General features: G+C 43.6%; 65 protein-coding genes and 10 pseudogenes (1 of these 75 only partly in view). 39 read left to right on the top strand and 36 right to left on the bottom strand.

The genetic code is table 11. The features are described 5' to 3' along the window. From tatA to K6984_RS15310, 11 genes are all read right to left on the bottom strand, one after another. Positions 1–100 carry the start of a twin-arginine translocase TatA/TatE family subunit gene (gene tatA / locus K6984_RS15360; RefSeq protein ID WP_221896319.1) on the bottom strand. Its footprint begins 122 nt before the window's first position, so only the first 100 of its 222 coding nucleotides appear in the window; its start codon is at positions 98–100; its stop codon lies off the left edge, out of view. A gap of 17 nt (positions 101–117) precedes the next feature. After that, positions 118–435, bottom strand: coding sequence for a phosphoribosyl-ATP diphosphatase (locus tag K6984_RS15355; protein ID WP_221896318.1), 318 nt, complete (start codon positions 433–435; stop codon positions 118–120). A gap of 100 nt (positions 436–535) precedes the next feature. Further along, the gene (gene hisI, locus K6984_RS15350; protein ID WP_221896317.1) at positions 536–922 is read right to left on the bottom strand and encodes a phosphoribosyl-AMP cyclohydrolase; all 387 of its coding nucleotides are present in this window, start codon (positions 920–922) and stop codon (positions 536–538) included. Continuing rightward, positions 923–1,696, bottom strand: a complete 774-nt coding sequence (gene hisF, locus K6984_RS15345; RefSeq protein ID WP_221896316.1) for an imidazole glycerol phosphate synthase subunit HisF — start codon at positions 1,694–1,696, stop codon at positions 923–925. It abuts the gene before it with no gap. 9 nt (positions 1,697–1,705) lie between these two features. Further along, a complete protein-coding gene (gene hisA / locus K6984_RS15340; protein WP_221896315.1) occupies positions 1,706–2,440 on the bottom strand; it encodes a 1-(5-phosphoribosyl)-5-[(5-phosphoribosylamino)methylideneamino]imidazole-4-carboxamide isomerase in 735 nt (244 codons plus the stop codon). 44 nt (positions 2,441–2,484) lie between these two features. Next, the gene (gene hisH, locus K6984_RS15335; protein WP_221896314.1) at positions 2,485–3,126 is read right to left on the bottom strand and encodes an imidazole glycerol phosphate synthase subunit HisH; all 642 of its coding nucleotides are present in this window, start codon (positions 3,124–3,126) and stop codon (positions 2,485–2,487) included. A 121-nt stretch (positions 3,127–3,247) separates the two neighbouring features. Then, complete coding sequence (gene hisB / locus K6984_RS15330; RefSeq protein WP_221896373.1) at positions 3,248–3,841, bottom strand: imidazoleglycerol-phosphate dehydratase HisB; 594 nt, start codon at positions 3,839–3,841, stop codon at positions 3,248–3,250. 119 nt (positions 3,842–3,960) lie between these two features. Then, a complete protein-coding gene (gene typA, locus K6984_RS15325) occupies positions 3,961–5,766 on the bottom strand; it encodes a translational GTPase TypA (RefSeq protein WP_221896313.1) in 1,806 nt (601 codons plus the stop codon). A gap of 312 nt (positions 5,767–6,078) precedes the next feature. Beyond that, complete coding sequence (locus K6984_RS15320; RefSeq protein WP_221896312.1) at positions 6,079–6,471, bottom strand: rhodanese-like domain-containing protein; 393 nt, start codon at positions 6,469–6,471, stop codon at positions 6,079–6,081. A 12-nt stretch (positions 6,472–6,483) separates the two neighbouring features. Continuing rightward, the gene (locus K6984_RS15315) at positions 6,484–7,071 is read right to left on the bottom strand and encodes a class I SAM-dependent methyltransferase (RefSeq protein ID WP_230988113.1); all 588 of its coding nucleotides are present in this window, start codon (positions 7,069–7,071) and stop codon (positions 6,484–6,486) included. Continuing rightward, complete coding sequence (locus K6984_RS15310) at positions 7,064–7,966, bottom strand: LysR family transcriptional regulator (protein ID WP_221896311.1); 903 nt, start codon at positions 7,964–7,966, stop codon at positions 7,064–7,066. Before K6984_RS15310 ends, K6984_RS15315 begins: the two co-directional genes overlap by 8 nt. Before the next feature lie 145 nt (positions 7,967–8,111). On the opposite strand from K6984_RS15310, the gene K6984_RS33770 reads away from it, so the two are divergent. Then, positions 8,112–8,240, top strand: coding sequence for a hypothetical protein (locus tag K6984_RS33770; RefSeq protein WP_263458596.1), 129 nt, complete (start codon positions 8,112–8,114; stop codon positions 8,238–8,240). Between the two features lie 27 nt (positions 8,241–8,267). Then, entirely contained in the window at positions 8,268–8,402 is a 135-nt protein-coding gene (locus tag K6984_RS33765; protein WP_263458767.1) for a hypothetical protein, read from the top strand. A 222-nt stretch (positions 8,403–8,624) separates the two neighbouring features. Here the strand turns inward: K6984_RS33765 and K6984_RS15305 are convergent, their stop codons facing one another. Beyond that, on the bottom strand, positions 8,625–8,876 hold the full coding sequence (locus tag K6984_RS15305; RefSeq protein WP_221896310.1) for a hypothetical protein: 252 nt from the start codon (positions 8,874–8,876) through the stop codon (positions 8,625–8,627). Here K6984_RS15305 and K6984_RS15300 point away from each other — a divergent pair. Beyond that, a complete protein-coding gene (locus K6984_RS15300; protein ID WP_221896309.1) occupies positions 8,833–9,012 on the top strand; it encodes a hypothetical protein in 180 nt (59 codons plus the stop codon). The two genes, K6984_RS15305 and K6984_RS15300, sit on opposite strands and share 44 nt — an antisense overlap. Here K6984_RS15300 and K6984_RS36290 read toward each other — a convergent pair. The 4 genes and pseudogenes from K6984_RS36290 to K6984_RS15270 form a co-directional block, all read right to left on the bottom strand. Further along, positions 8,980–10,680: pseudogene (locus K6984_RS36290) on the bottom strand (transposase). The gene K6984_RS15300 and the pseudogene K6984_RS36290 sit on opposite strands and share 33 nt — an antisense overlap. A gap of 629 nt (positions 10,681–11,309) precedes the next feature. Further along, positions 11,310–11,687: a hypothetical protein gene (locus tag K6984_RS15280; RefSeq protein ID WP_221896305.1), complete on the bottom strand. Its 378-nt coding sequence runs from the start codon at positions 11,685–11,687 to the stop codon at positions 11,310–11,312. A 269-nt stretch (positions 11,688–11,956) separates the two neighbouring features. Continuing rightward, complete coding sequence (gene argC, locus K6984_RS15275; protein ID WP_221896304.1) at positions 11,957–12,991, bottom strand: N-acetyl-gamma-glutamyl-phosphate reductase; 1,035 nt, start codon at positions 12,989–12,991, stop codon at positions 11,957–11,959. Between the two features lie 156 nt (positions 12,992–13,147). Then, positions 13,148–13,318: a hypothetical protein gene (locus K6984_RS15270; protein WP_221896303.1), complete on the bottom strand. Its 171-nt coding sequence runs from the start codon at positions 13,316–13,318 to the stop codon at positions 13,148–13,150. Here K6984_RS15270 and K6984_RS15265 point away from each other — a divergent pair. Then, the gene (locus K6984_RS15265; RefSeq protein ID WP_221896302.1) at positions 13,275–13,490 is read left to right on the top strand and encodes a hypothetical protein; all 216 of its coding nucleotides are present in this window, start codon (positions 13,275–13,277) and stop codon (positions 13,488–13,490) included. The genes K6984_RS15270 and K6984_RS15265 overlap by 44 nt on opposite strands. Positions 13,491–13,608: 118 nt before the next feature. Then, positions 13,609–14,019, top strand: coding sequence for a hypothetical protein (locus tag K6984_RS15260; protein ID WP_230988112.1), 411 nt, complete (start codon positions 13,609–13,611; stop codon positions 14,017–14,019). Here the strand turns inward: K6984_RS15260 and K6984_RS36935 are convergent. Next, positions 13,999–15,188: pseudogene (locus tag K6984_RS36935) on the bottom strand (IS701 family transposase). The gene K6984_RS15260 and the pseudogene K6984_RS36935 sit on opposite strands and share 21 nt — an antisense overlap. Positions 15,189–15,525: 337 nt before the next feature. Between K6984_RS36935 and K6984_RS15250 the strand changes: the two are divergent. The 4 genes and pseudogenes from K6984_RS15250 to K6984_RS15235 all read left to right on the top strand — a co-directional run. Next, entirely contained in the window at positions 15,526–15,813 is a 288-nt protein-coding gene (locus tag K6984_RS15250; protein WP_230988109.1) for a hypothetical protein, read from the top strand. A gap of 707 nt (positions 15,814–16,520) precedes the next feature. Beyond that, the gene (locus K6984_RS15245) at positions 16,521–16,835 is read left to right on the top strand and encodes a hypothetical protein (RefSeq protein ID WP_221896301.1); all 315 of its coding nucleotides are present in this window, start codon (positions 16,521–16,523) and stop codon (positions 16,833–16,835) included. Between the two features lie 188 nt (positions 16,836–17,023). Then, a pseudogene (locus K6984_RS15240) lies at positions 17,024–18,454 on the top strand (IS1634 family transposase); the annotation flags it as partial. A gap of 43 nt (positions 18,455–18,497) precedes the next feature. Next, a pseudogene (locus tag K6984_RS15235) lies at positions 18,498–18,779 on the top strand (fumarylacetoacetate hydrolase family protein); the annotation flags it as partial. A gap of 227 nt (positions 18,780–19,006) precedes the next feature. Here the strand turns inward: K6984_RS15235 and K6984_RS33760 are convergent. Continuing rightward, a complete protein-coding gene (locus tag K6984_RS33760; protein ID WP_263458596.1) occupies positions 19,007–19,135 on the bottom strand; it encodes a hypothetical protein in 129 nt (42 codons plus the stop codon). On the opposite strand from K6984_RS33760, the gene K6984_RS15230 reads away from it, so the two are divergent. Both K6984_RS15230 and gnd read left to right on the top strand, forming a co-directional pair. Beyond that, positions 19,113–19,298, top strand: coding sequence for a hypothetical protein (locus K6984_RS15230; protein ID WP_221896299.1), 186 nt, complete (start codon positions 19,113–19,115; stop codon positions 19,296–19,298). The genes K6984_RS33760 and K6984_RS15230 overlap by 23 nt on opposite strands. A 295-nt stretch (positions 19,299–19,593) precedes the next feature. Beyond that, complete coding sequence (gene gnd / locus K6984_RS15225) at positions 19,594–21,039, top strand: decarboxylating NADP(+)-dependent phosphogluconate dehydrogenase (protein ID WP_221896298.1); 1,446 nt, start codon at positions 19,594–19,596, stop codon at positions 21,037–21,039. A 125-nt stretch (positions 21,040–21,164) separates the two neighbouring features. On the opposite strand, the gene K6984_RS31145 is transcribed toward gnd, so the two are convergent. Together K6984_RS31145 and K6984_RS31140 are read right to left on the bottom strand one after the other, a co-directional pair. Next, positions 21,165–21,533, bottom strand: coding sequence for a transposase (locus tag K6984_RS31145; RefSeq protein WP_230988108.1), 369 nt, complete (start codon positions 21,531–21,533; stop codon positions 21,165–21,167). A gap of 283 nt (positions 21,534–21,816) precedes the next feature. Then, positions 21,817–22,245, bottom strand: coding sequence for a hypothetical protein (locus tag K6984_RS31140; protein ID WP_230988107.1), 429 nt, complete (start codon positions 22,243–22,245; stop codon positions 21,817–21,819). Between the two features lie 465 nt (positions 22,246–22,710). On the opposite strand from K6984_RS31140, the gene K6984_RS15215 reads away from it, so the two are divergent. The 7 genes and pseudogenes from K6984_RS15215 to K6984_RS15185 form a co-directional block, all read left to right on the top strand. Continuing rightward, entirely contained in the window at positions 22,711–23,244 is a 534-nt protein-coding gene (locus K6984_RS15215) for a Uma2 family endonuclease (protein ID WP_420831679.1), read from the top strand. A 39-nt stretch (positions 23,245–23,283) separates the two neighbouring features. After that, entirely contained in the window at positions 23,284–24,765 is a 1,482-nt protein-coding gene (gene zwf, locus K6984_RS15210) for a glucose-6-phosphate dehydrogenase (protein ID WP_221896371.1), read from the top strand. Beyond that, positions 24,762–25,427 carry a 6-phosphogluconolactonase gene (pgl, locus tag K6984_RS15205; RefSeq protein WP_221896296.1) on the top strand — a complete coding sequence of 222 codons (666 nt, stop codon included), beginning with the start codon at positions 24,762–24,764 and terminating at the stop codon, positions 25,425–25,427. Before zwf ends, pgl begins: the two co-directional genes overlap by 4 nt. A 175-nt stretch (positions 25,428–25,602) precedes the next feature. Then, positions 25,603–26,166 carry a hypothetical protein gene (locus tag K6984_RS15200; protein ID WP_221896295.1) on the top strand — a complete coding sequence of 188 codons (564 nt, stop codon included), beginning with the start codon at positions 25,603–25,605 and terminating at the stop codon, positions 26,164–26,166. A gap of 207 nt (positions 26,167–26,373) precedes the next feature. Next, positions 26,374–26,694, top strand: a complete 321-nt coding sequence (locus K6984_RS15195; RefSeq protein WP_221896294.1) for a hypothetical protein — start codon at positions 26,374–26,376, stop codon at positions 26,692–26,694. Continuing rightward, complete coding sequence (locus K6984_RS15190) at positions 26,694–27,176, top strand: asparaginase domain-containing protein (protein WP_221896293.1); 483 nt, start codon at positions 26,694–26,696, stop codon at positions 27,174–27,176. Before K6984_RS15195 ends, K6984_RS15190 begins: the two co-directional genes overlap by 1 nt. 937 nt (positions 27,177–28,113) lie before the next feature. Further along, positions 28,114–28,343: pseudogene (locus tag K6984_RS15185) on the top strand (ISNCY family transposase); the annotation flags it as partial. Here K6984_RS15185 and K6984_RS15180 read toward each other — a convergent pair. Continuing rightward, positions 28,280–28,462, bottom strand: a complete 183-nt coding sequence (locus tag K6984_RS15180) for a hypothetical protein (RefSeq protein ID WP_221896292.1) — start codon at positions 28,460–28,462, stop codon at positions 28,280–28,282. The pseudogene K6984_RS15185 and the gene K6984_RS15180 sit on opposite strands and share 64 nt — an antisense overlap. Positions 28,463–28,474: 12 nt before the next feature. On the opposite strand from K6984_RS15180, the gene K6984_RS15175 reads away from it, so the two are divergent. After that, positions 28,475–28,771 carry a hypothetical protein gene (locus K6984_RS15175; RefSeq protein ID WP_221896378.1) on the top strand — a complete coding sequence of 99 codons (297 nt, stop codon included), beginning with the start codon at positions 28,475–28,477 and terminating at the stop codon, positions 28,769–28,771. Between the two features lie 164 nt (positions 28,772–28,935). Here K6984_RS15175 and K6984_RS15170 read toward each other — a convergent pair whose 3' ends face one another. Continuing rightward, complete coding sequence (locus tag K6984_RS15170; RefSeq protein WP_221896291.1) at positions 28,936–29,868, bottom strand: transposase; 933 nt, start codon at positions 29,866–29,868, stop codon at positions 28,936–28,938. On the opposite strand from K6984_RS15170, the gene K6984_RS33755 reads away from it, so the two are divergent. Both K6984_RS33755 and K6984_RS15165 read left to right on the top strand, forming a co-directional pair. Next, complete coding sequence (locus K6984_RS33755) at positions 29,832–29,960, top strand: hypothetical protein (protein ID WP_263458596.1); 129 nt, start codon at positions 29,832–29,834, stop codon at positions 29,958–29,960. The two genes, K6984_RS15170 and K6984_RS33755, sit on opposite strands and share 37 nt — an antisense overlap. A gap of 27 nt (positions 29,961–29,987) precedes the next feature. Beyond that, the gene (locus K6984_RS15165) at positions 29,988–30,143 is read left to right on the top strand and encodes a hypothetical protein (RefSeq protein WP_221894378.1); all 156 of its coding nucleotides are present in this window, start codon (positions 29,988–29,990) and stop codon (positions 30,141–30,143) included. Between the two features lie 178 nt (positions 30,144–30,321). Here the strand turns inward: K6984_RS15165 and K6984_RS15160 are convergent. After that, a pseudogene (locus K6984_RS15160) lies at positions 30,322–31,037 on the bottom strand (IS701 family transposase); the annotation flags it as partial. A gap of 79 nt (positions 31,038–31,116) precedes the next feature. Here K6984_RS15160 and K6984_RS15155 point away from each other — a divergent pair. From K6984_RS15155 to K6984_RS15150, 3 genes are all read left to right on the top strand, one after another. Continuing rightward, positions 31,117–31,533 carry a hypothetical protein gene (locus K6984_RS15155; protein ID WP_221896289.1) on the top strand — a complete coding sequence of 139 codons (417 nt, stop codon included), beginning with the start codon at positions 31,117–31,119 and terminating at the stop codon, positions 31,531–31,533. A gap of 117 nt (positions 31,534–31,650) precedes the next feature. Continuing rightward, positions 31,651–31,779, top strand: coding sequence for a hypothetical protein (locus K6984_RS33750; RefSeq protein WP_263458596.1), 129 nt, complete (start codon positions 31,651–31,653; stop codon positions 31,777–31,779). Positions 31,780–31,806: 27 nt separating this feature from the next. Continuing rightward, complete coding sequence (locus K6984_RS15150) at positions 31,807–32,070, top strand: hypothetical protein (RefSeq protein ID WP_221896288.1); 264 nt, start codon at positions 31,807–31,809, stop codon at positions 32,068–32,070. On the opposite strand, the pseudogene tnpC reads toward K6984_RS15150, so the two are convergent. Further along, positions 32,065–33,473: pseudogene (tnpC, locus tag K6984_RS15145) on the bottom strand (IS66 family transposase). The gene K6984_RS15150 and the pseudogene tnpC sit on opposite strands and share 6 nt — an antisense overlap. Before the next feature lie 165 nt (positions 33,474–33,638). Here tnpC and K6984_RS33745 point away from each other — a divergent pair. From K6984_RS33745 to K6984_RS15130, 4 genes and pseudogenes are all read left to right on the top strand, one after another. Next, complete coding sequence (locus tag K6984_RS33745) at positions 33,639–33,773, top strand: hypothetical protein (RefSeq protein WP_263458674.1); 135 nt, start codon at positions 33,639–33,641, stop codon at positions 33,771–33,773. A 16-nt stretch (positions 33,774–33,789) separates the two neighbouring features. Beyond that, positions 33,790–33,972 carry a hypothetical protein gene (locus K6984_RS15140; RefSeq protein WP_221896287.1) on the top strand — a complete coding sequence of 61 codons (183 nt, stop codon included), beginning with the start codon at positions 33,790–33,792 and terminating at the stop codon, positions 33,970–33,972. Then, a pseudogene (locus K6984_RS15135) lies at positions 33,965–34,313 on the top strand (IS30 family transposase); the annotation flags it as partial. The gene K6984_RS15140 and the pseudogene K6984_RS15135, both read left to right, overlap by 8 nt. Positions 34,314–34,397: 84 nt before the next feature. Then, positions 34,398–34,721 carry a hypothetical protein gene (locus K6984_RS15130; RefSeq protein WP_221896285.1) on the top strand — a complete coding sequence of 108 codons (324 nt, stop codon included), beginning with the start codon at positions 34,398–34,400 and terminating at the stop codon, positions 34,719–34,721. On the opposite strand, the gene K6984_RS15125 is transcribed toward K6984_RS15130, so the two are convergent. From K6984_RS15125 to K6984_RS15115, 3 genes are read right to left on the bottom strand one after another with little or no spacing between them, the layout of a single operon-like run. Then, positions 34,668–35,441, bottom strand: coding sequence for an IS1 family transposase (locus tag K6984_RS15125; RefSeq protein ID WP_221894694.1), 774 nt, complete (start codon positions 35,439–35,441; stop codon positions 34,668–34,670). The genes K6984_RS15130 and K6984_RS15125 overlap by 54 nt on opposite strands. A gap of 58 nt (positions 35,442–35,499) precedes the next feature. After that, complete coding sequence (locus tag K6984_RS15120) at positions 35,500–36,216, bottom strand: hypothetical protein (RefSeq protein ID WP_230988106.1); 717 nt, start codon at positions 36,214–36,216, stop codon at positions 35,500–35,502. Next, the gene (locus tag K6984_RS15115) at positions 36,177–36,491 is read right to left on the bottom strand and encodes a hypothetical protein (protein ID WP_221896284.1); all 315 of its coding nucleotides are present in this window, start codon (positions 36,489–36,491) and stop codon (positions 36,177–36,179) included. Before K6984_RS15115 ends, K6984_RS15120 begins: the two co-directional genes overlap by 40 nt. On the opposite strand from K6984_RS15115, the gene K6984_RS33740 reads away from it, so the two are divergent. Further along, on the top strand, positions 36,469–36,597 hold the full coding sequence (locus K6984_RS33740) for a hypothetical protein (protein WP_263458596.1): 129 nt from the start codon (positions 36,469–36,471) through the stop codon (positions 36,595–36,597). The two genes, K6984_RS15115 and K6984_RS33740, sit on opposite strands and share 23 nt — an antisense overlap. Positions 36,598–36,699: 102 nt before the next feature. Here K6984_RS33740 and K6984_RS15110 read toward each other — a convergent pair whose 3' ends face one another. Then, complete coding sequence (locus K6984_RS15110; RefSeq protein ID WP_221896283.1) at positions 36,700–36,873, bottom strand: hypothetical protein; 174 nt, start codon at positions 36,871–36,873, stop codon at positions 36,700–36,702. On the opposite strand from K6984_RS15110, the gene K6984_RS15105 reads away from it, so the two are divergent. Beyond that, the gene (locus tag K6984_RS15105; protein WP_221896282.1) at positions 36,830–37,012 is read left to right on the top strand and encodes a hypothetical protein; all 183 of its coding nucleotides are present in this window, start codon (positions 36,830–36,832) and stop codon (positions 37,010–37,012) included. The genes K6984_RS15110 and K6984_RS15105 overlap by 44 nt on opposite strands. A gap of 84 nt (positions 37,013–37,096) precedes the next feature. Here K6984_RS15105 and K6984_RS15100 read toward each other — a convergent pair whose 3' ends face one another. From K6984_RS15100 to K6984_RS15090, 3 genes are all read right to left on the bottom strand, one after another. Continuing rightward, on the bottom strand, positions 37,097–37,540 hold the full coding sequence (locus tag K6984_RS15100; RefSeq protein ID WP_221896026.1) for a transposase: 444 nt from the start codon (positions 37,538–37,540) through the stop codon (positions 37,097–37,099). Between the two features lie 89 nt (positions 37,541–37,629). Further along, positions 37,630–38,949 (bottom strand): transposase, encoded by a 1,320-nt coding sequence (locus tag K6984_RS15095; protein WP_230988105.1) that lies wholly within the window; start codon positions 38,947–38,949, stop codon positions 37,630–37,632. 144 nt (positions 38,950–39,093) lie between these two features. Next, on the bottom strand, positions 39,094–39,465 hold the full coding sequence (locus K6984_RS15090) for a hypothetical protein (RefSeq protein ID WP_221896281.1): 372 nt from the start codon (positions 39,463–39,465) through the stop codon (positions 39,094–39,096). A 138-nt stretch (positions 39,466–39,603) separates the two neighbouring features. On the opposite strand from K6984_RS15090, the pseudogene K6984_RS36285 reads away from it, so the two are divergent. The 9 genes and pseudogenes from K6984_RS36285 to K6984_RS15045 all read left to right on the top strand — a co-directional run. Continuing rightward, positions 39,604–39,774: pseudogene (locus K6984_RS36285) on the top strand (Maf family protein); the annotation flags it as partial. A gap of 130 nt (positions 39,775–39,904) precedes the next feature. Continuing rightward, positions 39,905–40,363 (top strand): Maf family protein, encoded by a 459-nt coding sequence (locus K6984_RS15080; RefSeq protein WP_221896280.1) that lies wholly within the window; start codon positions 39,905–39,907, stop codon positions 40,361–40,363. Further along, positions 40,356–41,810, top strand: coding sequence for a ribonuclease G (rng, locus tag K6984_RS15075; RefSeq protein ID WP_221896279.1), 1,455 nt, complete (start codon positions 40,356–40,358; stop codon positions 41,808–41,810). The genes K6984_RS15080 and rng overlap by 8 nt, the downstream gene beginning before the upstream one ends. Before the next feature lie 163 nt (positions 41,811–41,973). After that, positions 41,974–45,585 carry a YhdP family phospholipid transporter gene (locus tag K6984_RS15070; RefSeq protein ID WP_221896278.1) on the top strand — a complete coding sequence of 1,204 codons (3,612 nt, stop codon included), beginning with the start codon at positions 41,974–41,976 and terminating at the stop codon, positions 45,583–45,585. Between the two features lie 41 nt (positions 45,586–45,626). Further along, entirely contained in the window at positions 45,627–46,448 is an 822-nt protein-coding gene (locus K6984_RS15065; protein ID WP_221896277.1) for a carbon-nitrogen hydrolase family protein, read from the top strand. A 249-nt stretch (positions 46,449–46,697) separates the two neighbouring features. Beyond that, on the top strand, positions 46,698–48,143 hold the full coding sequence (gene tldD, locus K6984_RS15060) for a metalloprotease TldD (RefSeq protein WP_221896276.1): 1,446 nt from the start codon (positions 46,698–46,700) through the stop codon (positions 48,141–48,143). A 222-nt stretch (positions 48,144–48,365) separates the two neighbouring features. Continuing rightward, positions 48,366–49,697, top strand: coding sequence for a metalloprotease PmbA (gene pmbA / locus K6984_RS15055; RefSeq protein ID WP_221896368.1), 1,332 nt, complete (start codon positions 48,366–48,368; stop codon positions 49,695–49,697). Between the two features lie 600 nt (positions 49,698–50,297). After that, the gene (locus K6984_RS15050) at positions 50,298–51,596 is read left to right on the top strand and encodes a transposase (RefSeq protein ID WP_221893851.1); all 1,299 of its coding nucleotides are present in this window, start codon (positions 50,298–50,300) and stop codon (positions 51,594–51,596) included. A gap of 102 nt (positions 51,597–51,698) precedes the next feature. Beyond that, positions 51,699–53,250 (top strand): annotated as a pseudogene (locus tag K6984_RS15045) (IS3 family transposase). Between the two features lie 16 nt (positions 53,251–53,266). Here K6984_RS15045 and K6984_RS15040 read toward each other — a convergent pair. The 5 genes from K6984_RS15040 to K6984_RS15020 all read right to left on the bottom strand — a co-directional run. After that, the gene (locus K6984_RS15040) at positions 53,267–53,596 is read right to left on the bottom strand and encodes a phospholipase D-like domain-containing protein (protein WP_221896275.1); all 330 of its coding nucleotides are present in this window, start codon (positions 53,594–53,596) and stop codon (positions 53,267–53,269) included. Between the two features lie 104 nt (positions 53,597–53,700). Further along, positions 53,701–54,411, bottom strand: a complete 711-nt coding sequence (locus K6984_RS15035) for a phospholipase D-like domain-containing protein (protein WP_221896274.1) — start codon at positions 54,409–54,411, stop codon at positions 53,701–53,703. Beyond that, the gene (locus tag K6984_RS15030; RefSeq protein ID WP_221896273.1) at positions 54,318–54,554 is read right to left on the bottom strand and encodes a hypothetical protein; all 237 of its coding nucleotides are present in this window, start codon (positions 54,552–54,554) and stop codon (positions 54,318–54,320) included. The genes K6984_RS15035 and K6984_RS15030 overlap by 94 nt, the downstream gene beginning before the upstream one ends. A gap of 20 nt (positions 54,555–54,574) precedes the next feature. Beyond that, a complete protein-coding gene (locus K6984_RS15025) occupies positions 54,575–55,180 on the bottom strand; it encodes a phospholipase D-like domain-containing protein (protein WP_221896272.1) in 606 nt (201 codons plus the stop codon). A gap of 20 nt (positions 55,181–55,200) precedes the next feature. Continuing rightward, positions 55,201–55,926, bottom strand: a 726-nt coding sequence (locus K6984_RS15020; RefSeq protein ID WP_221896271.1) for an IS701 family transposase, incomplete at its 5' end; no start/stop codon positions are given.

Genomic DNA, 55,926 nt, shown 5'->3' with positions numbered 1-55,926 from the left:
CCCCACCTAAATCACCGCCCATATTGCGCAGGCGCTTGGTGCCGAATAAAACAATCACGATGACTAATACAATTAATAATTGAGTTACGCTAATTCCCATAATAATTCCTCTTTAGGTTATTTCTGACGTTGCGCTTTTTCTTCCAGACCTGACAATCCAAAACGTCGCTGTAATTCATTTAAGACATCATCGGGATGTAAGCCCTGTTGAGCAAGTAACACCAAACTATGAAACCATAAATCCGCTGTTTCATAAATGATTTGCTGTTTATTGCCATCTTTTGCCGCAATCACCGTTTCGGTCGCTTCTTCACCAATTTTTTTTAATATGGTGTCCAGACCTTTTGCATATAAGCTCGCAACATATGAAGAATCAGCTGACTCCTGCTTGCGTTGCTCTAGAACTGCAGCTAATTCTGTTAATACTTCACTCATTCAATTTTCTCACTATTAACTCTGTAGGGCGCGGCTTTAGCCCGCCTTATACAAGCAGAATATGGCGGGCTAAAGCCGTGCCCTACATCCATTGTAATGCTTATTTATACATCTCTGCCGGGTCTTTTAAGACCGGCAAATTTTCTTTCCAGACATTATTTTCCAGAGTCCGATAAAAGCAACTTTCCCGTCCCGTATGACAAGCAATACCACCGTGCTGTTCAATTTCCAGTAACAGTACATCTTCATCACAATCCAGCTGAATACTAATGATTTTTTGCTGATTACCTGACTCTTCACCTTTGCGCCATAATCTATTGCGCGAACGTGACCAATAGACTGCATAACCATTTTCAGCAGTTAATGCCAAAGCTTCACGGTTCATCCAAGCAAACATCACTACTCGGCCTGTACCCGTCTGTTGAGCAATAACAGGTACTAAACCATCCTCTGTCCAGCGAATTTCATCTAGCCATGCATTATTCATTTAAAGCCGCACCTCGATGCCTTGATCACGCATATATTGTTTAGCTTCTTCAACGCTGTACTCAGCAAAATGAAAAATACTTGCCGCCAATACCGCATCTGCTTTGCCCTTAAGTACTCCTGCTGCTAAATGCTCCAGATTACCCACGCCACCCGAGGCAATCACCGGTACAGCTACCGCTTCGCTAACTGCCCGGGTTAATTCCAGGTCAAACCCAATTTTCGTGCCATCGCGATCCATGCTGGTCAACAGAATTTCTCCTGCGCCATAATCAACCATTTTTATAGCCCACTCGATCGCGTCTATTCCTGTTTCCTTACGCCCACCATGGGTAAAGATCTCCCAGCGATCAGACTCACCCGGCGCACTAACTTTTTTGGCATCGATGGCCACAACAATACATTGTGAACCAAATTTTTCCGCTGCCTGTTTAACAAATTCAGGATTGAACACAGCCGCACTATTAATACCGACCTTATCAGCTCCTGCATTCAGCATGCAGCGTATATCCTCCAATTTACGAATACCACCGCCTACGGTGAGTGGAATAAAGACTTCACTAGCCACCTGTTCAACCACATGCACTATCGTATCGCGGTTATCATGTGTCGCAGTAATATCCAGAAAGGTAATTTCATCCGCGCCTTCTCTATCATAACGACGGGCAACTTCAACTGGATCACCTGCATCACGGATATCTACAAACTGTACTCCTTTAACTACCCTTCCATTATCGACATCAAGACAGGGGATAATTCGTTTAGCTAAACTCATAATAACTCTTTAGGCAAATGACTTGGCAAGCTTTTCTGCCGCGACAAAATCCAGCGTACCCTCATAAATTGCCCGACCGGTAATCGCGCCCATAATGCCATCACCTGCAACAGCACCTAGCGCATGAATATCATCCATATTGGTAATACCGCCTGAAGCAATTACCGGAATTTTGATAGACCGCGCCAGTTTCGCAGTCGCTTCGACATTCACACCCTGCATCATGCCATCACGTGCAATATCAGTATAAATAATCGCTTCTACGCCATGCTCCTCAAACTTCTGCGCCAAGTCTATCACATCATGATGCGATAATTTTGACCAGCCATCTATGGCAACTTTACCGTCTTTTGCATCTAGGCCAACAATAATATGGCCAGGAAATTCAACCGCCACATCGCGCACAAAATGCGGTTCACTAACCGCCTTGGTGCCAATAATGACATATTGTACGCCAGCTTCTAAATAGCCTTGTATCGTATCTTCATCGCGTATTCCTCCGCCGATTTGCACCGGCACATCTGGATAAGCCTCGACGATTTGGTGAATAATTTCTGCATTGCGCGGCTTACCTGCAAACGCGCCGTCTAAATCGACCAGATGAATTCGCCTGGCACCAGCATCAACCCAGCGTCCGGCAACCTCTACCGGGTTATCTGAAAAGACCGTATCATCTTCCATGCGACCTTGACGCAAACGCACACATTTACCATCTTTCAGGTCGATAGCGGGGATTAACAACATTTTTCAAGCCTCAATAAGGTAATATAAATATAATGAACTCAAATTCAACACTGGCCATCCCAGTGCAAGAAGTTCTGTAGCAATTGCAAGCCAACTGCCTGACTTTTTTCTGGATGAAATTGCACTGCAAAGACATTATCCTTAGCCAATGCACAGGCAAAAGCATCAGGATACTCGGTAGTCGCTGCAACTCTATGTGACTCATCAGGCTGGGCATAGTAACTATGTACAAAATAAAAGCGACTGTCCTGCGCTATATTTTGCCACAGGGGATGCGCTACTTGTTGTACTTTATTCCAGCCCATATGCGGAATTTTTAGCTTTTTCCCTTGAGCGCCCTGCAAATCTTTTGCGAAATGCACAACTTCCCCTGGAATAAGATTTAAGCAATCGGTCCCACCATTTTCTTCACTATGGCCAAGCATCGCCTGCATACCCAGACAAACGCCTAGCAAGGGCCGAGTTTGCGCAACCTGAGTAATAACTTCGACAAGCTCGGTCGCCTCAAGTGCATGCATGCAATCACGAATTGCGCCTACCCCGGGAAAGACCACGCGATCTGCAGCTAAAATGGCCTGTTTATCGGAAACAACCCGCACATCGACATCAGGTGATGCGTGCTGTAAAGCTTTGGCGATGGAGTGTAAATTACCCATGCCATAATCTATGACTGCTACTGAAGACATTAGAATTAGAAAGTAAATCGATTAAAAATATAAAACATAATGCAAGATAACAAATCGTAGTTATCACAAAATGTCGGGTTACGTTATCTGCGCTACGCTAGATAAGCTAAGCTAACCCAACCTACAATACACCTTTTGTAGATGGCATTATCCCAGCCATACGCGGATCTTCAGTCACCGCCATACGCACCGCACGCCCCATTGCCTTAAACACTGTTTCCGCAACATGATGCGCATTCACCCCTTTCAGATTATCGATATGCAAAGAAACACCCGCATGATTCACAAAGCCCTGAAAGAACTCACGAAATAAATCCACATCAAAACTGCCTATCATGGCGCGCTTAAACTCGACCTCATAATGCAATCCCGGGCGACCTGAAAAATCGATCACGACACGCGATAAAGCTTCATCCAGTGGCACATAGGCATGACCATAGCGAAACAGGCCTTTTTTGTCACCTAAGGCCTTAGCAAATGTCTTGCCCAAAGTAATACCAATATCTTCTACAGTATGATGATCATCAATTTGCAGATCCCCTTTGCAGACGATATCCATATCGATCAGGCCATGACGCGCAATCTGATCCAGCATATGCTCTAAAAAAGGCACGCCAGTATCAAATTCAGCCTTGCCTGTGCCATCCAGGTCTATGCTTACACTTATCTTTGTTTCTAGTGTGTTGCGCTCAACACTCGCAGTTCTATTTGTCATATGTATTATCGTTCCCACGCTCAGCGTGAGAATGCCTCCGTTGATGCTCCCGCGCCCAATATACACGACGCAGGAGCATCGCTAACTGCGTTCCCTCGCGGAACTTGGGAACGATTAGGTTATTTTGCGCGCTTACGCTCAATTTCAGTTAATAAAATTTTACGCAAGCGTATCGATTTTGGCGTAACTTCAACCAGTTCATCATCACTGATAAATTCTAAAGCCTGCTCCAAAGTCATTTTTTGTATCTTGGCACAGGTCAGACTTTCATCGGTTCCTGAAGCACGCACGTTGGTTAATGGCTTAGGCTTGGTAGGGTTAACCACTAAATCGTTAGTACGAGAATGAATGCCGACCAGCATACCTTCGTATATTTCATCACCATTCACTACTAATAACTCACCACGTGCCTGCAGTGGATATAAAGAGTAATCAACCGCCTTACCCTTGGCCATGGAGACCAGTACACCACGAACCCGGTTACCCACCGCGCCCTCTTTTACAGGACCATAATGATCAAACACATGATAAAACAGACCAGATCCAGAGGTTGATGTTAGGAACTCTGTTTGAAAACCTAATAAACCACGCGAGGGCACGATATATTCCAGACGAATACGCCCTTTACCGTCGGGTACCATATCTTTCAGGTCACCTTTACGGTCACCTAGTTTTTCCATAATCGTACCCTGATGCTCTTCTTCGACCTCAATGGTTACATATTCATACGGCTCGGATTTAACACCATCAATTTCCTTGATAATCACTTCAGGACGAGAAACTCCCATCTCAAAGCCTTCACGGCGCATATTTTCGATTAATACCGATAAGTGTAATTCACCACGCCCTGACACTTTAAATTTATCCGGATCATCAGTAGGCGCAACGCGTAAGGCAACATTGTGCTGTAATTCTTTGTCCAGGCGATCACTGATTTGACGTGTGGTAATAAATTTACCTTCTTTACCGGCAAATGGTGAGTTATTCACCTGAAAAGTCATACTCACCGTGGGTTCATCAATTGACAAGGCAGGCAAGGGATCTACATTATCAGGCGCACATAGCGTTTCTGAAATTTGCAGTTTTTCTATACCACAGAAAGCGATAATCTCACCTGCACTTGCAGATTCTACTTCTACACGCTCCAGCCCATCAAAACCATATAGCTTTAGCATCCGGCCGTTACGAGTTTTACCTTCAATATCGACCAGTGTTAACGGCATATTGCGCTTAACCGTACCACGCTGAATACGCCCCACACCAATAATCCCGACATAGGAGTTGTAATCCAGGCTAATCACCTGCATTTGGAAAGGACCATCTGCATCAACAGCTGGAGGCACTACTTTGTCCACAATTGTTTCAAATAGCGGGGTCATATCACCGCCGGAAACATCATCTTCCAGACCAGCATATCCATTGATGGCCGATGCATAAACAATCGGAAAGTCTAACTGCTCATCGGTCGCCCCCAGATTATCAAATAAATCAAAGGTCTGATCAACCACCCCGTCAGGTCGCGCGCCAGGACGATCTACTTTATTAATGACCACAATCGGCTTTAAACCCAACGCAAAAGCTTTTTGCGTAACAAAGCGCGTTTGCGGCATAGGTCCATCCACAGCATCAACTAACAATAGTACGCTGTCCACCATAGATAAAACACGCTCGACTTCACCACCGAAGTCGGCGTGCCCTGGTGTGTCAACAATATTAATATGATAGCCATTCCAGTCGATAGCCGTATTTTTTGCCAGAATGGTAATACCTCGCTCTTTTTCCAGGTCATTAGAATCCATCATTCTTTCGGTAGCTTGCTCATGCTCGGCAAAGGTACCCGACTGTTCTAATAACTTATCAACCAGCGTTGTTTTACCATGATCGACGTGCGCAATAATGGCTATATTTCTTAATTTTTCTATCACTTTATTTGTACTATTTTTAATGAGTGTTATGTTTTCGGACACCGAAAACATCAGTGTTTTTTACTACTTTGATTATGGCTAAGACATAGCGCGACATCCAGGTTCAGTGTTATACGTACTAAGGTAACTCGCAACAAATAACCCACCCACCTTGCTTGTCTTTTTGTCCATCTTCTGTGTTGTAGAAATAGTTACGTAGCCTGCTATGCGCCTATTTCTACGCCTTGAAGGCGAACAAAAATCCTGCGCAATATTGGTAGGTTATTTATTGCGTGTTACCTAAATAGCCTTTTTTCGCTACGAAAAGAGTACCTAAGACTGCTCCCAGGGCAACTGAGCATAACGCCAGCCACTTAGATTGCCTCGATGCTTATTATCATCCAGATCCCCTTCAAAGCCTTGCAGAATATTTACCAGATGCGTAAAGCCTGCCTGTTGCAAAGCCTCTGCGGCAGACAGTGAGCGCGCACCACTGCGACACAAGAGCAAAACCGGACTGCCAGTATCATTTACAGCCTGCCTGACCTGAGCAATAAAATCAGGATTTAACTGCCATTCAGGGGCTTCTTTCCAGGGCACATGCACTGCATTGAGTGGGCGACCAACAAAATCATGCTCTACCTTCGTTCTAACATCAATCAATACAGCATCTGGATTAGCCTGCATTAATTCCCATGATTGTTGCGGTGTTAAATTTTCTATCATTTGCGTATTACCCTATAGCTCAATCTTTTGCCCAATAAACTGCGCTTCATTCCTTAAACCTTGCCGAACCTCGCCTAGCACTCCATTTTCCCGATAATAGACCGGCTTCAACGAAGAAAACAATGCTAATAACTCATTTTCTGCCAATAGAAAGCGCGGATTATTAGGCCCTTGTTCACAAGTTTTAAGCTGTGTATAGGTTTGGTAAAACAGCAGTCCACCAATTTTTAAACTCTCCATTATCGCATCACAAATCGAACGGTCAAGAAATCGGCTGACAACAATGACATCAAAAGTATTTGCAGAAAAACTCTGCGGGCTAATTTCCCGGGTGTATGTCTTTATGGCTAAGGCGTGAGCATCTACTTGCTGCTGTAAATGCCGCATCGCAATAGAGGATATATCCCAGGCTTGCGTGGTCAAGCCCTGCTTAGCTAATAACAGGGCATTTGCACCAAAGCCACTGGCTAAGTCCAGAGCAGTCCCTGTAGGTGGTAATAAAAATTGGTTTTCAGCTAGAATTGCTGCAGGAGCTAAAGTTGTATAATCTGGAGTAATAAGGTAGCGTTGATTCCACTTGCCAGCCAGCGGACTATTCACGTGCGGCCGTTTGTGTTCTTAACCATTCTTCAAGAAATGTCAAAAATGCCCGCACCTTGGCCGAAAGATATTTACGATGTGGGTAAACCGCATGAATATCCACAGGTGCCATCGCATAATCATCGAGTACAACCTGCAAATGACCTTTTTCTATATCTCTACTCACAATATATTCTGGCAACATCACCAGCCCTAGACCCTTCTTCGCCGCAATTCGAATAGGGTCAGCCGCATTGGCTTCCATACGCCCGTCTACCTTGATTTCCTTCTCCCCCTCTAGCCCTTTAAAACTCCATTTATTACGCGGCGGAATCGCCCAGTTAACCAGACAGCTGTGATTTTCCAGGTCTTCTGGCACTAGTGGCTTACCATGCTCTTTAAAATAGCTTGGCGAACCACACACTAACAGGGAGGAGCTAGCCACTTTTTTAGCAATATGATTGGTATCGTCCAGTCCACCAAAGGTAATCGCTATATCTATCCCCTCACCCACCAGATCGCCGATATGGCTACTCATAACCAGATTAACCGACAGTTTATTGTGTCGCTGAAGAAACTCTGCAACCGCAGGAGCAATATATAAAGCACCAATAACCGGTGGAGAGCTTATTTTCAACTTTCCTCGTGCTTCCGTATGTAGTTGCGTAACCGCACCCTCCATTTCTTCAATCTCAGACAAAACTGTACGACAGCGCTTTAAGTAAGCCGCACCTACGTCAGTCAGGCTTAAGCTGCGGGTAGTCCGATTAAGTAAGCGTGCACCTAGGTAACTTTCCAGCTGACTTATATGTTTAGTTGCCATCGCTCTGGAAATTGACATTTCACGCGCGCCACTGACAAAGCTGCCTGCCTTTGCAACACTGACAAACACCTTCATTCCTGTAAGTTTATCCATACGCTAGTCTAATAGTGTATTTAGCTGAAGTTTCTTAGAAATTCATCAAGCCACCATGCGTAGCAAAACGGTTACCACTGAATTTACAGGGGGAGCTGCTGCATTTGAGGCAAAGCTTATCAAAATCATCGGGGAGTCGCTATTTTTGCGAAAGCTTGTTTTGGGCATCCCAGCCCAAGCAAGCAGCAAAAACTTAACGCGACCACTTATGCCTCCGGCGGCCCCGATTCGTCCTCGTCACCTCGTCCCGACCCAACAAGGGGTCGGAACATAGGCTCCAAATGACTTGACGCCGTGTCGGATGGCCTTTTATTTTGTCTCCACCTTCGCTAACGCTCAGACTCCGAAAAAACAACGGCCCTACGGCTATCGCGGACTAAAAATCTTCACTTCGCTTAGGCTACGTTTCCCTGATTTTCAGCGGGGGTCAAAGTAGCTTCGACAATGATCTGCCAGATACCCAAAAAGGCAAAACTGCTTCACCCATTATTTGTCAACGCTACGGATTGGCTTTACAGCGATCTGCGTAAATCTACGTCAACGTTATTGCCATCATACATAAGTTCAAGTGATTGGTCACTGCCTATGCATTTCAACACTAGCTTTTCTCGCCGCCAATGTTTTGCTTGATCTTTTTGCAACCATGTTCGGTTTGCCATTACGCCTGATCGCTTATAGAAGCTAGCCGGATGTAACTATCGCTGAAAATCATGGAAACGGAGCTTAGCGAAGTGGTGATTTTTAGCCCCTGATAGGCGACAGTGCAATTCGCTGATTCGACGTGTGCTAGCAGCACGCGAGAGGAGCAAGAATTGCATTCCGAATAGCCGTCCAGCCAGTGAGGTAGTAATGACGAAGCGGCTTTTGTGCGTAGTCGTTGCGGACGCAGGGCGTTCAGGGCATCTCCCATCCGCTGCGTAGGTGAACGAATTATGGCGACAGGAGTCCCGGAATTTCGTGAGGTAGCATGGCGCGCCTGCGGTGTTTTTCAAGATAGTTTTCGCCTAAATTATTTAAGCCGCTTCATCAGTCCTGTCAGGATTTAATGAAACTGGCCCTGTAGCATCCCAGTTTCTGGTTGAGCCAGACCATCTGGAAGGTTTTTCTTTTTTCTTCTGGAGATATAATTTATCTCGCATTTCAAGAATATTTTTGTCTTTTCCTTCATGTCGTTCCGCAGGTGTGACGAATTCTATTTTGCTGTGCCGGTGCTCGTTGTTATACCATTCGACAAAGTTACCTACCCATTCCCGGGCTTCATCAAGACTATCAAAGCCACTGCCAGGCCAGTCAGGACAATACTTTACCGTTCTAAACAAAGCTTCAGAATAAGGGTTGTCATTACTCACTCCTGGGCGGCTGTATGAGCTGGTTAAGTTTAAATCATACATTTTGCTGCGCAAGGTGAGTGATTTCATTGGTGCGCCATTATCAGAATGGAGCACCAATGGGTTATACTCGATGTTCAAGTTTTTTAACTGGTTTATTTTATTGATAATTTTACTGACAAAGAAAGCATCAACATCATTGTAAATCAATCACTTATGAAACAAAGCCGGAAAAATTTACTTTTCTTAGCCCAGTTATAGCTGAAAACTTGAACATCGAGTTATACATCATTTTTTCCTTTAATAGGCTACGCTCAAGTAGTGTAGCGGCATCTTCGCCACTTTCTTGTTCATACACTTCAGCCCCGACTATTTTTCGGCTATAAATGTCCTCTATCATATATAAATAGTAGAACTGACCCACGATGGGTGTTGGCATGTAGCTGATATCCCACGTCCATACCTGGTTCGCTTTTTCTGCGATATAACTCGTTGGTTTGGAGGTGTTTTTTCGCTCTTTAGCCCGCCCTCTATGTGTGACTTGTTCTGCTTTATGCAACACTCGATAAAATGATGATTCGGAGGCAATGTAGATGCCTTTGTCTGCCAGGATAGGGACGATTTGACTCGGTGGTAAATTGGCATACTCGTCCTCATTACAGGTCATTAAAATAGCAAGTTGCTCATATTCGCTTAATTTATTATTAGGAGATGGGCGTATGGCATCCGACCTTCTATCGGCCTCTACTCCTCCGTTAACTTGCCAGTTTTGTAAGGTACGAATGCTGATACCAACAATATTACAGACTTTGCCCTTTCTGGCACCTTGTTCAATAGCTTCATTGATCCATGTGACATAATTTACGCGCTCTGAGTGAGGAATTAAGCGTCCTCGTTTTCCTCCCAGAGCGCATCCAGCTTTTTTCTAAGCACCAATAAGGCCGCTGTTTCTGCAAGTGCTTTCTCTTTGCGATTAAGCTCTTTCTTTAATTTTTTGTTTTCACTACGTAATTGTTTTAATACGTTTTTATCTGTTTTTTCTTGCGTCACGTTTTGCTCTGATCCTTTAATAAAATGGGTCTTCCAGGACTCAAGCTCAGCTTTATAAAGCCCATGTGTACGACAATATTCATTACACTCTTGCTCGCTCAGGGTACTTGTTTCTATAATGGCTGATAATTTTTTCTCGGATGTCCACTGTATAGGAGAATGGCTTGTGTTTTTAGTGTTTTTGCACTTCTTATCAACATAAGTTTGCTTCCACGTATACAGCGTTCCGTAAGGAATATTTTCGGCCTTAGCTAATTCAGGTACGCTCATATTTAAGGGGGGAAGCATTTTGTTAATGATGGCATCTTTTCTTTCTTTTGGGTATTGAGTTGTCATGGTTTTATTTTTCCGCCCCTTGTTTGAGTTATTATTTTTCAAATAAGGCGAAAACTATCCTGACACGGGGGGCTATATGCATTTTAGCCCAGAGTGAGGCAATCAAATTATCAATTTGCAACCCATGCTGGGCGAATAAATTGCTAATCAAGCTAGTGATATTTTAATACAGGAATTATTAGAATCGGCGGAGGGCTTGGCTCTCTCTAGCCCTCCCCAGCTAAATAGCCCAAAGGAACTGTAATGGACAACTCTCAACGTTCAGTTAGACATGTAAAAACAGAGGTTCGATGAATCAATCTGGCCAATCAAAAAAAGTGTAATGGTCAACAAAAACCGAACACTTTTTAAGACACTTTTTAAGACACTTTATCTACAACTACACTCTCAAAGGGAAACTGCTTTTTTGCTTTAAGCAAGCCAAATACAGCACTAATTTCCTCTTCAATTTGGAGTAATGGTAATCACATTTCCAATATAGCTGAACCTTACTTTTTGCACCTCAGTAAGTGCTAGAGATTTACGTAATTGTACAGGGAACGTAACTTGCCCTTTCGAGGTAATACTTGAGGTTTGCATGACTTACCCTTTATAGATGATGCAATACACTTAGGGTTGTATCCATTTCATCAGTGTTCCCCTATCAATTGAGGCCGTGAAACTAACATCGCCACAAGAGAGCTCATAAAGCACTGTAAAGACATTCCTGTTATTATTGCGTTCTGAACTGCCCGAATGGTATACGAGCTGATACGAGATATTCTTGCCTGGAAAAACAATGGATTCACAAAACGATCTCGTTTTTGAGCCTGTTGCTGCCTTATCTCCAGAGCCTCGCTATATTTTTTATCCGATGGATGAATCAATTCTGGCTGTTGTGTTTTTGAAATCTCTTCAAACACGCGCATTAAATTATAGCTCATTGCAGTCAGGCGCATTTGATTTCCAAGTGAGCGGGTATTGGAAGACCCAGCTTTAGTTTCCTTGAAATCTTCGAAGTTTCCCAATAATTATTTATGGTAAAATTGAAACTATGCTACAACTATATGAAAAAAACAGTCTTTCCATTCGTTTCAAATGCTATTGCCTAAGGGGAATTAAGTAGGGGTTTGCTATAAACATCATCAGTGTTCCCATTGAAAGAAGAAGTACCTAAACAAAGCAGCCTATAACCTACCTTCAGGTAGGTTATAGGCTGCTTTGTTTAGGTACTTCTTCTTTCAATGGGAACACTGATGGCCTACATAGTATACTTTCACAGCTTTTTCAATCTGAACTATGGATACAAAGCCATAGTTTGCAAGCCGTGTTTTTCATTAAACCCAAACATTAAGTTCATATTCTGTATCGCTTGCCCTGCCGCCCCTTTCACTAAATTATCAATCACCGACAAGACCACCACAGTATTACCGCCCTGTGGAACAACGACTGAAATCTGACAGTTATTACTCCCCCTCACATTGCGTGTATCAGGATGTACGCCGGCAGGTAAAACATCAACAAAGCGTTCATCTGCATAACGCTGCTCATAGATGGATTGTAACTGAGATGCTAAATCACCTTTTAATTGTGCATATAAAGTGGCATGGATACCCCGAATCATAGGCACTAAATGTGGTACAAAAGTTAAGCCTACTTGCTTTCCTGCAGCTAAAGACAAGCCCTGAACTATCTCGGGAAAATGTCGATGGCCTGCGGAAGCATATGCCTTAAAGCTCTCGCCAGTCTCGCTCATTAGTGTGGCAACGCTGGCTTTGCGCCCTGCGCCACTCACCCCTGACTTTACATCAGCGATCAAATGACTGCTTTCGATCAAGCCTTGCTCAATTAAAGGTAGAAAACCTAATTGCACAGCCGTAGGATAACAGCCAGGACAGGCCAATAGATTTGCCTCGCTAATTTGTGCGCGATTAATTTCTGGTAAACCATACACAGCCTCTGCAATTAAATCAGGGCAAGCGTGTTCCATGCCATACCATTTTGCCCACTCAGCCGCATCTTTAATCCTGAAATCAGCAGATAAATCGATCACTTTTACATTACGCGCCAGAAGTTGCTCAGCCATTAACATCGCCGTGCCATTAGGTGTTGCAAAAAAAACCACATCACAACTCGCTAAAGACTCTACATCCGGCTTGGTAAAACAAATCTCTATGCTTCCACGCAGGCTCGGATACAATGCATCTACGCGCATGCCATCATCAGAACGAGAGGTCACTACGGCAACCTCAACCTGGTCATGCAATGCCAATATTCGTAATAGCTCAACCCCTGTATAACCAGTCCCTCCAACAATACCCGCGCGAATCATATAAAACTCATCATAAAATAAAAATTCTATTTTACCTTAAGAAAGATAAAAATTTGGGGAATTAAGCTAACGCCCAATAAATAACCTACCTTGGATTGCGCTGGATTTTTTATTCGGCGTCAAGGCGCAAAGAAGGCAATGATGGTTCCGCAGGTATTATTTAATGGATGCTACACTAGCATTCCTGCAAAACAACTTATTCTTGCCTTGTTTCCAGGCGCGCCATGCTACCTCACGAAAGTCCGGGACTCCTGTCGCCATAATTCGTTCACCTACGCAGCGGATGGGAGATGCCCTGAACGCCCTGCGTCCGCAACGACTACGCACAAAAGCCGCTTCGTCATTACTACCTCACTGGCTGGACGGCTATTCGGAATGCAATTCTTGCTCCTCTCGCGTGCTGCTAGCACACGTCGAATCAACGAATTGCCCTGTCGCCTATCAGGGACTAAAAATCACCACTTCGCTAAGCTCCGTTTCCATGATTTTCAGCGAATGAAATAGCTCGTTTAATATAGCTAGTATTTCGTTGAGTTGTAATTGCCTATTATTCATACTCGACCTAGAAAAAAACGGTATTTCATGGCATTTCAGAGTTGAACCGACCAATAAAAACAATGTTCACACAATCATTTATATTTAATCAAATCCATATTGAAGCAGCACGCAATGCCTCGGATGATTTCAATTTGTTTCATGATAAACATAAGTGGCTGCAAATTACGCATACCCCCTTTAAGGGACCAATTGTTCTAGGCTTTCAGTTAAATGCAATGATTGAATATCAATTCCACCTGTATCGGGAGACTAATCATAAAAACCGCATAATTTCTGAAAATGGCCTGCGCTACAGTAACTATCAGATCACCTTTGTTAATGCCGTTCGACCAGACCGGGAGCTGGATATTAAAAAAACCTTAATTAAAACAATTCCAGAACTGATCTTGTCGAACCGAATTGCAATTAAGTCCAATAATAAAACCGTACTGAAGTTTCTTAGAAATTCATCAAGCAACCATTCGCAATAAAACGGCTACCACCGAATTTACAGGGGAGCTACTGTATTTGGGGCAAACCCTTTCAAAATCCGGATCCAAAGCCGCTTCGGCAATGATGCGGCGGATATCTGAAAAGGCGAAACTGGCTCGCCCCTTCACTTTGTGCCGACGTTCCGGATCGGTTTTTAAACGATCCGCGTAAATCCACGTCAGCGTTGTTGCCATCATACAGAAGTTCAAATGGTTGGTCACTGTGTGCGACGAAACACCCAGACAACCTGAACGGGTCGTTTCAATGTTTTCAGCATGACAACGCGACTATAAGCCCTGACTTCACGCTGTTTTCCATAGAGATTCACGGTATACGATCGGGCCTTTTGTTGTACTGTTTTTGCCATGTCTGTGGCTGACCCCAGACGCTGCCCGTACTTTTTATTCCGCCCCCTCTGCTTGGGTTTTCTTTTTTCTGGACGATCGTACAGTACATTATTGCACCTTAACCTAGAGAGAATATTAAACCGGCTTCCGATAGCTTTGTAAACAGGCTTCCATAGGCCATTGTTGCCAAACCAGCTATCAGTGACTGTCAATATCGGAGCGGTGGAAAAATGTTCTGCAATTGCAATCAGCATTTGAGCCGCCTGAGCCATCTTGGTCTGGAAAGGAACGACATCACCTCTTATCGTGGCGGTTTCTTTTTTTGCCTGAATTGTTTTTAAGGGTAGATAAAATCGGAAATCTAAAAATAAGCACGCCCAGCGACCTTTGACCTATTTCATCAACCCTACCGATACAATGTTTTGTGCCCATGGATATTTGCTTTGATTCGATTTGGCCGCGTGGTCAAAAATGGCTTCACAGCCGAAGATATTTTTGCCTACTTTAGTGATAATGGAGTCATCCAGTGCAACCAATATGCGCCCATCTGTTTCAGGAGACGGAATCAGCTCCCAGATAGTTTTCCACAGCCCAGCCCACGGCAAAGTTGAAGAAGCCATGAAAGTGTAAAAGCGCTTATTCTTGATCTCAAACCCAAACAACGTATCAAGGCAACTCCAAAGATTAGATGTCATCGACGACGTAAAGGGAACGATAATAGACAGGATCGTGTAAACAAACAGAGAGGCTCGTTCGCGGCCTAAAGTGGTTTCGGAAAAATGATCTTGAAGCGGGAGTAAAATATCGCGTAAAATGAACATGAATGAGGCCTAGTTTTACTGTATAATCAATGTGTTATAAACTTTCATTATACAGTAAAACTAGGCCTCATTCAAGATTAACCTGTTGTTTTTTAAAAAGAATTCAAGGCTTTAGTCAACGGAATGCCATTAATATTAGTAATATCTAATATTTCAGAAAAATAAGCATTAGCTTATATTCTTATGCTTTAAAAACTAGGAAACTTCAGAAACCGTATTACTGGGGTCTAAAAAAGAAACGGCCTCACCTTTATTTCTCGCCGACACTGATTTATCAAATCTACCTGACCTAAATACGCTCCCTGACTGTTCGACAGTTCCAGACAGCGAGTTTCTTTTGAAACGCAAATATGTCAATAACGGCAATGCCAAGAACTTCTTGTCTGGCTCCCTGGCGGAACAATCCGATTACTTTGATGAACTCGATGGACGGGTGGAGTACCCAGAAATTTTCCCCTGCAGTTTAACCTCGGGGGCATTGCTAGAAAAAGCACAGGTAGAAGACCAGCATGATTTTAAGCGTAATCCGATGGTTTATACTTCCCACAGTATTTCAGTAAACCGCGAACATTTGCGCCTGCTGAAAAACAACCATAACCCATCTTCGTTACTATTGATGATGTAGTTGTTATAAATCAATTGGTTGAAATTTTAAAAAGTAGCCAGTTGGCACTACAGATTTTGTGTTTTTGTATAAAACGTTGGATTTTTTAGAGTATTTTTGTCGCATGTAAATTACACTCAAATAATGATGATTTTTTTGACAAAAGTCAATGAATTTATCGACAAAAATAATATAAATGGCACTACAAAACTTTCAAAAAAAACACCATTGATTTTAAAGAGAATTTTTCGACAAAAAATCGCTTAAACCGATGAATCAATGGCTTAGAAAGATGAAAGTGACGAAGATGGGATAAGCTGCATATACTGGTCAAACAGCGGCACGAATCAAAATCACGCACCTTGAATAACACTAATATCATGTTACGCGTGTATGAATGTTTCGGCCTGCTGGAAGATGCCAAGGTATTATTCAGAACCCGCCTGTGCCTGGTACCGCTGGAAGACTTACTGAATAGCTTAAGCAAGCATAAATAACTTTACAGTATTGCTCAAACCGATTATTAATCAGCACTTCTTTTTATCTAACTGAACACCCCGTGGATTGGCTACCTGCGTAGCCTAACCTATCGCTAAACACCATCAGTGTTCCCATTGAAAGAAGAAGTACCTAAACAAAGCAGCCTATAACTCGATGTTCAAGTTTTTGATATTGAGAAGCTAAAATCAGGTATTCTGAGGTTGTTGTAATTTTATCGGTGTAAGCCCATGTTAATGAATGCCCCAGCCACCTTTATCCAAAGCTATATTGACGATTTAAATGATGCGCTCAATCAGCTAAAACCCGGAGCCGCTTTGACACGGATTCAAGCCGCTTGGTTGGGCACTTGTTTAACGGGCATATTGCTAATGGACTCTGTTTGCTGGGCTAAGTTTGAGCGAGCAAGCCTTGGAGATTGCAAAGTAGCCGCATTATCCTGGGTGTTTCGTAAAGCAAGTATACCCTGGGACTGGTTGCTACGGGTGAGTGTGGTCTTAATTTTAAAACGTTATGGCATTACTGAAGCTGAAGTTCCCCAATAATTATTTATGGTAAAATTGAAACTATGCTACAACTATATGAAAAAAGCAGTCTTTTCATTCGTTTCAAATGCTATTGCCTAAGGGGAATTAAGTAGGGGTTTGCTATAAACATGGCAAAACCACCTAAAATAAACCTCGATACACCAGCATTGTGTATTTCAGCTACTCAATAATTGGGAAACTTCAGTAATAAAGTAGATACGGCGACGGCCCTGGGCACTATCATAGGACGTATGGTTTCACCCGGCAGTGAACTGCAAACACATGACTGGTTGCAAAATCAAACAGGCCTGGGCGAATTACTGGGTCATGACTACGGTAACACCAGCCTGACGCGATTATATACAGTCAGTGACAAGCTACTCAAACATCAGGCAAATCTTGAACATTTTCTGGCTGACCGAGAGCAGACGTTGTTCAATTTAAACCGCAAGATTGTATTGTACGATCTGACCAATACTTATTTTGAAGGCCAGTGCGCCCGAAACCCGAAAGCGAAATTCGGTCGCTCTAAAGAGAAACGCACTGATTGCCCGTTGGTTACTCTGGGGCTGGTTCTGGATGGTGACGGCTTTCCATTGAGTAGTCAGGTTTTTCCCAGCAACGCCAGTGAGCCCGCGACCTTGAAACTGATGCTTGACGAACTGCGAGACAAGGATCCCTTTCATCAAATAAAGCCGGTGGTTATCATGGATGCCGGCATTGCCAGCGCTGACAATATTGCCTGGTTAATCGAACAAGATTATCATTATCTCGTTGTCAGTCGAGAACAACATGTAAAAAACCCAAGAGATCAGAGAACTCCGGTAGCGGTCAGGGATACCCGGGACAGCAATGTTGTTGTTTATCGTGAAGTTGATCAAGAAACCGAGGAAACCCGACTCTATTGTCATTCAGAACAAAAAGCAAAAAAAGAACAAGGTATCCGTAATCGCTTCCATGCTCGTCTGGAAGAGGCCCTGGAAAAACTGCACACAGGTCTGAGCAAAAAAGGCACCCTTAAAAAATACGACAAAATACTGGAACGTATCGGACGACTACGTGAAAAACATAGCCGTGTTGCTGCAGATTACACCATTAACGTTATCGCGGATGACAAAAAAAACAAAGCCATCGGTATAGAATGGCAACGTAAACCTGAAAGTGACCAAAAAGATAAGCACTGTGGTGTTTACTGCCTAAGAACGAATATCCCTGACTGGTCGGAAGAACAGTTATGGCTAACCTATACCATGCTGACTGAGATTGAAGCGACCTTTAGAAGCCTGAAAACCGAGCTAGGCTTGCGCCCTGTCTATCACAAAAAAGAAGAGCGGGTTACCGGACACCTATTCATCACATTATTAGCTTACCACCTGGTACATGTACTGCGTTATCAACTTAGATTGCAGGACATCCATCTAAGCTGGGAAAGCATTCGCAACAGGATGTCGACCCAGCAACGCATGACCATTACTTTACCCACGGATAACGATACAATCATTCACCTGCGAACCACAAGCAAAGCAGAAACCAGACAAAAACAAATATACACTGCGTTGAATATTAACCCCGACCCGATTGGAAAAGTTAAAACGATCGTTGATATGAAACCTGTAGTGCCAACTGGGGCCGATTGAAAAATTTAACTCATTGAAATAATGGGAAATTGACTGCATATGTCACGAAGATAGGTTAAAAACCTGGGTGGATGACGATTTGCGTCAGTCTTCCAATACAAAGCATATGATTTTCAATATTTACCAGATGATCGCCTATTTAAGCCAGTCTATGACGCTGGAGCCTGGGGATGTCATCTCTACCGGAACGCCTAGTGGCGTTGGTGTTAAGATGAAGCCGCGTGGTTATATGAAGGCCGGGCAGGTGGTTACAATCGAAATTGAAAAAATTGGCCGATTAATCAATCCTGTTATTGATGAGCCTGATGGTTTTCTAGTTAAGTAATATCATGGCTCGTATGGAGTTTGTGGAATGCTATCGCCATTTATGCCTTTCCACAGCAGCGCTTAAATTTCTTACCACCGCTGAAAATCAGGGAAACGGAGCCTAAGCGAAGTGATGATTTTTAGTCCGCGATAGCCGTAGGGCCGTTATTTTGTCGGAGTCTGAGCGTTAGCGAAGGTGGAGACAAAATAAAAGGCCATCCGACACGGCGTCAAGTCATTTGGAGCCTATGTTCCGACCCCTTGTTGGGTCGGGACGAGGTGACGAGGACGAATCGGGGCCGCCGGAGGCATAAGTGGTCGCGTTAAGTTTTTGCTGCTTGCTTGGGCTGGGATGCCCAAAACAAGCTTTCGCAAAAATAGCGACTCCCCAAACTGGCTGGACGGCTATTCGGAATGCAATTCTTGCTCCTCTCGCGTGCTGCTAGCACACGTCGAATCAGCGAATTGCCCTGTCGCCTATCAGGGACTAAAAATCACCACTTCGCTAAGCTCCGTTTCCATGATTTTCAGCGGCTGAAGTTTCCCAATTATTGAGTAGCTGAAATACACAATGCTGGTGTATCGAGGTTCATTTTAGGTGGTTTTGCCATGTTTATAGCAAACCCCTACTTAATTCCCCTTAGGCAATAGCATTTGAAACGAATGAAAAGACTATTTTTTTCATATAGTTGTAGCATAGTTTCAATTTTACCATAAATAATTATTGGGAAACTTCAGGTAAAAAGAATCAGGCTGAAAAAATCATTTTGCTGTATATTATCCACGACTTAAGCAGTCATACACTGTTTTTTTAAAATTTAAGTGAGCAAAGAATGAAAGCGGATATTGGTTTAATTGGCCTTGCGGTCATGGGGCAGAATTTGGTTTTGAATATGGATGATCATGGTTTTAAAGTTGCCGTGAATAACCGTTCAAGAGGTAAAACAGATGATTTTCTAAGTGGGCCGGCAAAGGGCACGCAAGTTGTAGGAACTTATTCGTTAGAAGAACTTGTTGATAACCTAAAAAGCCCGCGTATCATCATGCTGATGGTGAAAGCTGGTGATGTGGTCGATAGTTATATAGATAAGCTGACGCCTTTATTATCAGACGGTGATATTATCATCGATGGCGGTAATTCTTTGTTTACAGATTCTAATCGCCGTACCGAGTCATTAAAAGAAAAAAATATTCGCTTTATAGGTACAGGCGTTTCTGGTGGCGAAGAAGGCGCGCGTCATGGGCCTTCAATTATGCCAGGTGGAAATAAAGCCGCCTGGGAAACCGTACGGCCGATATTACAGGCTATTTCAGCAAAAGTAGATGGCGAGCCATGTTGTCAGTGGGTGGGTGAGAATGGTGCTGGTCATTATGTAAAAATGGTGCATAACGGAATTGAATATGGTGATATGCAGATTATCTGTGAAGCCTATCAATTGCTTTCCGAGGGTCTGGGCTTAAGTGCTAATGAAATTCAAGGCGTTTTTGCAGAATGGAATAAGGGCGTTTTAGACTCTTATTTAATTGAAATCACCACTAATATTCTTGGCTTTAAAGATGAAGATGGCGAGCCGTTAGTCGATAAAATCCTTGATACTGCCGGGCAAAAAGGTACAGGTAAGTGGACAGGAATTAATGCCCTGGATTTAGGCGCGCCACTAACCTTGATTGCAGAGTCCGTTTTTGCACGCTGTGTTTCTGCACAAAAAGAAGAGAGAGTTAGGGCGTCAAAAATCTTGCCGCAGTCTACAGCGACTTTTTCTGGCGACAAGCAAGCGATGATCAAAGCGATTGCTGAAGCGGTTTATGCTGCAAAAATTGTGTCTTATGCGCAAGGGTTCGGTCTACTACGTGCAGCAGAAAAGGAATATGGCTGGAAATTAAACTACGGTGGTATCGCGTTAATGTGGCGTGGTGGATGTATTATTCGTAGCCAGTTTCTGGGTGATATTAAACAGGCCTATGAAGCTGATCCTGAGCTGGATAATTTATTACTGGCTGATTATTTTAAAGATGCGGTGACGGCGGCTGATCAAGGCTGGCGTGAAGCGGTTATATTAGGCGTGCAACTCGGTGTACCGACACCTGCATTTTCATCTGCACTGGCGTATTACGATAGTTACCGTAGCGCGCGATTACCTGCGAATCTTTTACAGGCGCAGCGTGACTACTTTGGTGCACATACTTATGAGCGCCTGGATAAGCCTCGTGGTGAGTTTTTCCATACTGACTGGACAGGTACCGGCGGTAAGATGTCATCAACGACGTATAACGTATAGCTTTAGGCATCGTAGATGTAGGGAGTGGCTTTAGCCACTCCCTACGATTCGCTAATTGAAACAGAGTAATCATACTGGTAATTAATGATCAGGAGTTCTTATGACTGAAGTTTCTTAGAAATTCATCAAGCAACCATTCGCAATAAAACGGCTACCACCGGATTTACAGGGGAGCTGCTGTATTTGGGGCAAACCCTTTCAAAATCCGGATCCAAAGCCGCTTCGGCAATGATGCGGCGGATATCTGAAAATGCGAAACTGGCTCGCCCCTTCACTTTGTGCCGACGTTCCGGATCGGTTTTTAAACGATCCGCGTAAATCCACGTCAGCGTTGTTGCCATCATACAGAAGTTCAAATGGTTGGTCACTGCCTGCGCATTTCGACACTGACTTTTCTGACTCCCTATGTCTTGCTTGAGCTCTTTGAACCCGGATTCGATTTTCCATCGCGCACCATTTGGGTTTTCTTTTTTCTGGACGATCGTACAGTACATTATTGCACCTTAACCTAGAGAGAATATTAAACCGGCTTCCGATAGCTTTGTAAACAGGCTTCCATAGGCCATTGTTGCCAAACCAGCTATCAGTGACTGTCAATATCGGAGCGGTGGAAAAATGTTCTGCAATTGCAATCAGCATTTGAGCCGCCTGAGCCATCTTGGTCTGGAAAGGAACGACATCACCTCTTATCGTGGCGGTTTCTTTTTTTGCCTGAATTGTTTTTAAGGGTAGATAAAATCGGAAATCTAAAAATAAGCACGCCCAGCGACCTTTGACCTATTTCATCAACCCTACCGATACAATGTTTTGTGCCCATGGATATTTGCTTTGATTCGATTTGGCCGCGTGGTCAAAAATGGCTTCACAGCCGAAGATATTTTTGCCTACTTTAGTGATAATGGAGTCATCCAGTGCAACCAATATGCGCCCATCTGTTTCAGGAGACGGAATCAGCTCCCAGATAGTTTTCCACAGCCCAGCCCACGGCAAAGTTGAAGAAGCCATGAAAGTGTAAAAGCGCTTATTCTTGATCTCAAACCCAAACAACGTATCAAGGCAACGCCAAAGATTAGATGTCATTGATGACGTAAAAGGAACGATAATAGACAGGATCGTGTAAACGAACAGAGAGGCTCGTTCGCGGCCTAAAGTGGTTTCGGAAAAATGATCTTGAAGCGGGAGTAAAATATCGCGTAAAATGAACATGAATGAGGTCGTTTTATTTGTATAATCAATGTGTTATAAACTTTCATTATACAGTAAAACCAGGCCTCATTCACGATTAACCTGTTGTTTTTAAAAAGAATTCAAGGCTTTTAGCCAACGGAATGCCATTAATATTAGTATTACCTAATAGTTCAGAAAAATAAGCATTAGCTGATATTCTTATGCTTTAAAAACTAGGAAACTTCAGTTCTTATGAGTCAAGCGAGTAAAGTCAATTCGATGTCAGTCAAAGAATATCTTGCCTAGGAAGAACTGCAAGAACTGAAGTTTCCCAATTATTGAGTAGCTGAAATACACAATGCTGGTGTATCGAGGTTTATTTTAGGTGGTTTTGCCATGTTTATAGCAAACCCCTACTTAATTCCCCTTAGGCAATAGCATTTGAAACGAATGAAAAGACTGTTTTTTTCATATAGTTGTAGCATAGTTTCAATTTTACCATAAATAATTATTGGGAAACTTCAGCTGCAAGAAGAGAAGCATGAATATGTTCATGCTGAAATTTTTGCTATGGGTGGTACACTGCGCGAGCATGTACTTGTAAGCTTGAATATCGCTGCGAGCCTAAAACAGCGTTTACGCGGAACAGATTGTCGGGCTTATATGTCAGATATGAAGCTGCAAGTTAAAACCATGGATGCTTTTTATTACCCTGATGTCATCGTTTCATGCAATAAAAATGACCATCAGGCAGAGCAATACTTATCGTATCCTAAGCTAATTGTAGAAGTGTTATCGGATTCTACAGAAGCGTATGACCGGGGGGCAAAGTTTACCGCTTACCGGCAGTTAACGAGTCTTGAAGAATATGTGCTGGTGGATATTAAAGCGCGTAGTGTCGAGTGCTTTCGGCGTACCGCAGATAATGACTGGCTATTGCATGTATACACTAATACAGGCGTGTGTGATTTTGTCAGCCTGGATGTCTCAATTGAGATGCAAGAAATTTTTGAGGTTATTGTTGATCATCAACAATAACCAGACCTATTTATTTTAGCAACAATGAAAGGAACAACAGTGAAAACTGATCCCTGTACTTATGTTATTTTTGGCGCAACGGGAAATTTATCGCGCATCAAATTAATGCCGGCGCTATATCATCTGGATATTGAGAATCGTCTGGATAAGAATACCAAGATTATCGCCATCGGTCGACGGCCCTGGGATAACGACAAATGGATCTCCGAAGTGCGCATTATGCTGGAAGAAAAAGCACGCGGTGGAGTTGATGAAGAAGTATTTAAGCGTTTTGTCGGCCGATTGCACTATCATAAAGGCGATTTAAAGCAAGCTGAATGTTATAGCAGTTTGTCAACTTTACTCGATGATAAAGAATATTATCCACAGAATATTGCTTTTTATCTGGCAATTAATCCGGAAGATTTTAGTCCGGTTATTGAGCGCTTAAGCGGGCCGAATTTGCTGGAAGAAAAGCATTGCTGGCGCAGAGTTGTCATTGAAAAACCCTTTGGCACCGACCTGGAAAGTTCACGTTCATTGCAAAGTAGAATTAGCAAGCACCTGCGCGAAGAGCAGATCTACCGGATCGATCATTACCTGGGTAAAGGCATGGTGCAAAACGTGCTAGTGTTTCGCTTTTCTAATTCCATGCTTGAGCCTTTATGGAACCGGAATTATATAGATCACATTCAGATTACTCATTCCGAGCAACTAGGCATTGGTAGTCGCGGCCAGTATTATGATCATACTGGCGCGATGCGTGATATGTTACAAAGTCATTTATTGCAGTTATTGACTTTAGTCGCTATGGAACCGCCTGTATCAATGAATGCGGAAGATTTACGCGATGAAAAAGTAAAAGTTCTAAAGTCCATTCGTCCTATTCCAGAAGAAGCGGTGCACGCGCAGTCATTTCGCGCACAATATGCTGCGGGAAGTATGGACGGGGAAGATGTGAATGGTTACTTGCAAGAGGAAGGTATTCCGCAAAATAGCGTGACAGAGACCTACGCTGCCATGAAGCTGTATATAGATAACTGGCGCTGGCGTGGGGTGCCAATCTATTTGCGTACTGGCAAGCGTATGGAAAAAACGCAATCCAGTATTTCCATCTGCTTTAGGCATGCACCATCCCAGCTGTTTAAAAACACCAAAGCTGAGAGAATTAATCAGAACTGGCTGCTTTTAGGTATACAGCCTGAGGAATGTATCCGTATGGAAATGACGGTGAAAGAACCTGGTCTGGAAATGAAAACGCGCGTCAGTAACCTAAATGCCAGTTTTCGTAATGAAGACGAGCATCCTTCTGATGCTTACGAGGATTTATTGCTGGATGTTATCGAAGGCGATCGGTCATTATTCTTACGCTATGATGAAGTGGAATATGCGTGGAAAATCGTTGATCCGATTTTGAATAAATGGGCGGTTGAGCGCGATTATATCGAAACCTACCCGGCAGGTTCGTGGGGACCGAATGAGCGCCGCTTGTTTGACAAAGAAAGTCAGCATTGGCGCAATACATTGAAGGCGGAAAAATGAGCCAAAAAGTAAGCTGGAAACCCTATGATTCAATCGAATTACTAGCCGAGGCTGCTTGTCATCGCGTGCTGGATGCGGCGGACAAGGCAATTGCTGCCCATGGCTATTTTAAGCTGGTTTTAGCCGGCGGCACAGCGCCGGTTAAAGCCTATCAGCTATTAGCAACTAAACCGGCAGACTGGAGCAAGTGGCATATTTACTATGGTGATGAGCGCTGTTTGCCGGTGGAAGACAGCGAGCGTAATAGCCTGGTTGCCGAGCAGAAATGGCTGGATAAAGTTGCCATTCCGAAAGCACAGATTCATCCTATTGCTGCAGAATTAGGTGCTGAAGCAGGTGCTGAGCAATATGCTAAAGAGGTTGCCGCGGCAGGTGTTTTTGACCTGGTATTATTAGGTATGGGAGAAGACGGTCATACGGCCAGTTTATTTCCAGGCCATGTACATAATGCGGATGAGTTGACACATGCGGTGCATAATTCGCCTAAACCGCCATCGGATCGGGTAACTATCAGTGCGAAAGCATTGAGTAATACCCATGAGCTGATTTTTATTGTTTCTGGTGATAAGCAAGATGCCATAGCCGCATGGAAAAATCATCAAGACTTGCCTGTAACGCATCTATGCCCAGCTTCTGGTGTCGATGTGTTATTAAGCGTTTAATTAATAAATTTAATGTAGGGCGGCGCTTTAGCCCGCAGATTATACACCTGGCGGGCTAAAGCGCCGCCCTACAATTCGTTTGATTTTCTATTCATACTATTGCCCATATTTTTCTTATGGCAGTATTTTTAAAATAAATCAAAATAATAATAACTCTGAACAAAGGAGACAACAAATGAAAGCCTGTGAATCATCTACAACCCAGGAAGAACACCGTGTCAATATTGGCCGCAATCATAAAAGCATACCCGCATGGCGCCGTGGAGTAGGACTAGTTTTAGTCTATTTGCCCATCCTTACCTGGCCCTTTGTCATTACCAGTGCACTGTTATCGTATTATCACTTAAAAATGGTCGGTGCTGAAAACCTGAAAACCTTATTTGATTTTCTGCCTGAGCGGAAAACTCATCGTTATAACTTAAAGAACCAGATTACCATGGATGCCAGTTTTGGCCTAAGTCTGGCACAAACCAAGCTGTACTGGATACTAAACTGTACCTGGTATTGTCCGGTCAGCGTAGGCTTGTTTGAATGGCATGCCTACCTGGTAAAGTTGATTGAAAACTGGTGGTGTCCGTTTAACCACGGTAGAAAACAAGGCTATGATAATGCCAAAATAGACCAGTCGTTCTGGCATATCTATCCAGAAGACATTAAAAAGCTGGATAAAGATGACCTGGATAACCCGATCTGGAATGATCAATGTAGTCAGTGTCAAGGTGGAGCGGAGGAAAAATAAAGGAAGCTTCCTTTATTGAGAGTGAAAGTATTCATGTAGGCTGAGGTTGAGGAACGAAACCCGGCAAAGTAAAAAGCTGGGATTACGCAAGCTTCATCCCAGCCTACAGAACCCCATTACCTAGATAAATAACAAATACTTTCATGCCCTAAAGACCTGCGCTTCACTGAGTTATTTCCCTTGAATTTTTAAACAGGAGTGATAATTATGAGCAATTGTTGCAATGACCCAACAGAAATACCAAAATTAGACCCTAGAGAATTAGTGCGCGAACAAACCCGACATGGTGATTTGCTCAGAGAGCTGTTTACTGGTGATCCCGAAAAACTCATGCTGCATGAGTTGCGTGATGCAAATACCTACCTTAGAGAATTGGCTGCATTACGAGCACATTACCCATCAGTTCGCCTGGCAGCAATAGCCCTGCTAGAACAATCTAGCCTATCCATTTTGCAACGTATCGTCGATAAAGAACCTGAGTCAGGGATTGGTATAGCAGCAAACTCTCAGTTACAAAAGCTGCAATAATGATAAAGTTAATCATAACTGGCGGCACTATCGATAAACACTACAATGAGCTAAATGGTGAATTGTCTTTCCCTGAAACTCATATCCCCGCAATGCTACAACAAGCTCGTTGTACAGTAGAAATAAGCTTGCAACAGTTAATGTTAAAAGACAGCCTGGAAATGACGATAAGCGACCGAGATGCAATAAAGCAAAGTTGCATAAACAGCAATGCACAACAAATCATCATTACTCACGGTACCGACACCATGGTCGATACTGCAAAACACCTGGCTATGGCGATACAGGATAAAATCATTGTGCTGGTCGGAGCCATGATTCCCTATACAATAAAACAATCCGATGCGTTGTTTAACCTGGGTAGTGCGATAACAGCAGTGCAGTTACTACCACCTGGTATTTATATCACCATGAATGCTAAGGTATTTGATTGGGATAAAGTCAGAAAAGACAGGCCGATAGGGGAATTTAAATCTCTCTGAACAGGATTGTGTGGGTATGTGGAATAAATAGCAATCATCAGCTACTACGTTTTATCCTTCTTTGAGAAACATGCTCTTCTTTAAATATTCGACGAGAAAAATAAAATTAAGCAACTATTAGATAGTCACTGTTTTCACTGCACGTCAAATCACCCTCTCTTTGTAAAGCAAAATAGCCACGCTTTAATGCCTCTTCTTTAGCATCATCATTCATATGCAAAGCCGCTAAAGCACCTTAGGTAACTCGCAACAAATAACCCACCCACCTTGCTTGTCTTTTTGTCCGTCTTCTGCGTTGTAGAAATAGTTACGTAGCCTGCTATGCGCCGTGTCTACGCCTTGAAGGCGAACAAAAATACTGCGCAATATTGGTAGGTTATTTATTGCGTGTTACCTTACAACTTACAATCCCGATAAATTGGAAATAATTTTTTAAACTTATTAAATTTCCAGTCGAGTTTGTCCAAATCATTTATGTGCGCTTTATATTTAGTGCTTGCGAGAAATAAATAATACCCTTTTAAAACAATATATTATAGTATAATAACACCCAAAACCACTACTGAAGATTCTGAGTATCCCTTTTTGGTATTTTCATAAAAAATAGTTATACCACTGTTATTGAACAAGTATTTATTCTTACAAATCGAACTGGCAAATACTGAGCCATCAATAACAACCCAATTTTACCAAAACTTTGTATCAGATCCATGAGAAACATCATATCGTCACAACTGGAAATCGGGCAAATCGATATTACCAATATCGTCATTGATGTCACATCGCGCGATGATATCCCACTTATCCTGCTGGGTTTACAACACATCTATACAACTTTGATTTGCAAAGCACACCAGACTTATATTGACCTGGCTCAAAAATACCTGAATCGAGTCACTCAAAGTTATGAATTATTGATTGGCAAACGTTTCTTCAGCATGGCGGTCGACAAGTCGATCAGATAAGACGACGTATCATTGAGGGAGAAACTATCCCGCACGATGAAAAAGTATTTTCATTATTTCAACCGCCTACCGAATGGATCAGTAAAGGCAAAGCAGGGTACCCGTTGAACCAGGCATACGCGTCTGCATCATGGAAGACTACCATGGATTCATACTGCACCATAAGGTCATACAAAAAGAAACCGATGACAAAATAGCCCTTGAACAGGCGCGCCATGCTACCTCACGAAATTCCGGGACTCCTGTCGCCGTAATTCGTTCACCTACGCAGCGAATAGGAGATGCTCCAGCCGCCCTGCGTCCGCCACAGACTGAGCACAAAGCAGCTCAGTCATGGCTACCACAAATGGCTCTACGGCTATTCGGGATAAAATTTTAGCCTCCCTCGCGCGCTATCGCGCACTTCGGATTGGCAAATTTCCCTGCGCCTTCTGGAGACTATCAGCCCGTCCGGGGCTGACAGCGGCAGTAGAATCGGCCATAAATGCATTGCAGGGTCATGGGTTGAGTCAATGTCGCGACCATGGAATTGATGGTTTTGAGCGATATACCGCATTAGCCATATTATACTTCGCCACAAGAGAGCTCATAAAGCACTGTAAAGACATTCCTGTTATTATTGCGTTTTGAACTGCTCGAATGGTATACGAGCTGATACGAGATATTCTTGCCTGGAAAAATAATCGATTCACAAAACGATCTCGTTTTTGGGCCTGTTGCTGCCTAATCTCCAGAGCCTCGCTATATTTTTTATCCGATGGATGAATCAATTCTGGCTGTTGTGTTTTTGAAATCTATTCAAACACGCGCATTAAATTATAGCTCATTGCAGTCAGGCGCATTTGATTTTCAAGTGAGCGGGTATTGGAAGACCAAGCTTTAGTTTCCTTGAAATTACTTTTAGTGTTATTGAATGTCTTTTCAATCGTCCATCGCTTGAAATACAGCATGGCAATGGTTCCAGGGTTAATAGTCATTGGCAAGGTTGTCACAAACCGGTGAAGTTTTCCGGTTTCTGGATCACGGTAATCCACCACGTTAAATTTGATGCCCTTGTTTTCGTACACACTGTATGCTTCAACCCCTGTATTGATCTCATGGCGGGAGTCAAAAGGGATAGACTCAACCAGAGTCGCAATTGAATTTTCTTTTAGCATTGAAATCATGTAATTAGCATGTCGCTTCTGCCGATCCCACCAGACAAAGTCGGTGACGGCTTTATCGTAGACATAGAGATGTTTCTGAGAGCTGTTATTTCCCTTGTTTTGCTTTTCAATATGATCTCGTAACACAGGTATTTCTTGATGTCTCTGAGTTCCGTTTGTCACCAGACAAAGAAATCTGAGCAACCCACTTCTGAGATTCAACGCGTAAATCCCCCCGGACGCATAAACTTTCCCCTTGCTGTTTTTTTCAGTATGGCAGGCATGATCAATAAAATGTCCATCCGCTGCTTCTATGGTGTATTCGTCAAGTTCCGGGAATGCTTTAAGATAATCAATGCCTTGCGATAGCAGTGTTTCAGCGTGAAGATGATAGCTCTGCTGTTCAAATGCCTCAAGCATACTTGTTCGTCTATGCGACTTCAGTGATTTAAAATACGTTGAGTGGGGAAGCAGCTGGCCATAAATCTGTTCATTGGTTTGGAGGAAATGGCGACCACTATCGACTACTCGGGGAGTCGCTATTTTTGCGAAAGCTTGTTTTGGGCATCCCAGCCCAAGCAAGCAGCAAAAACTTAACGCGACCACTTATGCCTCCGGCGGCCCCGATTCGTCCTCGTCACCTCGTCCCGACCCAACAAGGGGTCGGAACATAGGCTCCAAATGACTTGACGCCGTGTCGGATGGCCTTTTATTTTGTCTCCACCTTCGCTAACGCTCAGACTCCGACAAAACAACGGCCCTACGGCTATCGCGGACTAAAAATCTTCACTTCGCTAAAGCTCCGTTTCCAGGATTTTCAGCGATGGAAATATTCGAGTGGTGCTACCTTCAGGTAGGTTATAGGCTGCTTTGTTTAGGTGCTTCTTCTTTCAATGGGAACACTGATGAGAAATATACAAAAAATAGGTGCCATCAAACGGGGCATGGAACGGCAACAATTGGCCGAAGAAAAAAAGCAAGCCGCTTAAGCTTAAAGAAAGTGGTCTTACTGAGCTGAAGTTTCTTAGAAATTCATCAAGCAACCATTCGCAATAAAACGGCTACCACCGAATTTACAGGGGAGCTGCTGTATTTGGGGCAAACCCTTTCAAAATCCGGATCCAAAGCCGCTTCGTCAATGATGCGGCGGATATCTGAAAAGGCGAAACTGGCTCGCCCCTTCACTTTGTGCCGACGTTCCGGATCGGTTTTTAAACGATCCGCGTAAATCCACGTCAGCGCTGTTGCCATCATACAGAAGTTCAAATGGTTGGTCACTGCCTGCGCATTTCGACACTGACTTTTATGGCTCCCTATGTCTTGCTTGAGCTCTTTGAACCCGGATTCGATTTTCCATCGCGCACCATAATACTCAATAATCTGTGTGACGGATAAACTTAGATCGGTCGTAAACAAAGCAATCCACTGTGTGCGACGAAACACCCAGACAACCTGAACGGGTCGTTTCAATGTTTTCAGCATGACAACGCGACTATAAGCCCTGACTTCACGCTGTTTTTCATAGAGATTCACGGTATACGATCGGGCCTTTTGTTGTACTGTTTTTGCCATGTCTGTGGCTGACCCCAGACGCTGCCCGTACTTTTTATTCCGCCCCTCTGCTTGGGTTTTCTTTTTTCTGGACGATCGTACAGTACATTATTGCACCTTAACCTAGAGAGAATATTAAACCGGCTTCCGATAGCTTTGTAAACAGGCTTCCATAGGCCATTGTTGCCAAACCAGCTATCACTCGATGTTCAAGTCTTTGATATTGAGAAGGTAAAATCAGGTATTCTGAGGTTGTTGTAATTTTATCGGTGTAAGCCCATGTTAATGAATGCCCCAGCCACCTTTATCCAAAGCTATATTGACGATTTAAATGATGCGCTCAATCAGCTAAAACCCGGAGCCGCTTTGACACGGATTCAAGCCGCTTGGTTGGGCACTTGTTTAACGGGCATACTGCTAATGAACTCTGTTTGCTGGGCCAAGTTTGAGCGAGCAAGCCTTGGAGATTGCAAAGTAGCCGCATTATCCTGGGTGTTTCGTAAAGCAAGTATACCCTGGGACTGGTTGCTACGGGTGAGTGTGGTCTTAATTCTAAAACGTTATGGCATTTCACTGAAGGTGTGTTGGCCTTTGATGAATCAGACCGAGCACGATCTAAGTCTACAAAACGTATTTATAAGGTTTACAAGCAGAAACACAAAGGCTCCGGCGGGTATGTTAATGGACAAACGATAGTATTATTGCTGCTAGTTACCTCATCCATTACAGTGCCTGTCGGTTTTTTCTTTTATATGCCGGATCCAGCCTTAAAGCAGTGGGATAAAGAAGATAAACGTCGGGGAGTCGCTATTTTTGCGAAAGCTTGTTTTGGGCATCCCAGCCCAAGCAAGCAGCAAAAACTTAACGCGACCACTTATGCCTCCGGCGGCCCCGATTCGTCCTCGTCACCTCGTCCCGACCCAACAAGGGGTCGGAACATAGGCTCCAAATGACTTGACGCCGTGTCGGATGGCCTTTTATTTTGTCTCCACCTTCGCTAACGCTCAGACTCCGACAAAACAACGGCCCTACGGCTATCGCGGACTAAAAATCTTCACTTCGCTAAAGCTCCGTTTCCAGGATTTTCAGCGGTTGAAAAAGAGCGGTATAGCAAAAAAAGATCGGCCTATTAAGCCTGAACGTGACAGTGCCTACCCGACCAAAACAGAGATTGCATTAGGCTTATTAAAAGGTAACTACTCAGCAAAGCTGAGTAGTTCAATGAAATTATAAAGCAAATTCAGGTAACTTTCCCTCAAAGACCAAGGTCATTGCCTGAGTTGCACTTAGACCTTGTTTACGGCACGTTGATAAATACCCTCTGACACGACAAAATATCTCTGCACCCTTGGTACTACGAAAGCAGCCGGATATTTTCTGTTGAACCTTGGTCATCCGAATCGAATTTTCTGCGGCATTATTGGTAAATGGCACCCAGGTATTTGTCATGAAGCGCAAGACATCCTCTTCATAATTAATCAGCCTTTCCAGTAAGTTTCTAGCTTTACTGCGTTTTATTCGCTCCCGTTTTACTTCTTTAGGCTTATCGGGTGGTGGGCATTCGATCTCCGCTTTGCCAAGTAATTCTCTGTATTGTACCTTCCATTTTTCTGCTTCTTTATGTAGTAGCATGCCACCTGCTTCATTGACGGCATCATTCATTTTTTCAAGTAGTCGTTTCATTTCAAGCGCCCACTCCTGTTTATCCTGCTCCCAGGCGCGCGTTAATTCCCTCAAATGATGTGCATTACAAAGCGAATGAGTACAATCATATTTATAGTAGGGCTTCCAATGATCATGACATAAAATCCCATGAAAATGGGGTAAAATACCAATGTCATTCATTGCCTCTGTGCCACGTTTGGCATGGGGAAAGAAGTGTGTCCACTGAACATTGGAGGCCCATGTAGCCAATGGCGCTTACCATTAATATTAATGCCTGTTTCATCCGCATGAATGCACGCTGATTCGACTAAGTGTTCTTTACTGATAGTTTCAAACCCAGCCAACTTCTCATAGGCCAGTTCATTGAAATTATAGATAGAGCCTTCACTAATCGGCATACCTAATTGATCAGCGAAATACTCCTGTATTCGGTTGTAGGGCAATAACTGATATTGCGAAAGATAAACCACATGGGCTTTTATCCCATTACCATATTGCGCAGCCTTAGTAACCTCATCTGGAAAAGGAGCGATAAAACACTGACCTTTTCCATTTATCAACCGTTGCGCCTGGTATTCTGTCACTACCCTTGAGATATCAATATCGAATACCTGGCGTGTTTCAAAGCCATCTGCCGTGTATCGCCCTTTTGGCAAGGTACGGCGATCAATGGTAATGATCTCGATTTCATCCGAGTCATCTATTTTTTGAAGTGTCGTGCCGACATGCGATTTTTGTCCGCCAGAAGGCTTATCTGATTTTTTTCGATTCCCTTTTTTACGGTTGGGATCACTTGCAGGTGGTTTACTGCTATTTTTGCTGTTCAGTGTCACTCGATTGAGTAATACCGTGACTAATAATAGAATCACTTCCAGTGCTGATTTTAGCGCAGGCGATATATCACGCTCAGTTTCAAGTAACTGTTTGGCATGACTGATTGCGGAATCAACATCGATGAAGTCTATTTTCAAAAGGTAACCTGTATTGCTTTAAGGACAGGCTTATTATCTCATGGGTTTTAAATCCCGAATTTTCCTTGTTTTAAGCGATTGTAAGGCGAATAAAAAAGTTCTTCGAGGTCGTAGATGTTTAAGGGGACATTTTGTGATGACTATAGCGGCGGGGAGTCGCTATTTTTGCGAAAGCTTGTTTTGGGCATCCCAGCCCAAGCAAGCAGCAAAAACTTAACGCGACCACTTATGCCTCCGGCGGCCCCGATTCGTCCTCGTCACCTCGTCCCGACAAGGGGTCGGAACATAGGCTCCAAATGACTTGACGCCGTGTCGGATGGCCTTTTATTTTGTCTCCACCTTCGCTAACGCTCAGACTCCGACAAAACAACGGCCCTACGGCTATCGCGGACTAAAAATCATCACTTCGCTTAGGCTCCGTTTCCCTGATTTTCAGCGGCGGACTAAAAATCTTCACTTCGCTAAAGCTCCGTTTCCAGGATTTTCAGCGAATGCTTGATCCTATAAAAAGCTTTGTTAAAACAATTACTTTTTATAACGGGAAAGAGTTTACCCTGCATGAAAAAATAGCAGAAGCACTAGGTTGTGATACGTATTTTTCGACTCCCTACAGCTCTTGGGAAAGAGGGCAAAATGAGAATGCTAATGGCTTATTAAGACAGTATTTCCCTAAAGTAATGGAGTTGATTGATGTTACGATAAAAGAGGTTTTTATAGCCGTTGATAAGCTAAATAGTCGCCCTAATAAAGTGTCTCAATTACAAAACACCTTATGAGGTATTTGAAGAGCTGACTGGGATAGATATGAAAAATTTATTGGGTTATGTACTTATGACTTGAATTCAGGAGAGTTTAAAGTTGCGCATAGCCTGATTAAAATTAAAGGCGTACTGGCTTGATGCGCTGTATGGTGAAAAAGCCTTTATGGACGAAGCCGCTAAAGAATCTGGAGGCTCGCAGGTGATTAGCCAATTACGTAAAAACCAAAATATTGAATATAGAGGTAGAATAAGGTCAGTCGAGAGCTACTTTAATTCGATTAACAAAGGCATTGATCAGATAATACGTGTACGTGGCGGCAAAGAGATTAAAGTGACTGTCAGCAGTGCACGATTAAACTCGATGTTCAAGTTTTTCCATCCCATTGCCATCAAACTCTTACCTTCACCCAGCAGAACAATACTTGGTAGTGGGTTAAATCTGTGTTTTTGCATGAATATCCCTGCCAAATTCCACCTTATTTATTAACAGACCAATCACAATATCATGCATTTTCTCTAACTTAGAGAAGCAGATTGTTCGACGAGTTAATCGTTTTATCCATGCTCTAAAATTCAAGTTTTTACGTTCAATTTTTTGGGTGTTTTTCTTACCTATTTCATGTTTCTCAGCATCGAGATGACGTTCATAAGCGCCCCAGTCATCGGTGTAATAACGACTGATATTTAAAGGCAAAAGTAACGCTTTTAATTCTTTGAAAACAATGTCCTTACGCTTGCCAAAAACATAAGCGAGTACCGTGTTGGTTTTATGATCAACAGCATGCCATAGCCAGCGTTGATTGCTTTTATTTCCTACAAAAGACCACTGTTCATCCATTTCGGCTTCATCACAGCAGACCTGTTCTAGTCTGACTTCCAATGGTTTCCCTTGATCAAAGGTCTGAAAAAGAGGGTTCACTTGAACAAGACTGTTTTCTTTGTTTTTTAAAGTACGAGTCACCGTATTTTTATTGATTTTAAGAACCCTAGCCGTGTCTCGAGTGCCACTACTATTGATAGCCATTTCGACAACGTGTTCTTTGGTTCCAAATTCACATGCTTTATAACAATATTCCAACATGAAGGTGTTGGTTGAGCAAGCTGTGGTCTGGCAACGATATCGCTGCACACCACGATCGCTACTACCTGATTTCATCAGGTTGGAATTAGTACAGTTAGGGCAGGTGATTTCTTGATAATATTTCATGAGGGAATTATGCAATAAATCACTTTCTTATTCTATTGCTCTCATGCTAAACACAGGTTTAACCCACTACCCAATACTTTAATGATGGTGTTGGCTCTAAGCGCCCTAAATCTCTGCCAATCATATGTTTTCCTGATGGCATCAGTTGAAACACATCCTTTATTAATTCACCTAACTCTTTCAGCTTATCACCAGGATCTGGAAACTCTAGCAATGACGTGATGAACTCAAGCAGTACATCCATTTGAGACTTGCGCTGTAAGCTTCCTACGGTATACGCAGGTAGTTTGCTTTCAATGCGGGCTATTTGCTCTGGGTGAAGGAGAAGGCAATGGTCAAACAAAAGACTCAGAATCAGGCCACGGCTTGATCCCTCTTCATCTAATTGTTTGGCCTCACGCCCCCATCCTTCATAAAGCTTCCAGTCCTCAAAGAAAACCTCAATCAGCCATCTCAACGTATAGGCTTGAATAATATCTTGTGTGCGCCAAGTCAGGTCTGTCGCCACTAAATAGCGATAGTCGTTTTCACCGTCATATTTTAAGGCAATGACAAAGCGTTTTTTACTGTGAGAACTCACCTTCAATCGTGCACTGCTGACAGTCACTTTAATCTCTTTGCCGCCACGTACATGTATTATCTGATCAATGCCTTTGTTAATCGAATTAAAGTAGCTCTCGACTGACCTTATTCTACCTCTATATTCAATATTTTGGTTTTTACGTAATTGGCTAATCACCTGCGAGCCTCCAGATTCTTTAGCGGCTTCGTCCATAAAGGCTTTTCACCATACAGCGCATCAGCCAGTACGCCTTTAATTTTAATCAGGCTATGCGCAACTTTAAACTCTTTTAATAAGCCTAATGCAATCTCTGTTTTGGTCGGGTAGGCACTGTCACGTTCAGGCTTAATAGGCCGATCTTTTTTTGCTATACCGCTCTTTTTCAACCGTTTATCTTCTTTATCCCACTGCTTTAAGGCTGGATCCGGCATATAAAAGAAAAAACCGATCGGGGAGTCGCTATTTTTGCGAAAGCTTGTTTTGGGCATCCCAGCCCAAGCAAGCAGCAAAAACTTAACGCGACCACTTATGCCTCCGGCGGCCCCGATTCGTCCTCGTCACCTCGTCCCGACCCAACAAGGGGTCGGAACATAGGCTCCAAATGACTTGACGCCGTGTCGGATGGCCTTTTATTTTGTCTCCACCTTCGCTAACGCTCAGACTCCGACAAAATAACGGCCCTACGGCTATCGCGGACTAAAAATCATCACTTCGCTTAGGCTCCGTTTCCCTGATTTTCAGCGCAGGCACTGTAATGCAGGCGCGCCATGCTACCTCACGAAATTCCGGGACTCCTGTCGCCATAATTCGTTCACCTACGCAGCGGATGGGAGATGCCCTGAACGCCCTGCGTCCGCAACGACTACGCACAAAAGCCGCTTCGTCATTACTACCTCACTGGCTGGACGGCTATTCGGAATCCAATTCTTGCTCCTCTCGCGTGCTGCTAGCACACGTCGAATCAGCGAATTGCCCTGTCGCCTATCAGGGACTAAAAATCACCACTTAGCTAAGCTCCGTTTCCATGATTTTCAGCGGATGAGGTAACTATAGTTTCTCAGATAAATAATTTCCAAATTTGGAGCGCTTAAACTTAGGCGGTAACAACGAAATCTTCCCGCAATTTTTGCATAACACAAATCACTTTACTGGCATCATGCATATAAGTGTTAAAAGTTTGCACAACTGAATCATGAAGATCTTCAAAAGTTTTAAAATACTTCATATGAGTCGAATCGCGTTTCGTATTTTTCCATAATTTCTCAATCGGATTAAAATCCGGCGAGAACGCAGGGAGACGTTCTACTGTCAAACGATCTACATTAGCTAACTTAAATTCCTTAATAACACCGCTTCCATGATACGGGGCACCATCTTCAATTAGAATAATCTTGCCTTTATAATAAGCCAGCAATTGTGTTAAAAACTCAACATAGCTTTCACCATTAAAACGCCCAGATGTTTCAGCGTGTTGTAATATCATTGGCTTATAACTCTCGATTAAGACGTTGTCGGCAATAGAATATATCGCTTCCATAAAAAGCTTCTGTGTTGGATATTTCTCATTTTTTAAGCTTTTACTCGATGTTCAAGTTTTTCCATCCCATTGCCATCAAACTCTTACCTTCACCCAGCAGAACAATACTTTAATGATGGTGTTGGCTCTAAGCGCCCTAAATCTCTGCCAATCATATGTTTTCCTGATGGCATCAGTTGAAACACATCCTTTATTAATTCACCTAACTCTTTCAGCTTATCACCAGGATCTGGAAACTCTAGCAATGACGTGATGAACTCAAGCAGTACATCCATTTGAGACTTGCGCTGTAAGCTTCCTACGGTATACGCAGGTAGTTTGCTTTCAATGCGGGCTATTTGCTCTGGGTGAAGGAGAAGGCAATGGTCAAACAAAAGACTCAGAATCAGGCCACGGCTTGATCCCTCTTCATCTAATTGTTTGGCCTCACGCCCCCATCCTTCATAAAGCTTCCAGTCCTCAAAGAAAACCTCAATCAGCCATCTCAACGTATAGGCTTGAATAATATCTTGTGTGCGCCAAGTCAGGTCTGTCGCCACTAAATAGCGATAGTCGTTTTCACCGTCATATTTTAAGGCAATGACAAAGCGTTTTTTACTGTGTGAACTCACCTTTAATCGTGCACTGCTGACAGTCACTTTAATCTCTTTTCCGCCACGTACACGTATTATCTGATCAATGCCTTTGTTAATCGAATTAAAGTAGCTCTCGACTGACCTTATTCTACCTCTATATTCAATATTTTGGTTTTTACGTAATTGGCTAATCACCTGCGAGCCTCCAGATTCTTTAGCGGCTTCGTCCATAAAGGCTTTTTCACCATACAGCGCATCAGCCAGTACGCCTTTAATTTTAATCAGGCTATGCGCAACTTTAAACTCTTTTAATAAGCCTAATGCAATCTCTGTTTTGGTCGGGTAGGCACTGTCACGTTCAGGCTTAATAGGCCGATATTTTTTTGCTATACCGCTCTTTTTCAACCGTTTATCTTCTTTATCCCACTGTTTTAAGGCTGGATCCGGCATATAAAAGAAAAAACCGACAGGCACTGTAATGGATGAGGTAACTAGCAGCAATAATACTATCGTTTGTCCATTAACATACCCGCCGGAGCCTTTGTGTTTCTGCTTGTAAACCTTATAAATACGTTTTGTAGACTTAGATCGTGCTCGGTCTGATTCATCAAAGGCCAACACACCTTCAGTAATGCCATAACGTTTTAAAATTAAGACCACACTCACCCGTAGCAACCAGTCCCAGGGTATACTTGCTTTACGAAACACCCAGGATAATGCGGCTACTTTGCAATCTCCAAGGCTTGCTCGCTCAAACTTAGCCCAGCAAACAGAGTTCATTAGCAGTATGCCCGTTAAACAAGTGCCCAACCAAGCGGCTTGAATCCGTGTCAAAGCGGCTCCGGGTTTTAGCTGATTGAGCGCATCATTTAAATCGTCAATATAGCTTTGGATAAAGGTGGCTGGGCATTCATTAACATGGGCTTACACCGATAAAATTACAACAACCTCAGAATACCTGATTTTACCTTCTCAATATCAAAAACTTGAACATCGAGTTTTAAGAATAGCTAAAAATTCTTGAGGCAGCCCAGCTTCTTTTAAAAGTCTAAGTGACTTTGGTTTTATCTCATAAGCCAATGATTCTCGGTATTGAAAACTCCCTCCTTCGAGTTCGATCGTACCAAACATTTTCAACCCTTTTCGAATCCCTGATGTTTTCACTGTGGGTTGCTCTCCTATTGGAGCCCAGGTTCGTGCCAATGAACCCCACATAGCAAATGACACCTCATCACCGAATAAAACGACACTCTTTTCTTCTACCGCCTTTTCCATAATGGCAGGCAATGTTTCTTCCAGCCACGTTTTTCTTTCAAGCTCGTACTTTTCTTCTTCTTGGCGATCAGTCACAAAACGAGCTTTTTGATATCGGGGAGTCGCTATTTTTGCGAAAGCTTGTTTTGGGCATCCCAGCCCAAGCAAAACGAATGAAAAGACTATTTTTTTCATATAGTTGTAGCATAGTTTCAATTTTACCATAAATAATTATTGGGAAACTTCAGTAATGAATCACCCGCTGATTATGTACTGCGAGTAGCACATGAAAAGTCATCTGCCATCCAGCAACAATGTGCAGAAAATAATGTGATTCTGGCAGCAGATACCTCAGTGGTTCTGAATGATACAATTATGGGCAAACCGGAAAACCTACCCCATGCCATCGAGATGTTAAGTCTGCTATCGGCCAGCACTCATCAGGTATACAGCGCGGTATCAGTACCAGGCGCGCCATGCTACCTCACGAAATTCCGGGACTCCTGTCGCCATAATTCGTTCACCTACGCAGCGGATGGGAGATGCCCTGAACGCCCTGCGTCCGCAACGACTACGCACAAAAGCCGCTTCGTCATTACTACCTCACTGGCTGGACGGCTATTCGGAATGCAATTCTTGCTCCTCTCGCGTGCTGCTAGCACACGTCGAATCAGCGAATTGCCCTGTCGCCTATCAGGGACTAAAAATCACCACTTCGCTAAGCTACGTTTCCATGATTTTCAGCGGTGGCAAGCAAATTCAGCAGATAGTCAGCATCTCGGATGTTACTTTTCGTGCCATTTCCGAGCAGGAAATTATACAATACTGGCACACAGGCGAGCCCACTGATAAGGCAGGTGCATACGCCATCCAGGGTTTAGCCAGTATTTTTGTCGCATCCATTAGCGGCAGTTTTTCAGGTATTATGGGCTTGCCCCTGTATGTGACAGCCCAACTATTAAGTAATGAAGGAATAAATATTTTCCATGAGTGAAGAAATTCTGATTAATGTTACCCCGCCGGAAACTCGCGTTGCCATCGTTGAAAATGGTGTTGTGCAGGAAGTTATTATTGAGCGGACTCGCCAACTTGGTTTAATTGGTAATATCTATAAAGGTGTTGTTTGTCGTGTGTTGCCAGGTATGCAGGCCGCCTTTATTGAAATCGGCCTGGAGCGTGCCGCATTTTTACATATCTCCGGCTTATCCAGTAAAGAGCTGGATGAAAAGGGCTCGGAAAATATCGAGCATTACCTGATTGAAAATCAGCACGTCATCGTACAGGTTACCAAAGACCCCATCGGCAGCAAAGGCGCACGCTTAACCACCGAATTATCCATTCCATCCCGTTATCAGGTATATATGCCTTATGCTGTCAAAGGTGGCGTGTCCCAACGTATAGAGCATGAGCCAGAACGCGCGCGTCTACGCTCCTTTCAGGATGCCTTTCAGGCAGAGCATCAATCAGGCGGCTTTATCGCAAGAACTGCTGCGGAATGTATAGATGAGTCTATTTTGGAATCCGACATGCTCTTTCTACTGCAACTATGGGATTCCATTCAGGAAAAAATTCCAGCAGCTGAGCCCAGGGCGCTTATTCATAATGATTTGCCCTTGAGTGTGCGCACTTTACGCGATTTATATACCGATAATATTGAAAAGGTCAAAGTGGACTCGCGCAAAACCCATCAGCGCCTGATTAGATTTGCTGAAGAATTTGTGCCTGATATCGTGCCTATCATCGAGCATTACACTCGCGAGCGGCCGTTATTTGAAATTTATAATATCGAAGACGAAATTCAAAAAGCCCTGGGGCGTAAAGTCGTCTTAAAGTCAGGAGGTCATCTGGTGTTTGACCAGACGGAAGCGATGACTACAATTGATGTTAATACTGGGGGCTATGTCGGCGGCAAGAGCCTGGAAGAGACGATTTTTAAAACCAATCTTGAAGCGGCACAGGCCATTTCACGGCAATTAAGACTGCGTAATCTAGGCGGCATTATCATTATTGATTTTATCGATATGCAAAGCGAGGAGCATAAGTCACTCGTGCTAAGTGCGCTGGAAAAAACCCTGGAAAAATGTCATTCAAAAACAAAAATTACCGAAGTTTCAGCGCTGGGTCTGGTAGAAATGACGCGCAAGCGTACCCGTGAAAGCCTGGCACATATCCTCTGTGAGCAATGTCCATCCTGCGAGGGCAGAGGTGAACTAAAAACCGCAGAAACGATCTGCCTGGAAATTTTTCGTGAAATCATTCGTGAAGTCAAGCAATACAACGTCAAAGAAATTCTGGTTCTGGCCTCCCATCCAGTGGTAGAAAAATTGCTGGATGAAGAAGCTGACGTGCTATCAGAACTAGAGGATTTTTTGAATATTCGCATTAAATTCAGATCCGAGTCCGAATATAGCCAGGAACAATATGATGTTGTTTTACTCTAACAGCACTGTGCATGAACCTTGAAGCCGCAGTTGATCGTTATTAAAATCTTAAACACCTGAATATTACACAAATGATCGTAAAAACTAATCACCTGCTGGGTGAGTGTACTCCGCTTCATGGTTTTGTGAATAAATCTAAGCACGAAATCCTGAGTTACAGCTCTTGCGTAGAGCTACGGCCATTGCCTGCGAGCGGGGCCTTGACTTTCATGCACGGATTTTCCACAAAATCCGTGCTCAACTGCAGTTTCTAGGTCAAATGTTACACCATATTAAATGGGGCTTAGTGCATATTCTGTTCTGGGCGACACTGCTTTTTGCTATCGGCATTAGCGGCCTGCGTTATGCGCTTTCCGAACTGGGTTTTTACAAAGCAGATATAGAAGCCCTTGTCAGTAAGCAACTAGGCGCGCCAGTAACTATTGCAAATATACAAGGGGTACTGAATGGATTCAAACCGGAGCTTGCGCTAAAAAATATTCAGGTACATTCTGGACAAGATCAAGCCGTCCCGGTGCAATTACAGGAAATTCACCTGGGTTTCAGCATATTCACAGCCATCCGCAAACCATTGCTGGAAGCCATACAAATATCTATTTTTCGTGCAAAACTTTCGGTAACCCGACTGCAATCTGGCGGTATCAATATTAAGGGTCTACCTAGCGCGGATGATGACCCGCAACCTACCTGGCTGTTACGCGGGAGGCAATACAAGCTAATTGATAGTGAAATACTCTGGCATGATGAAAAACGCAATGCTCTGCCAGTGCTATTGAAGCATATCAATATCACGCTGAAAAATGATGCCGACCAGCACCAGATCTATATTAAAACCGAGCTCCCCGAGTCCCTCGGAAAATCGCTATTCCTAGCGATGCATTTTCGCGGCAATATCTTTGTCCCAAAGAGTGTTAATGCGCGCTTGTTTATTCAAGGACAGGATATCCATCTGAAAAAGTTCATTACTGGCGACTTGCCCTTTGGTTTTGCATTTACTCAAGGCAGAGTTGACTTCAGTATCTGGAGCAGATGGCAGGCAGAGCAAATGACACAGATGCGCGGCAACTTAGATCTCAGCAATGCCGCGATAACTGATAAGCATAATGCTTTGGTTCCTATCAATCAGCTTGCAGTGAAATTTCTCTTGCAACAGCACCAGCAACAATGGCAACTGGGTATAAAAGACCTGCTATTGAGTTCAAAAAATAATACTGTTGCACTGGCTCAATTTGCTTTGGCACTGGAACTGGATGCAGAATCAAATTTAACCCATCTGGCACTTAACGCCCCACAGTTACTGCTGGAGCCCATTAGCAAGTTTATATTGCTAAGCAAGCTCCTGCCTAAAAAGCAGCATAAGCAATTAAAAACACTTGCTTTACAGGGGGAGGTCAAAGAGCTATTGCTACTCGCCAATCCTGCGCAACAAACCTTCGCGATTAATGGACAGTTATCAGCCATTAACAGCCAACCGATAGATGCAACCCCAGGGGTAAAAAACCTGAACCTCTATATAAAAGGCTCTGATCAGCAAGGCATGATTCAGATAGATTCACCCCAGTTTAATTTGAATGCGCCAAAAATCTTTAGAAAGCCATTACAGTTTAACCACGCCCTGGGTAATTTACATTGGCAACATGATGGCGCATGGGTACTCAGCACCCCATTACTGGAGTTAAACTCGGCCTACTTCAAAACCCGCACAAAATGTGACCTCACTTTTGCGCATGCAGACCAGCCAGCTTTTATGAGTATGCAGAACTCCTTTGATATAGGTAATGCAGCTGATGCCCCAGAGCTTATCCCTGCGGGTGTTTTAGACGAGCAAATTGTGGCCTGGGTAGACCAGGCTTTTATTAAAGGCCATGTTAAGCAAGGCGGAATATTGCTGCATGGGGCATTACCCAGTTATCCGTTCCCGCAACGCAAAGGTGTTTTTGAGGTCTTATTTGATGCCAAAGATGTAGAGCTACACTATGCGCCTGACTGGCATGATATCCAGGGAGTATTGGCAGAAGTACGCTTTTTCTCAAATAGCATGGATATTAATATTCAGCAGGGGCACGCCAATGACAGCAGCATTCAAAATATAAATGTTGCTATTGATTCTTTTAGCTCCAGTCAATATATCGACATTACCGGCAAGGTAAAAAGCAGCTTAGCCCATGCAGTGCGGTATTTATTGCAATCCCCATTCAAAGGCCTGGTAACAGCAATTGACGAAGTTGTTGGTATCCAAGGTGCAACAGATATTAATATTGACCTTAAAGTACCTCTGTATGACCAAGCTCTGCACGTAAATATAAGCGCAAAGACCAAAGATGCAAACGCCGTCATTGTGCCTTTAGACCTGGAAATCTCCAATATTAGCGGTGATTTCCTATTCACCGAGAACGGGGTCTATAGCCAGAATATCACTGCAATATCAATGGGGTCCCCTTTGACTGCCGTACTTAACACAGACGAGCAGGCGATCTCAACCAAAGTCACAGGAAAAATGTCCATTGCACAGCTAGCTAAGCAATTCCCTAATCCCTTATGGGCCCATGCTCAGGGTACCAGCACTTACCGGATCGCATTAGACTTCCCCATAGATAGTGAACAAATATGCACGATTAAATTAAACTCGGACTTGGTCGGCACAGCTATTCTGTTTGCGCCATTCTCCAAGCCTCAAATTCAGAAGCATCCCCTATCGATAAAACTAGGTATCGCGCCATCAGGTATTGATGCCTTTAATCTTACCTATGAAAACCGTCTGGCATTACAGGACCGGGTAGAAATTAAGCTGAAAAAAATCACACCACACTGGCAAGGTCTGATTCATACCCCGATCGCCAGTGGTAGTGTATTTATACCGATAGAGTTTAACCATAAAACTGAACTCAGTTTAGCACTAAAAGAACTAGACCTTAGTGCATTACAAAAGATTAAGCTGGAAACTAATGGCGAACCACTGATAGTACAAAACCTGCCGAGCATCAAACTAAAAAGTCAGGAATTGTACTGGAATAATATCAACCTGGGGAAACTGGAATTGCAGACACAACCCACTGACCTGGGCCTGGAAACCAAGCACTTTGAGATTAAATCACTGAACAGTAGTCTATCGCTGTCAGGCTACTGGCATCAGGATAATCAGCAACAATCCAGCTCCATTTCGGGAGTATTTCTCAGTGAGGATTTTGGCATGTTTCTAAAGCAAAACCAGCTTTCTAATAATATTTTAAATACAACAGCCGATCTGCAATTTGTACTTAACTGGCCATCAGCCCCTTATGATATATCGATGAGCGCTCTTTCTGGCTCCATAGACAGCCACCTGTCTGATGGCCGAATTCTTGGTGTAGATCCAGGTCTGGGAAGAGTACTAGGAGCGCTAGACATATGGAAAATAGGCAAGCGCCTACGCTTTGATTTTTCTGATATTACCGACTCAGGCTTAAGTTTTTCTGAAGCAACCGGGCATTTCAGTATTAATGACGGTTTAGTCACGACTAAATATTTAATGATTAACGCCATGCCGGCAAAAATGTATATTTCTGGCAACACTAACCTCACCACCGAGCAAATTGATCTGCAGGCAACTGTCCTACCTAAGTTCCCAATTGCTGGTACAATTATCGGCAATGTTGCCAATGCAGTGAGTAAAACCTTTGTTGGTAATGAACATGCGGGCGGCCTGATTGTAAGCCTGTTATATGAAATAAAAGGCAGCTGGGAGAATTTCAAAATCAATCGCCAGTTTAATGCCGACCTGACTGACACCCCATAACCACGCCATATTTAAGACACAGCGTTATTTGAGATAGATATATGAGTAGATGTGCCGCCATTCAAATGGCATCCAGCCCCAATATCAGTTCCAACCTGATTGAAGCCGAGCGGCTGATTAACGAAGCCGTCAATGCCGGTGCAAAATTAGTCGCCCTGCCTGAAAACTTTGCCCTTATGGGGCAGCATGAATCAGACAAGATCAGCCAGAAAGAACACGATGGTTCGGGGCCAATTCAGGACTTCCTGGCAAATACAGCTAAACGCTATGCCGTCTGGATCGTGGCAGGTACTATACCTATTGCCGACCCTGATAATGCCGACAAAGTCATGGCAGCCTGCCTGGTCTACAATGAGCTGGGCGAACGGGTTGCAAAATATGACAAAATTCACTTATTCGATGTTCACGTCCCGGGTAGTGACGAGGTATATCGCGAATCTGACACTATTTCCCAGGGCAACCAGCCTTTGGTGATCGACAGTCCTTTTGGTAAATTAGGCATTGCTGTATGTTATGACCTGCGTTTTCCCGAGCTATTTCGTACCATGCAGCAGCAAGGTATGGAAATCTTGATCTTGCCCTCCGCATTCACACATAAAACTGGCGCAGCGCATTGGGAGCTATTGCTTCGAGCACGCGCGGTCGAGAATCTATGTTATGTGATTGCTCCGAATCAGGGCGGCTTCCATGTCAACGGCCGGCAGACCTATGGTCACAGCATGATCGTAGATCCCTGGGGTGCAGTGCTGGATTGTCATAAAAGCAATGCAGGTTTTGTGACTGCAGATATAGATCTGGCACGCCTGCATAAGACACGCGAATCCTTTCCTGTGCTACAGCACCGCCAGATTATTTGTGGGTAAATAATCCTAGAAACCGCAGTTGATCCCTATCAAACACTATAAGCTACTGATTAGAATATAAAATGAATATTAATACTTATCACCTGTTAGGTGAATATACCCCGATTCACGGCTTTGTGAATAAATCTGCGCACGAAATACTGCGTTACAGCTCTTGCCAAGGACTACGGCCATTGCCTGCGAGCTGTGCCTTGTCTTTCGCACGCAGATTTTCCACAAAACCTGTGCTCAACTGCGGTTTCTAGGATAATGGACAACTCAGCTCTAAAGTTAGCCAAACAGGCTATTTTAGTTCCTGCTGGCTTACAGGAAAGTAATATCTATCGGGTTATGGATCAGTTGCTCGATGGTGCAGTTGATAATGGCGATATTTACTTTCAGTCCAGTCATTATGAATCCTGGGTACTGGAAGATGGCATTATCAAAGAAGGTAGTCATAATATAGAACAAGGTGCAGGAGTACGTGCCTTATGCGGTGAGAAAACCGGTTTTGCCTACAGCGATAAAATCGACCTGACGGAATTGCTAGCTGCAGTCAGTAATGTCCAGGCCATTGCCCGCCAGGGACAGACCGCCAGACTCGCCCTGCCCACGCATAATACTTATCCACAGTTATATGCACCGGCTAATCCACTTAAATCCTTAAGCGACCAGGAAAAAGTAGACTTCTTACGCAGAATTGATACCGAGACGCGTAAACTCGACCCACGCATCGAGCAAGTGATTATCAGCCTGGTAGGAGTACAGGATCATATTCTGATTGCTAATCAGGGCGACTCACTTGCCGGTGATGTACGCCCCTTAGTGCGTATGAATGTCAGCGTAATTGTTGCAGATAAAGACCGCCGCGAACAAGGCAGCATGGGCGGAGGTGCGCGTGCTGATTACACTTATTTTCTAGAACAGGATCGAGCAATAGGCTATGCCCGGGAAGCGGTCAGAATGGCTCTGGTTAACCTGGACGCAGTCCCTGCTCCAGCAGGAAGCATGACGGTAGTTCTAGGCTCCGGCTGGCCAGGTATTTTATTACATGAAGCCATCGGTCATGGACTAGAAGGTGATTTCAACCGTAAAGGCACTTCTGCCTTTAGTGGCCGAGTCGGTGAACGCGTCGCCTCGCCACTGTGTACTGTAGTTGATGATGGCACTTTGCAAGGCCGGCGTGGCTCGCTGCCTATAGATGATGAAGGCACACCGACTCAATGCACCACCTTAATTGAAAATGGCATTCTTAAGGGCTATATGCAGGATCGCTTGAATGCCCGATTGATGGGCGTTCAGCCTACCGGCAATGGTCGGCGTGAATCCTATGCACACACCCCGATGCCGCGTATGACTAATACTTATATGCTGGCAGGTGAAAGCTACCCGGAGGAAATCCTGCAATCAGTTAAAAATGGCTTATATGCAAAGAATTTTGGCGGCGGTCAGGTGGATATCACTTCCGGTAAATTTGTCTTTTCAGCCAGCGAAGCCTATTTAATTGAAAATGGCAAGATCACCCGGCCGGTCAAAGGCGCGACACTGATCGGAAATGGCCCAGATGTACTAACCCGCGTCAGCATGGTCGGCAACGACCTGGCTCTGGACAGCGGCGTCGGTACCTGTGGTAAAGAAGGCCAAAGTGTACCTGTGGGTGTCGGCCAGCCCACGCTGAAAATTGATGCCTTAACCGTAGGCGGTACAAATGTATAATCGTAGGCAGGCTTTTATTGAAAATCTGGATGTGAAAGCTTTCAAAGCAAGCTGTGGTTGAGGAACGAAACCCAGCAACATGAAAAGCTGGGGTTACGCTTGCGCTACACAAGCTTTATCCCAGCCTACAGAAGCCCACTTTCCGAATCAATATCTAATACTTTTATAGTCTCTTTACCTCATAGCACCGACACCGTCCCTTATTTTAAACTCAATAGATTTATGCAAACTCAAGAAGAAATCAGTCGCCTGGAAATGACCATTCACGACTTATTGCTAGAAGCAAAAAAACAAGGCGCTAGTGCTGCAGATGCGGGTCTAAGTATCGACACGGGCTTATCGGTCAATGCCCGTCTCGGTGATGTAGAAACTGTAGAACATCACTGCTCTCAAGGTCTGGGAGTAACGGTTTACTTTGGCCAGCAAAAAGGCTCAGCCAGTAGTACCGATTTATCAGCGCAATCCATTAAAGAAACAGTAACTGCAGCATGCACGATTGCGCGTTATGCCAGTGAAGACCCTTATGCAGGTTTACCAGAATCAGAAATGCTTGCTACAGAATTTAAAGACCTGGGTCTATACCATCCCTGGAATATTAGTGCTAAAGATGCGATTGAACTTGCGATAAGCTGCGAAGATAGTGCGCGTCAATATCATGCAGATATTAGCAATTCAGAAGGCGCATCGGTTGATACATACCAGGGTATACGTATCTTTGGCAATAGCCTGGGATTCTTGAACGGCTATGCATCTACCCGCCACTCCATCAGTTGCTCTGTCATAGGTGACCGCGATGGTAATATGGAGCGCGATTACTGGTACAGCGTTGCGCGCAATGCAGATGCACTGGAAAGTGCTGAATTTATCGGCAAAAAAGCGGCGCAAAGAACAATCCAGAGACTGGGAGGTCGCAGTTTAAGCACCCGAAAGTCTCCGATAATATACTCTGCCGAAATTGCCAGTGGCCTACTCAGCTCATTGCTTGGCGCTATTAGTGGTGGCAGTCTGTATCGTAAGTCCTCGTTTTTACTCGACAGCCTGGATACGCAAATTTTCCCTGATTTTATTAATATTTTCGAGCAACCTCATTTGCCAGGTGCATTAGGCAGTGCTTGTTATGATGCTGAAGGAATAAGCACCAAAGCCAATAAAATTGTCACTGATGGCATACTAAATACTTATCTATTAAGCACTTATTCCGCACGTAAGTTAGCGATGAAGTCTACTGGGCATGCAGCTGGCGTACATAATTTATGCATTAATAGCGGCAATCAAGACCTAGCCCAGTTACTAAAAACAATGGATACCGGGCTGCTAGTGACCGAATTAATGGGGCAGGGTGTAAACCCGGTTACCGGTGATTATTCCCGAGGGGCTTCCGGCTTCTGGGTAGAGCAGGGTGAGATTCAATATCCAGTACAGGAAATCACCATTGCCGGTAATCTAAAAGATATGTACCAGCAGATACTGGCAGTCGGCAATGATATAGATGAACGTGGTAATATTCGTACTGGCTCTATTTTAATTGAAGAAATGGCAATTGCCGGAGAGTAAGATGCTAGCAATGCCGAATGTTTTTTTGCCCTAAAATCACAACGAGGCTTTAGTAATGAAAATCTCCCCACAAGTAAAGAACATAGCCAAGGTCATCGCGCTCGTATTAGCCATAGGCGTGGCCGTCTATCTTAATTCCTCCGCCACAATGACTATGGGAGATTTCTCTGGCAACGGCAGATAGGTTTCTATGGTTCACTAGAAAAGCTTTTCCAATCCTGTAAAACTCAGAGTTTTATACAGTCCGCGCTGCTTACGCGTTGTGCTTGCTTTACTGCTGTCCTGAGCCATTAGCTGTTTACGCATTTCCAGCCACTCAGTACTTCCCCAAAGATAGGATCTTGCTTCCAGGTTTTCATAAACTTTACATCAGTGTTCCCATTGAAAGAAGAAGTACCTAAACAAAGCAGCCTATAACCTACCTGAAGGTAGCACCACTCGAATATTTCCATCTTTTTGATTTTAATCACTTATAACAGAAAATAGACACTCTGTAGGCACCGTAAAAAAACAACAAATAATTTCAAATAAAGCTTGCAATTGCCGAAAAAATTTTTCTAAAAATTTCCGTTTTAATCACCTCATAAACGGATATCACCCATGCTTAAAGACCTACCACTCTCTGAACATATTCACCAACACTGCAATGAAAGTATGGAACGTTCCCTGTTAGCAGAGCGTCATCCTTTGTGGGCTCGTTCATGCCCAGAGTTGAAGGATATCGACTTTATTCGCCTTGGGTTATTACGCTGTATCAGTGTAGTCGATAGTGGTCGCCATTTCCTCCAAACCAATGAACAGATTTATGGCCAGCTGCTTCCCCACTCAACGTATTTTAAATCACTGAAGTCGCATAGACGAACAAGTATGCTTGAGGCATTTGAACAGCAGAGCTATCATCTTCACGCTGAAACACTGCTGTCGCAAGGCATTGATTATCTTAAAGCATTCCCGGAACTTGACGAATACACCATAGAAGCAGCGGATGGACATTTTATTGATCATGCCTGCCATACTGAAAAAAACAGCAAGGGGAAAGTTTATGCGGCTGGGGGGATTTACGCGTTGAATCTCAGAAGTGGGTTGCTCAGATTTCTTTGTCTGGTGACAAACGGAACTCAGAGGCATCAAGAAATACCTGTGTTACGAGATCATATTGAAAAGCAAAACAAGGGAAATAACAGCTCTCAGAAACATCTCTATGTCTACGATAAAGCCGTCACCGACTTTGTCTGGTGGGATCGGCAGAAACGACATGCTAATTACATGATTTCAATGCTAAAAGAAAATTCAATTGCGACTCTGGTTGAGTCTATCCCTTTTGACTCCCGCCATGAGATCAATACAGGGGTTGAAGCATACAGTGTGTACGAAAACAAGGGCATCAAATTTAACGTGGTGGATTACCGTGATCCAGAAACCGGAAAACTTCACCGGTTTGTGACAACCTTGCCAATGACTATTAACCCTGGAACCATTGCCATGCTGTATTTCAAGCGATGGACGATTGAAAAGACATTCAATAACACTAAAAGTAATTTCAAGGAAACTAAAGCTTGGTCTTCCAATACCCGCTCACTTGAAAATCAAATGCGCCTGACTGCAATGAGCTATAATTTAATGCGCGTGTTTGAAGAGAGTTCAAAAACACAACAGCCAGAATTGATTCATCCATCGGATAAAAAATATAGCGAGGCTCTGGAGATAAGGCAGCAACAGGCTCAAAAACGAGATCGTTTTGTGAATCCATTATTTTTCCAGGCAAGAATATCTCGTATCAGCTCGTATACCATTCGGGCAGTTCAAAACGCAATAATAACAGGAATGTCTTTACAGTGCTTTATGAGCTCTCTTGTGGCGAGGTTAGTCTCACGGCATCAATTGATAGGGGAACACTGATGAAACTTTATCTAAATCGCTGAAAGCTCACCCCCCGTGTCAGGATAGTTTTCGCCTTATTTGAAAAATAATAACTCAAACAAGGGGCGGAAAAATAAAACCATGACAACTCAATACCCAAAAGAAAGAAAAGATGCCATCATTAACAGAATGCTTCCCCCCTTAAATATGAGCGTACCTGAATTAGCTAAGGCCGAAAATATTCCTTACGGAACGCTGTATACGTGGAAGCAAACTTATGTTGATAAGAAGTGAAAAAACACTAAAAACACAAGCCATTCTCCTATACAGTGGACAGCCGAGAGAAAATTATCAGCCATTATAGAAACAAGTACCCTGAGCGAGCAAGAGTGTAATGAATATTGTCGTACACGTGGGCTTTATAAAGCTGAACTTGAGTCCTGGAAGACCCATTTTATTAAAGGATCAGAGCAAAACGTGACGCAAGAAAAAACAGATAAAAACGTATTAAAACAATTACGTAGTGAAAACAAAAAATTAAAGAAAGAGCTTAATCGCAAAGAGAAAGTACTTGCAGAAACAGCGGCCTTATTGGTGCTTAGAAAAAAGCTGGATGCGCTCTGGGAGGAAAACGAGGACGCTTAATTCCTCACTCAGAGCGCGTAAATTATGTCACATGGATCAATGAAGCCATTGGACAAGGTGCCAGAAAGGGCAAAGCCTGTGATATTGTTGGTATCAGCATTCGTACCTTACAAAACTGGCAAGTTAACGGAGGAGTAGAGGCCGATAGAAGGTCGGATGCCATACGCCCATCTCCTAATAATAAATTAAGCGAATATGAGCAACTTGCTATTTTAATGACCTGTAATGAGGACGAGTATGCCAATTTACCACCGAGTCAAATCGTCCCTATCCTGGCAGACAAAGGCATCTACATTGCCTCCGAATCATCATTTTATCGAGTGTTGCATAAAGCAGAACAAGTCACACATAGAGGGCGGGCTAAAGAGCGCAAAAACACCTCCAAACCAACGAGTTATATCGCAGAAAAAGCGAACCAGGTATGGACGTGGGATATCAGCTACATGCCAACACCCATCGTGGGTCAGTTCTACTATTTATATATGATAGAGGACATTTATAGCCGAAAAATAGTCGGGGCTGAAGTGTATGAACAAGAAAGTGGCGAAGATGCCGCTACACTACTTGAGCGTAGCCTATTAAAGGAAAAAATGATGTATAACCCATTGGTGCTCCATTCTGATAATGGCGCACCAATGAAATCACTCACCTTGCGCAGCAAAATGTATGATTTAAACTTAACCAGCTCATACAGCCGCCCACGAGTGAGTAATGACAACCCTTATTCTGAAGCTTTGTTTAGAACGGTAAAGTATTGTCCTGACTGGCCTGGCAGTGGCTTTGATAGTCTTGATGAAGCCCGGGAATGGGTAGGTAACTTTGTCGAATGGTATAACAACGAGCACCGGCACAGCAAAATAAAATTCGTCACACCTGCGGAACGACATGAAGGAAAAGACAAAAATATTCTTGAAATGCGAGATAAATTATATCTCCAGAAGAAAAAAGAAAAAAAGAAAAACCTTCCAGATGGTCTGGCTCAACCAGAAACTGGGATGCTACAGGGCCAGTTTCATTAAATCCTGACAGGACTGATGAAGCGGCTTAAATAATTTAGGCGAAAACTATCTTGAAAAACACCGCTCATGTCCTTTGAAATAAAAACCAAATTCATTATTGAACAGCCTGGAACGATAATCAAAGTTTGATGTCCCAACATAGCCAACATCCCCCATAACAACAAACTTTGCATGTAACTTGCCATAATGCTGGTCACCACCCAGTAGCACTGAATCCAGTTTTCCGGTCTGGTAAATTTTTATGCGCGGGTTATTTATACTCTTTTTCCATGCCTCGCTTTCAACTAGCTCAGGATTAAACTCACCCTCATCCAGTCCTGCCAGCCATTGTTCCAATAGCTCTGGCGATAACAGTAAACGTGGTGCGGTTTCCATATCAATGACAGCCTGCGCACTAAAGTTATCACTGGTCAATACCGAATTAGTAATAAGCTCGATGTTACTATCCGGATTTTCCGCTAGCCATCGATACGCATTTTTTACCGAGTCAAAGGAGACTTCGCCTGCTTATTATCATACCTGGCCAGAAAGTAGTAAGGAGAAGTCTGGCGTAATGTTTTTACGGGCTCAATCATGTGCGTAGCCAGCGCATGACCAATATTATGAATTGAATTGAGATTATGGTGCAGGTTTTCTAGTGCATCACTCACAACATTCTCATTAGTCAAATTATCTAGCTGGTGTACCAGTTTTACCTTTGATGAGCTGTACCCTGTGTTCAAAAAGTCAGGCATTTTCGCCAGGCTTGCTTTTATAGCCGGAATATTTTTAACGAACAACAGTTTTTCCTGAGCTTTTTCTCGCTCTTCTTGATAACCCCACTGGAACCAACTGGGGCGTAGTCTTTTATTACCCGCATGCAGAGACAGCAAAGTATAGTAATGCGTGGTTAGGCTTCCAACAGTCATCGCCTCCTGTTCAGCATCTAAATCAGGCCTGAGAATAAGTTCCAGGTTCTGATATGCCGTTGGATCGGGTGAACCATCTTCATGAATACCATAATAGGATACCGATATATTACACCCACCGGTCATGATGACCGCTTTATCTGGCGCATGACCATCGCTCACGATAAGCTTGTCATGGGAGCGACGATTCATGCGCACAAATGCTTTGGACAAACGCTGAAAATCATGGAAACGGAGCTTAGCGAAGTGGTGATTTTTAGTCCCTGATAGGCGACAGGGCAATTCGCTGATTCGACGTGTGCTAGCAGCACGCGAGAGGAGCAAGAATTGCATTCCGAATAGCCGTCCAGCCAGTGAGGTAGTAATGACGAAGCGGCTTTTGTGCGTAGTCGTTGCGGACGCAGGGCGTTCAGGGCATCTCCCATCCGCTGCGTAGGTGAACGAATTATGGCGACAGGAGTCCCGGAATTTCGTGAGGTAGCATGGCGCGCCTGGCGTTAATAATAACAACTTGAACCCGAGCTTTATTAGCAGTGTCAAAACCAGCCTGATCTTTCATATAACCAGCTTCATCCGCACAGGTTTCCAGTGCTTTTAATTCCTTATGGGTAGCGTGTATCGAGCCAAGAGAATCCACCATAATACGTACATCAACGCCGCGTTTTACCGCATTACATAAAGCGCCAAGGATTGCATAGCCAACCGTATCCCGCTTGAAAATATAATAAACCAGGTCAACTGTATATTGCGCATTTTCTATCATCCAGATTTCTGCTGCCAGGGAATTTAACGCATCTTGATACGAGGGACCAATAATTTTTGTACTGGCATGGTTAACTAGTACTTCTGCCTTAGTACCTACTGCGATGGGATCAAAGAGCATGTCACTTGCTGGAACCCAGCTACGCTGCTGGTAGTTCATGGTCACAAAGTCATCGGTTTTCACAGACTCAGGAACTGTATCTGGTTTGTTGCTTAAATCCGCACAGGCACTGAGTAACAAAGCTGAAAATAGACTGATGATAATTAATTGAGCTGAATTTTTAATCACTGAAGTTTCTTAGAAATTCATCAAGCAACCATTCGCAATAAAACGGCTACCACCGAATTTACAGGGGAGCTGCTGTATTTGGGGCAAACCCTTTCAAAATCCGGATCCAAAGCCGCTTCGGCAATGATGCGGCGGATATCTGAAAATGCGAAACTGGCTCGCCCCTTCACTTTGTGCCGACGTTCCGGATCGGTTTTTAAACGATCCGCGTAAATCCACGTCAGCGTTGTTGCCATCATACAGAAGTTCAAATGGTTGGTCACTGCCTGCGCATTTCGACACTGACTTTTCTGACTCCCTATGTCTTGCTTGAGCTCTTTGAACCCGGATTCTATTTTCCATCGCGCACCATAATACTCAATAATCTGTGTGACGGATAAACTTAGATCGGTCGTAAACAAAGCAATCCACTGTGTGCGACGAAACACCCAGACAACCTGAACGGGTCGTTTCAATGTTTTCAGCATGACAACGCGACTATAAGCCCTGACTTCACGCTGTTTTCCATAGAGATTCACGGTATACGATCGGGCCTTTTGTTGTACTTTTTTTGCCATGTCTGTGGCTGCCCCCAGACGCTGCCCGTACTTTTTATTCCGCCCCCTCTGCTTGGGTTTTCTTTTTTCTGGACGATCGTACAGTACATTATTGCACCTTAACCTAGAGAGAATATTAAACCGGCTTCCGATAGCTTTGTAAACAGGCTTCCATAGGTCATTGTTGCCAAACCAGCTATCAGTGACTGT

The sequence above is a fragment of the Bathymodiolus japonicus methanotrophic gill symbiont genome (assembly GCF_019721995.1).
Classification (GTDB): Bacteria; Pseudomonadota; Gammaproteobacteria; order Methylococcales; family Methylomonadaceae; genus Methyloprofundus.
Note: the sequence above shows the minus strand (reverse complement) of the source record. Positions and strands in the feature narration are given on the sequence as shown.

Coding starts and splice junctions, on each gene's coding strand:
- K6984_RS33765 (WP_263458767.1), top strand. CDS start 8,268: ATGGCCTTTTATTTTGTCTCCACCTTCGCTAACGCTCAGACTCCGAAA.
- hisH (WP_221896314.1), bottom strand. CDS start 3,126: ATGTCTTCAGTAGCAGTCATAGATTATGGCATGGGTAATTTACACTCC.
- K6984_RS15305 (WP_221896310.1), bottom strand. CDS start 8,876: ATGGGAGATGCCCTGAACGCCCTGCGTCCGCAACGACTACGCACAAAA.
- hisI (WP_221896317.1), bottom strand. CDS start 922: ATGAATAATGCATGGCTAGATGAAATTCGCTGGACAGAGGATGGTTTA.
- K6984_RS15265 (WP_221896302.1), top strand. CDS start 13,275: ATGGGAGATGCCCTGAACGCCCTGCGTCCGCAACGACTACGCACAAAA.
- K6984_RS15190 (WP_221896293.1), top strand. CDS start 26,694: ATGATAAAGTTAATCATAACTGGCGGCACTATCGATAAACACTACAAT.
- K6984_RS15105 (WP_221896282.1), top strand. CDS start 36,830: ATGGGAGATGCCCTGAACGCCCTGCGTCCGCAACGACTACGCACAAAA.
- K6984_RS15065 (WP_221896277.1), top strand. CDS start 45,627: ATGAGTAGATGTGCCGCCATTCAAATGGCATCCAGCCCCAATATCAGT.
- pmbA (WP_221896368.1), top strand. CDS start 48,366: ATGCAAACTCAAGAAGAAATCAGTCGCCTGGAAATGACCATTCACGAC.
- K6984_RS15230 (WP_221896299.1), top strand. CDS start 19,113: ATGCCCAAAACAAGCTTTCGCAAAAATAGCGACTCCCCAAACTGGCTG.
- K6984_RS15040 (WP_221896275.1), bottom strand. CDS start 53,596: ATGGAAACCGCACCACGTTTACTGTTATCGCCAGAGCTATTGGAACAA.
- K6984_RS15260 (WP_230988112.1), top strand. CDS start 13,609: ATGTTCACACAATCATTTATATTTAATCAAATCCATATTGAAGCAGCA.
- K6984_RS15030 (WP_221896273.1), bottom strand. CDS start 54,554: ATGGGAGATGCCCTGAACGCCCTGCGTCCGCAACGACTACGCACAAAA.
- K6984_RS15320 (WP_221896312.1), bottom strand. CDS start 6,471: ATGATAGAAAATTTAACACCGCAACAATCATGGGAATTAATGCAGGCT.
- pgl (WP_221896296.1), top strand. CDS start 24,762: ATGAGCCAAAAAGTAAGCTGGAAACCCTATGATTCAATCGAATTACTA.
- K6984_RS31140 (WP_230988107.1), bottom strand. CDS start 22,245: ATGTTCATTTTACGCGATATTTTACTCCCGCTTCAAGATCATTTTTCC.
- hisF (WP_221896316.1), bottom strand. CDS start 1,696: ATGAGTTTAGCTAAACGAATTATCCCCTGTCTTGATGTCGATAATGGA.
- K6984_RS15245 (WP_221896301.1), top strand. CDS start 16,521: ATGTTAATGAATGCCCCAGCCACCTTTATCCAAAGCTATATTGACGAT.
- K6984_RS15080 (WP_221896280.1), top strand. CDS start 39,905: ATGGGAGATGCCCTGAACGCCCTGCGTCCGCAACGACTACGCACAAAA.
- K6984_RS15100 (WP_221896026.1), bottom strand. CDS start 37,540: ATGGAAGCGATATATTCTATTGCCGACAACGTCTTAATCGAGAGTTAT.
- gnd (WP_221896298.1), top strand. CDS start 19,594: ATGAAAGCGGATATTGGTTTAATTGGCCTTGCGGTCATGGGGCAGAAT.
- K6984_RS15355 (WP_221896318.1), bottom strand. CDS start 435: ATGAGTGAAGTATTAACAGAATTAGCTGCAGTTCTAGAGCAACGCAAG.
- K6984_RS15155 (WP_221896289.1), top strand. CDS start 31,117: ATGTTAATGAATGCCCCAGCCACCTTTATCCAAAGCTATATTGACGAT.
- K6984_RS15115 (WP_221896284.1), bottom strand. CDS start 36,491: ATGCCCAAAACAAGCTTTCGCAAAAATAGCGACTCCCCGATCGGTTTT.
- rng (WP_221896279.1), top strand. CDS start 40,356: ATGAGTGAAGAAATTCTGATTAATGTTACCCCGCCGGAAACTCGCGTT.
- hisB (WP_221896373.1), bottom strand. CDS start 3,841: ATGACAAATAGAACTGCGAGTGTTGAGCGCAACACACTAGAAACAAAG.
- K6984_RS15200 (WP_221896295.1), top strand. CDS start 25,603: ATGAAAGCCTGTGAATCATCTACAACCCAGGAAGAACACCGTGTCAAT.
- K6984_RS15120 (WP_230988106.1), bottom strand. CDS start 36,216: ATGGACGAAGCCGCTAAAGAATCTGGAGGCTCGCAGGTGATTAGCCAA.
- tldD (WP_221896276.1), top strand. CDS start 46,698: ATGGACAACTCAGCTCTAAAGTTAGCCAAACAGGCTATTTTAGTTCCT.
- K6984_RS15130 (WP_221896285.1), top strand. CDS start 34,398: ATGGACGAAGCCGCTAAAGAATCTGGAGGCTCGCAGGTGATTAGCCAA.
- K6984_RS15310 (WP_221896311.1), bottom strand. CDS start 7,966: ATGGATAAACTTACAGGAATGAAGGTGTTTGTCAGTGTTGCAAAGGCA.
- K6984_RS15125 (WP_221894694.1), bottom strand. CDS start 35,441: ATGAAATATTATCAAGAAATCACCTGCCCTAACTGTACTAATTCCAAC.
- K6984_RS15165 (WP_221894378.1), top strand. CDS start 29,988: ATGGCCTTTTATTTTGTCTCCACCTTCGCTAACGCTCAGACTCCGACA.
- K6984_RS15050 (WP_221893851.1), top strand. CDS start 50,298: ATGCTTAAAGACCTACCACTCTCTGAACATATTCACCAACACTGCAAT.
- K6984_RS15175 (WP_221896378.1), top strand. CDS start 28,475: ATGGCTACCACAAATGGCTCTACGGCTATTCGGGATAAAATTTTAGCC.
- K6984_RS15195 (WP_221896294.1), top strand. CDS start 26,374: ATGAGCAATTGTTGCAATGACCCAACAGAAATACCAAAATTAGACCCT.
- K6984_RS31145 (WP_230988108.1), bottom strand. CDS start 21,533: ATGTACTGTACGATCGTCCAGAAAAAAGAAAACCCAAATGGTGCGCGA.
- hisA (WP_221896315.1), bottom strand. CDS start 2,440: ATGTTGTTAATCCCCGCTATCGACCTGAAAGATGGTAAATGTGTGCGT.
- K6984_RS15150 (WP_221896288.1), top strand. CDS start 31,807: ATGGCCTTTTATTTTGTCTCCACCTTCGCTAACGCTCAGACTCCGACA.
- argC (WP_221896304.1), bottom strand. CDS start 12,991: ATGATTCGCGCGGGTATTGTTGGAGGGACTGGTTATACAGGGGTTGAG.
- K6984_RS15140 (WP_221896287.1), top strand. CDS start 33,790: ATGGCCTTTTATTTTGTCTCCACCTTCGCTAACGCTCAGACTCCGACA.